The sequence below is a fragment of the Flagellimonas sp. L-11 genome (assembly GCF_056857735.1).
Genome location: NZ_JBSXNR010000043.1, coordinates 1 through 57,671, shown reverse-complemented (window position 1 = coordinate 57,671; position 57,671 = coordinate 1). Strand labels below are relative to the sequence as shown.

55 protein-coding genes and 1 other RNA gene (1 of these 56 running past the window's edge) are annotated in these 57,671 nt (G+C 41.2%); 33 read left to right on the top strand and 23 right to left on the bottom strand.

What is annotated here, in order from left to right:
- The 5 genes in view from AC13CC_RS06915 to AC13CC_RS06895 are tightly spaced (each overlapping or abutting the next) and all read right to left on the bottom strand, a layout consistent with a single transcriptional unit that may run on beyond the window.
- Positions 1-398, bottom strand: the 5' portion of a protein-coding gene (locus AC13CC_RS06915; protein WP_326279427.1) for a HesA/MoeB/ThiF family protein. The gene continues 616 nt to the left of window position 1, outside the view; only the first 398 of its 1,014 coding nucleotides appear in the window; its start codon is at positions 396-398; the stop codon falls past the left edge of the window.
- Entirely contained in the window at positions 395-631 is a 237-nt protein-coding gene (locus tag AC13CC_RS06910; protein WP_326279425.1) for a MoaD/ThiS family protein, read from the bottom strand. The genes AC13CC_RS06915 and AC13CC_RS06910 overlap by 4 nt, the downstream gene beginning before the upstream one ends.
- Complete coding sequence (locus AC13CC_RS06905) at positions 628-1,233, bottom strand: nucleotidyltransferase family protein (protein WP_326279423.1); 606 nt, start codon at positions 1,231-1,233, stop codon at positions 628-630. Before AC13CC_RS06905 ends, AC13CC_RS06910 begins: the two co-directional genes overlap by 4 nt.
- Positions 1,230-2,384 carry an XdhC family protein gene (locus AC13CC_RS06900; protein ID WP_326279421.1) on the bottom strand — a complete coding sequence of 385 codons (1,155 nt, stop codon included), beginning with the start codon at positions 2,382-2,384 and terminating at the stop codon, positions 1,230-1,232. The genes AC13CC_RS06905 and AC13CC_RS06900 overlap by 4 nt, the downstream gene beginning before the upstream one ends.
- Positions 2,381-3,535: a cysteine desulfurase family protein gene (locus AC13CC_RS06895; protein WP_326279419.1), complete on the bottom strand. Its 1,155-nt coding sequence runs from the start codon at positions 3,533-3,535 to the stop codon at positions 2,381-2,383. The genes AC13CC_RS06900 and AC13CC_RS06895 overlap by 4 nt, the downstream gene beginning before the upstream one ends.
- Before the next feature lie 152 nt (positions 3,536-3,687).
- On the opposite strand from AC13CC_RS06895, the gene AC13CC_RS06890 reads away from it, so the two are divergent.
- The 6 genes from AC13CC_RS06890 to AC13CC_RS06865 all read left to right on the top strand — a co-directional run bounded on the left by AC13CC_RS06890 (position 3,688) and on the right by AC13CC_RS06865 (position 8,599).
- Positions 3,688-4,017 carry an ArsR/SmtB family transcription factor gene (locus tag AC13CC_RS06890; protein ID WP_326279418.1) on the top strand — a complete coding sequence of 110 codons (330 nt, stop codon included), beginning with the start codon at positions 3,688-3,690 and terminating at the stop codon, positions 4,015-4,017.
- A 48-nt stretch (positions 4,018-4,065) separates the two neighbouring features.
- Entirely contained in the window at positions 4,066-4,533 is a 468-nt protein-coding gene (locus tag AC13CC_RS06885; RefSeq protein ID WP_326279416.1) for a DUF6428 family protein, read from the top strand.
- 189 nt (positions 4,534-4,722) lie between these two features.
- The gene (locus AC13CC_RS06880) at positions 4,723-5,340 is read left to right on the top strand and encodes an arsenate-mycothiol transferase ArsC (RefSeq protein WP_326279415.1); all 618 of its coding nucleotides are present in this window, start codon (positions 4,723-4,725) and stop codon (positions 5,338-5,340) included.
- Positions 5,340-6,386: an ACR3 family arsenite efflux transporter gene (gene arsB, locus AC13CC_RS06875; RefSeq protein ID WP_326279414.1), complete on the top strand. Its 1,047-nt coding sequence runs from the start codon at positions 5,340-5,342 to the stop codon at positions 6,384-6,386. The genes AC13CC_RS06880 and arsB overlap by 1 nt, the downstream gene beginning before the upstream one ends.
- Positions 6,387-6,462: 76 nt before the next feature.
- On the top strand, positions 6,463-7,407 hold the full coding sequence (locus AC13CC_RS06870) for a TolB family protein (protein ID WP_293163717.1): 945 nt from the start codon (positions 6,463-6,465) through the stop codon (positions 7,405-7,407).
- Between the two features lie 163 nt (positions 7,408-7,570).
- Positions 7,571-8,599 (top strand): DUF4382 domain-containing protein, encoded by a 1,029-nt coding sequence (locus tag AC13CC_RS06865; protein WP_326279411.1) that lies wholly within the window; start codon positions 7,571-7,573, stop codon positions 8,597-8,599.
- Positions 8,600-8,684: 85 nt separating this feature from the next.
- On the opposite strand, the gene AC13CC_RS06860 is transcribed toward AC13CC_RS06865, so the two are convergent.
- Positions 8,685-9,875 carry a TlpA family protein disulfide reductase gene (locus AC13CC_RS06860; protein ID WP_326279409.1) on the bottom strand — a complete coding sequence of 397 codons (1,191 nt, stop codon included), beginning with the start codon at positions 9,873-9,875 and terminating at the stop codon, positions 8,685-8,687.
- Positions 9,876-10,019: 144 nt separating this feature from the next.
- On the opposite strand from AC13CC_RS06860, the gene AC13CC_RS06855 reads away from it, so the two are divergent.
- On the top strand, positions 10,020-10,412 hold the full coding sequence (locus tag AC13CC_RS06855) for a DoxX family membrane protein (RefSeq protein ID WP_326279408.1): 393 nt from the start codon (positions 10,020-10,022) through the stop codon (positions 10,410-10,412).
- A gap of 46 nt (positions 10,413-10,458) precedes the next feature.
- Positions 10,459-10,809 carry a tRNA-binding protein gene (locus AC13CC_RS06850; protein WP_326279406.1) on the top strand — a complete coding sequence of 117 codons (351 nt, stop codon included), beginning with the start codon at positions 10,459-10,461 and terminating at the stop codon, positions 10,807-10,809.
- A 2-nt stretch (positions 10,810-10,811) separates the two neighbouring features.
- On the opposite strand, the gene AC13CC_RS06845 is transcribed toward AC13CC_RS06850, so the two are convergent.
- The 3 genes from AC13CC_RS06845 to AC13CC_RS06835 all read right to left on the bottom strand — a co-directional run bounded on the left by AC13CC_RS06845 (position 10,812) and on the right by AC13CC_RS06835 (position 14,248).
- Positions 10,812-10,889: a TraR/DksA C4-type zinc finger protein gene (locus AC13CC_RS06845; RefSeq protein ID WP_428979751.1), complete on the bottom strand. Its 78-nt coding sequence runs from the start codon at positions 10,887-10,889 to the stop codon at positions 10,812-10,814.
- Positions 10,890-11,016: 127 nt separating this feature from the next.
- Positions 11,017-12,513 carry a SulP family inorganic anion transporter gene (locus AC13CC_RS06840; protein ID WP_326279405.1) on the bottom strand — a complete coding sequence of 499 codons (1,497 nt, stop codon included), beginning with the start codon at positions 12,511-12,513 and terminating at the stop codon, positions 11,017-11,019.
- Between the two features lie 241 nt (positions 12,514-12,754).
- Positions 12,755-14,248 (bottom strand): potassium/proton antiporter, encoded by a 1,494-nt coding sequence (locus AC13CC_RS06835; RefSeq protein WP_326279404.1) that lies wholly within the window; start codon positions 14,246-14,248, stop codon positions 12,755-12,757.
- A 387-nt stretch (positions 14,249-14,635) separates the two neighbouring features.
- Here AC13CC_RS06835 and AC13CC_RS06830 point away from each other — a divergent pair, with 387 nt between their 5' ends.
- Together AC13CC_RS06830 and AC13CC_RS06825 are read left to right on the top strand one after the other, a co-directional pair.
- Entirely contained in the window at positions 14,636-15,484 is an 849-nt protein-coding gene (locus tag AC13CC_RS06830; protein ID WP_326279402.1) for a TolB-like translocation protein, read from the top strand.
- 687 nt (positions 15,485-16,171) lie between these two features.
- Positions 16,172-16,816 (top strand): response regulator transcription factor, encoded by a 645-nt coding sequence (locus tag AC13CC_RS06825; protein ID WP_326279400.1) that lies wholly within the window; start codon positions 16,172-16,174, stop codon positions 16,814-16,816.
- A 74-nt stretch (positions 16,817-16,890) separates the two neighbouring features.
- On the opposite strand, the gene dnaK is transcribed toward AC13CC_RS06825, so the two are convergent.
- Entirely contained in the window at positions 16,891-18,819 is a 1,929-nt protein-coding gene (dnaK, locus tag AC13CC_RS06820) for a molecular chaperone DnaK (RefSeq protein WP_326279398.1), read from the bottom strand.
- A 231-nt stretch (positions 18,820-19,050) separates the two neighbouring features.
- Between dnaK and AC13CC_RS06815 the strand changes: the two genes are divergently transcribed.
- On the top strand, positions 19,051-20,475 hold the full coding sequence (locus tag AC13CC_RS06815; protein ID WP_326279396.1) for an L-serine ammonia-lyase: 1,425 nt from the start codon (positions 19,051-19,053) through the stop codon (positions 20,473-20,475).
- Here AC13CC_RS06815 and AC13CC_RS06810 read toward each other — a convergent pair.
- The gene (locus AC13CC_RS06810) at positions 20,472-20,951 is read right to left on the bottom strand and encodes a nuclear transport factor 2 family protein (RefSeq protein WP_326279395.1); all 480 of its coding nucleotides are present in this window, start codon (positions 20,949-20,951) and stop codon (positions 20,472-20,474) included. The two genes, AC13CC_RS06815 and AC13CC_RS06810, sit on opposite strands and share 4 nt — an antisense overlap.
- A 70-nt stretch (positions 20,952-21,021) precedes the next feature.
- On the opposite strand from AC13CC_RS06810, the gene panB reads away from it, so the two are divergent.
- Positions 21,022-21,840: a 3-methyl-2-oxobutanoate hydroxymethyltransferase gene (panB, locus tag AC13CC_RS06805; protein ID WP_326279393.1), complete on the top strand. Its 819-nt coding sequence runs from the start codon at positions 21,022-21,024 to the stop codon at positions 21,838-21,840.
- Between the two features lie 20 nt (positions 21,841-21,860).
- Positions 21,861-22,565, top strand: coding sequence for an RluA family pseudouridine synthase (locus AC13CC_RS06800; protein WP_482876268.1), 705 nt, complete (start codon positions 21,861-21,863; stop codon positions 22,563-22,565).
- Here the strand turns inward: AC13CC_RS06800 and AC13CC_RS06795 are convergent.
- The gene (locus AC13CC_RS06795; RefSeq protein ID WP_482876257.1) at positions 22,555-24,099 is read right to left on the bottom strand and encodes a hypothetical protein; all 1,545 of its coding nucleotides are present in this window, start codon (positions 24,097-24,099) and stop codon (positions 22,555-22,557) included. The genes AC13CC_RS06800 and AC13CC_RS06795 overlap by 11 nt on opposite strands.
- 147 nt (positions 24,100-24,246) lie before the next feature.
- On the opposite strand from AC13CC_RS06795, the gene AC13CC_RS06790 reads away from it, so the two are divergent.
- The gene (locus AC13CC_RS06790; protein ID WP_326279389.1) at positions 24,247-25,419 is read left to right on the top strand and encodes a 2-isopropylmalate synthase; all 1,173 of its coding nucleotides are present in this window, start codon (positions 24,247-24,249) and stop codon (positions 25,417-25,419) included.
- Between the two features lie 17 nt (positions 25,420-25,436).
- Positions 25,437-26,555, top strand: coding sequence for a 3-isopropylmalate dehydrogenase (leuB, locus tag AC13CC_RS06785; RefSeq protein ID WP_482876255.1), 1,119 nt, complete (start codon positions 25,437-25,439; stop codon positions 26,553-26,555).
- Between the two features lie 121 nt (positions 26,556-26,676).
- On the opposite strand, the gene AC13CC_RS06780 is transcribed toward leuB, so the two are convergent.
- A complete protein-coding gene (locus AC13CC_RS06780) occupies positions 26,677-27,921 on the bottom strand; it encodes a peroxiredoxin family protein (RefSeq protein ID WP_482876254.1) in 1,245 nt (414 codons plus the stop codon).
- A 129-nt stretch (positions 27,922-28,050) separates the two neighbouring features.
- Here AC13CC_RS06780 and pheT point away from each other — a divergent pair, with 129 nt between their 5' ends.
- Positions 28,051-30,462: a phenylalanine--tRNA ligase subunit beta gene (gene pheT / locus AC13CC_RS06775; RefSeq protein ID WP_482876252.1), complete on the top strand. Its 2,412-nt coding sequence runs from the start codon at positions 28,051-28,053 to the stop codon at positions 30,460-30,462.
- Here the strand turns inward: pheT and AC13CC_RS06770 are convergent, their stop codons facing one another.
- Positions 30,463-30,993 (bottom strand): fasciclin domain-containing protein, encoded by a 531-nt coding sequence (locus AC13CC_RS06770; protein ID WP_482876249.1) that lies wholly within the window; start codon positions 30,991-30,993, stop codon positions 30,463-30,465.
- A 214-nt stretch (positions 30,994-31,207) separates the two neighbouring features.
- Between AC13CC_RS06770 and AC13CC_RS06765 the strand changes: the two genes are divergently transcribed.
- Positions 31,208-31,921, top strand: coding sequence for a hypothetical protein (locus AC13CC_RS06765; protein WP_482876247.1), 714 nt, complete (start codon positions 31,208-31,210; stop codon positions 31,919-31,921).
- On the opposite strand, the gene AC13CC_RS06760 is transcribed toward AC13CC_RS06765, so the two are convergent.
- Complete coding sequence (locus AC13CC_RS06760; RefSeq protein WP_326279381.1) at positions 31,918-33,546, bottom strand: ABC-F family ATP-binding cassette domain-containing protein; 1,629 nt, start codon at positions 33,544-33,546, stop codon at positions 31,918-31,920. The two genes, AC13CC_RS06765 and AC13CC_RS06760, sit on opposite strands and share 4 nt — an antisense overlap.
- A gap of 172 nt (positions 33,547-33,718) precedes the next feature.
- Between AC13CC_RS06760 and AC13CC_RS06755 the strand changes: the two genes are divergently transcribed.
- Positions 33,719-35,107, top strand: a complete 1,389-nt coding sequence (locus AC13CC_RS06755; protein ID WP_326279380.1) for a TlpA family protein disulfide reductase — start codon at positions 33,719-33,721, stop codon at positions 35,105-35,107.
- 59 nt (positions 35,108-35,166) lie between these two features.
- Here AC13CC_RS06755 and fsa read toward each other — a convergent pair whose 3' ends face one another.
- From fsa to ffs, 3 genes are all read right to left on the bottom strand, one after another.
- Positions 35,167-35,823, bottom strand: a complete 657-nt coding sequence (fsa, locus tag AC13CC_RS06750) for a fructose-6-phosphate aldolase (RefSeq protein WP_014034702.1) — start codon at positions 35,821-35,823, stop codon at positions 35,167-35,169.
- A gap of 39 nt (positions 35,824-35,862) precedes the next feature.
- Positions 35,863-36,672, bottom strand: coding sequence for an SDR family oxidoreductase (locus tag AC13CC_RS06745; RefSeq protein WP_326279377.1), 810 nt, complete (start codon positions 36,670-36,672; stop codon positions 35,863-35,865).
- Between the two features lie 24 nt (positions 36,673-36,696).
- Positions 36,697-36,795, bottom strand: an RNA gene (ffs, locus tag AC13CC_RS06740) — signal recognition particle sRNA small type.
- A 98-nt stretch (positions 36,796-36,893) separates the two neighbouring features.
- Here ffs and AC13CC_RS06735 point away from each other — a divergent pair.
- The 7 genes from AC13CC_RS06735 (at position 36,894) to AC13CC_RS06705 (ending at position 43,976) form a co-directional block, all read left to right on the top strand.
- Complete coding sequence (locus AC13CC_RS06735) at positions 36,894-37,940, top strand: glutaminyl-peptide cyclotransferase (RefSeq protein ID WP_482876244.1); 1,047 nt, start codon at positions 36,894-36,896, stop codon at positions 37,938-37,940.
- The gene (locus AC13CC_RS06730) at positions 37,937-38,326 is read left to right on the top strand and encodes an acyl-CoA thioesterase (RefSeq protein ID WP_326279374.1); all 390 of its coding nucleotides are present in this window, start codon (positions 37,937-37,939) and stop codon (positions 38,324-38,326) included. Before AC13CC_RS06735 ends, AC13CC_RS06730 begins: the two co-directional genes overlap by 4 nt.
- A 644-nt stretch (positions 38,327-38,970) precedes the next feature.
- Positions 38,971-39,705 (top strand): LytR/AlgR family response regulator transcription factor, encoded by a 735-nt coding sequence (locus AC13CC_RS06725; RefSeq protein WP_326279373.1) that lies wholly within the window; start codon positions 38,971-38,973, stop codon positions 39,703-39,705.
- A gap of 138 nt (positions 39,706-39,843) precedes the next feature.
- Positions 39,844-40,017 (top strand): hypothetical protein, encoded by a 174-nt coding sequence (locus AC13CC_RS06720; RefSeq protein WP_326279372.1) that lies wholly within the window; start codon positions 39,844-39,846, stop codon positions 40,015-40,017.
- A gap of 361 nt (positions 40,018-40,378) precedes the next feature.
- Entirely contained in the window at positions 40,379-42,439 is a 2,061-nt protein-coding gene (locus tag AC13CC_RS06715) for a tetratricopeptide repeat-containing sensor histidine kinase (protein ID WP_326279371.1), read from the top strand.
- 28 nt (positions 42,440-42,467) lie between these two features.
- Complete coding sequence (locus tag AC13CC_RS06710; protein WP_293163797.1) at positions 42,468-43,136, top strand: response regulator; 669 nt, start codon at positions 42,468-42,470, stop codon at positions 43,134-43,136.
- Positions 43,137-43,310: 174 nt separating this feature from the next.
- The gene (locus AC13CC_RS06705; protein ID WP_326279370.1) at positions 43,311-43,976 is read left to right on the top strand and encodes a hypothetical protein; all 666 of its coding nucleotides are present in this window, start codon (positions 43,311-43,313) and stop codon (positions 43,974-43,976) included.
- A 16-nt stretch (positions 43,977-43,992) separates the two neighbouring features.
- Here AC13CC_RS06705 and glyA read toward each other — a convergent pair whose 3' ends face one another.
- Positions 43,993-45,267, bottom strand: a complete 1,275-nt coding sequence (gene glyA, locus AC13CC_RS06700) for a serine hydroxymethyltransferase (protein WP_326279369.1) — start codon at positions 45,265-45,267, stop codon at positions 43,993-43,995.
- 253 nt (positions 45,268-45,520) lie between these two features.
- On the opposite strand from glyA, the gene AC13CC_RS06695 reads away from it, so the two are divergent.
- On the top strand, positions 45,521-46,705 hold the full coding sequence (locus AC13CC_RS06695; RefSeq protein ID WP_326279367.1) for a hypothetical protein: 1,185 nt from the start codon (positions 45,521-45,523) through the stop codon (positions 46,703-46,705).
- Positions 46,706-46,786: 81 nt separating this feature from the next.
- On the opposite strand, the gene ytxJ is transcribed toward AC13CC_RS06695, so the two are convergent.
- Positions 46,787-47,176 carry a bacillithiol system redox-active protein YtxJ gene (gene ytxJ / locus AC13CC_RS06690; protein ID WP_326279365.1) on the bottom strand — a complete coding sequence of 130 codons (390 nt, stop codon included), beginning with the start codon at positions 47,174-47,176 and terminating at the stop codon, positions 46,787-46,789.
- 142 nt (positions 47,177-47,318) lie between these two features.
- Here ytxJ and clpB point away from each other — a divergent pair, with 142 nt between their 5' ends.
- The 5 genes from clpB to AC13CC_RS06665 all read left to right on the top strand — a co-directional run bounded on the left by clpB (position 47,319) and on the right by AC13CC_RS06665 (position 53,717).
- The gene (clpB, locus tag AC13CC_RS06685; RefSeq protein ID WP_482876239.1) at positions 47,319-49,919 is read left to right on the top strand and encodes an ATP-dependent chaperone ClpB; all 2,601 of its coding nucleotides are present in this window, start codon (positions 47,319-47,321) and stop codon (positions 49,917-49,919) included.
- A 161-nt stretch (positions 49,920-50,080) separates the two neighbouring features.
- The gene (locus AC13CC_RS06680) at positions 50,081-51,394 is read left to right on the top strand and encodes a gluconate:H+ symporter (RefSeq protein ID WP_293163812.1); all 1,314 of its coding nucleotides are present in this window, start codon (positions 50,081-50,083) and stop codon (positions 51,392-51,394) included.
- Between the two features lie 11 nt (positions 51,395-51,405).
- Positions 51,406-51,873 carry a RidA family protein gene (locus AC13CC_RS06675; protein WP_293163815.1) on the top strand — a complete coding sequence of 156 codons (468 nt, stop codon included), beginning with the start codon at positions 51,406-51,408 and terminating at the stop codon, positions 51,871-51,873.
- Positions 51,874-51,881: 8 nt separating this feature from the next.
- Positions 51,882-52,946, top strand: a complete 1,065-nt coding sequence (locus AC13CC_RS06670; RefSeq protein ID WP_326279361.1) for a dipeptidase — start codon at positions 51,882-51,884, stop codon at positions 52,944-52,946.
- Between the two features lie 174 nt (positions 52,947-53,120).
- Positions 53,121-53,717: a TetR/AcrR family transcriptional regulator gene (locus AC13CC_RS06665; RefSeq protein ID WP_326279360.1), complete on the top strand. Its 597-nt coding sequence runs from the start codon at positions 53,121-53,123 to the stop codon at positions 53,715-53,717.
- Position 53,718: 1 nt separating this feature from the next.
- On the opposite strand, the gene AC13CC_RS06660 is transcribed toward AC13CC_RS06665, so the two are convergent.
- Positions 53,719-55,164 carry a PorP/SprF family type IX secretion system membrane protein gene (locus AC13CC_RS06660; protein WP_326279358.1) on the bottom strand — a complete coding sequence of 482 codons (1,446 nt, stop codon included), beginning with the start codon at positions 55,162-55,164 and terminating at the stop codon, positions 53,719-53,721.
- A gap of 72 nt (positions 55,165-55,236) precedes the next feature.
- Here AC13CC_RS06660 and AC13CC_RS06655 point away from each other — a divergent pair, with 72 nt between their 5' ends.
- Entirely contained in the window at positions 55,237-55,761 is a 525-nt protein-coding gene (locus AC13CC_RS06655; RefSeq protein WP_326279357.1) for a SixA phosphatase family protein, read from the top strand.
- Here AC13CC_RS06655 and AC13CC_RS06650 read toward each other — a convergent pair.
- Positions 55,758-56,504, bottom strand: a complete 747-nt coding sequence (locus AC13CC_RS06650; RefSeq protein WP_326279356.1) for a DUF6503 family protein — start codon at positions 56,502-56,504, stop codon at positions 55,758-55,760. The genes AC13CC_RS06655 and AC13CC_RS06650 overlap by 4 nt on opposite strands.
- Positions 56,505-56,584: 80 nt before the next feature.
- Here AC13CC_RS06650 and smpB point away from each other — a divergent pair, with 80 nt between their 5' ends.
- The gene (smpB, locus tag AC13CC_RS06645; RefSeq protein WP_326279355.1) at positions 56,585-57,046 is read left to right on the top strand and encodes an SsrA-binding protein SmpB; all 462 of its coding nucleotides are present in this window, start codon (positions 56,585-56,587) and stop codon (positions 57,044-57,046) included.
- A gap of 364 nt (positions 57,047-57,410) precedes the next feature.
- Here the strand turns inward: smpB and AC13CC_RS06640 are convergent.
- A partial coding sequence (locus AC13CC_RS06640; RefSeq protein WP_482878244.1) for a hypothetical protein occupies positions 57,411-57,671 on the bottom strand: 261 nt, incomplete at its 5' end.

Here is a 57,671-nt window from a genome sequence, read left to right as displayed (position 1 = left end):
GCATCGTTGATAAGATACTTGGTTTCAAAATTGTCCGTGCCGTCCAAGACAACATCGTATTGCTTGATGATGTCCTCGGCGTTCGCAATCGTCAACGGCTCCTTGTATACTTCAAACTCTAACTCGCTGTTTTGCTTTTCCAAACGTTCTTTGGCCACCACTGCTTTGGGCCTCCCCACATCCGATTCAAGGAACAACACTTGCCTGTGTAAATTGGACATATCGACTTTGTCGTGATCCATCAGACCGATTTTGCCTACTCCTGCTCCAGTTAAATACATCGCAGCGGGACAGCCCAAACCTCCAACACCAACAATCAGCACCTTGGCATTGTGAAGCTTTTCCTGACCATCTGGCCCTACTTCCTTGAGTTTTATTTGTCTATCGTATCTGCTCATCCTCCTGCGAACGGTGGCAACAGGGCCACTTCGTCCCCATCTTTTATGATTATTTTATTATCCAAATTTTGATTTACCGCAATCTGTACGGAATCTTTGTCCGCAATGGCTAGTCCATTCAGACATTGTGCTTTTAATTCCGAAGCCGTGAGCGCTCCATTGAGCTCCAAAACTTCTTCGGACTTGTCTGCCGCTTCCGCCACCAAACCAAAATATTTTACCATCACTTTCATGCTTGCATCTTCTTTAATTGCTGTACATCTTCTTCGGTGTCCACATCAAACCCACCCTTTTGGAATGTTTCGGTGCAAAAATCAAAATTGTCCATGTGAATTAACTTTTTGGCGCCTTCGTCTCCTTTTAAACTCAACAACAATGGAAAAGTAGTCTTACCAAAAATAGCAGGCACTCCAATGTTGTCTCCATATTTGGAATACGTTGCTTTTGGATTTTTGGTCAATTGGGTATGTACCAATTTAATGAGATTGGTTTGCTCCAAAAAGGGCTGGTCGGACACCAAAAATAGTACGTGGTCGAGTTCATTTTCCTTGGAAAGCGAAGCTTCCAACCCCACTTTTATACTTGATGCCATTCCCTGCTCCCAATCTTTGTTGATAGCTACTTTAAAACCATCGAACTTTATCTTTTCTTGAATGCGCTCTTGATTTGCACCCAGCACCAATATTTTAGTCTGAAATCCCAACATATCCACTTTATCCATGGTCTGTTCCAAGAGGGTCTTTCCTTTGAATTCCACCAACTGTTTGGGTCGACCCAATCTTAACGAGCCTCCAGCTGCCAAAACAACTACCGCTATGTTTCCTTCTGCGCTCAAATGGATATTTTTTGAAATTTGTTTTGTTCCTTATTGTGAATGGGTTCGTTTTTTTGCTTTAAGGGTCGGGGGGTTTTGTTCTTCAATACACTTTGAATCTCCGCAAGAATGGACAACCCAATTTCTGCTGGTGTCTCTGCACCAATTTCCAGTCCCACGGGAGCATGGATTTTGCTTAAATCCGCTTTGGAAACTTCAACACCTTCGTCCGCCAGCTCGTTGAGCATACGATTGTATTTTTTTAACGGCCCCAGTATACCGATATAGGGTATCTCCGACTGTCCCAATAACAGTTTAAGTACGGACAAATCATAATTGTAATTGTGGCTCATCAACACAAAGCAAGTACGCTGGTCTATTTTGATGCTTGCCAGTGTTTCTTCGGGCTTGGTAACAATCACTTGGCACGCGCCCACAAAACGATCTTTGTTGGCATGGGTGGGGCGACCATCCGTCACAACAACGTTCCAACCCAACAACTCTGCTTGTTGTGCTAAAATTTGCGCATCATTGCCTGCTCCCACCAAAACCAAGTTTACCGGTGGCAGGTGCATCTGAATAAATATATAATACTTTTTACCATTAATCTCTAGCACTCCAAAACAGGAATTTCCCTTATTTATGACCTCTTTGCTTTTTAAAAGCAAAGCTTTTTGTAAATCGTCAGGGATTGGCTTGCCCGCAACTGCATCTTTTATGTCAGCAACTGAAATGGTTCCTAGTTGTTTCTGGCTTTTGTCCAAATCAAAAACAACCGAAATTGCTACGGGAACTTCCTTTTCAATGACATTGCGTAAAAGTTCACAGGGATTGTGCTGATCGGTATAATCAATGGGCTCAAAAAGCACTTGAATGATCCCGTTGCAACCTAATTGTGCCCCGATTACCGCATCATCTTCATCGCTGGTATCGTAGGTGACCAATTTGTTTTCTTGTCTATCCAGGGCGTAAAGTGCCTTTCTGAGTGCATCGCCCTCCAAACAGCCACCGCTGATGGCCCCGGTGATATTCCCGTATTCGTCTACCAACATTCGTGCGCCCGGTCTACGGTACGATGAACCATCAACATGAACCACAGTGGCCAATACGCAGGGAATGTGCTGTGATTTCAAGGATGAATAGCGTGATATGATAATGTCCAGTTCCCTCATAACGTGACCGTTTTTAGCTGGTTGACGGCTTTTTTGATTTCTGACACAGCTTTCTCAATATCTTCAGAAGTTGTGTTACTCCCTGTACTGATACGTAAGCTCGCCAAAGCAGTTGCATCATCGTATCCCATAGCTTTTAGCACGTGCGATGGTTTCACAAGGTTTGCATTACAGGCAGAACCTCGAGATACAGCCAACTTATTGAGATACCGCAGCAATTTAGAACCATCCATATTTGAAAAAGAAACGTTGGTTGTATTGGGCAACCGTTCCCCTACATTGCAATTAATTGTTACGCCCTCGATAGTCAAAAGCTCTTGCTCCAATTGGTTTCGCAAGTTTAATTGCTTTTGGTGATTTTCTTCAAGGCTTTGTTGGGCAAAGGCGCAAGCTTTTCCAAAACCGACTATTCCAGGTACGTTCAAAGTTCCTGGTCGAATTCCTTTTTCGTGATTTCCTCCGAAAAGATGTTTCGCAATTGATATTTTGTTGTTTTTGTTCAGATAAAGTGCTCCGACCCCTTTAGGACCATATAGCTTGTGAGACGAAAAAATGGCCAAATCAATTCCTAAATCCTGAAGATTAACGGGGATTTTACCAACAGCCTGTGTAATGTCCGATAGTACCGGTATCTGCTTTGCATGTGCTATCTCCGCAATGGATTTTATAGGGTGAATCAGGCCTGTTTCGTTGTTGGCCAACATGATGCATACTAAAATTGTAGACGACTTTATGGAATCTTCCAACTCGTTCAAATCAATATTTCCATTGTTGTCCACATCTAGGTAGGTGACCTCAAATCTATCGGCTTCCAACGCTTCCATACATTCGAGTACGGCTTTGTGCTCTGTTTTACATGTAATAATATGATTGCCTCTACCCCTGTTCCGCTTGCAAAACCCAAACAAGGTCAAGTTCGCGGCTTCCGTTGCGCCCGAAGTAAAAGTTATCTCTGTAGGTCTACAGCTCACAAGTTTTGCCACTTGGTTGCGCGCAGTCTCTACCGCATCATCGGCACACCACCCAAAGGAATGGTCGCTACTTGCATTACCAAAATCCTGGGTGAAATAAGGTAGCATGGCCTCCACTACCTCCGTGGCCGTGGGAGTAGTTGCATTATAATCCAGATATATTTTTTCGGTCAGAGACAAATTGTTATCGTTATATACAGATATGCATATCGCAATTTAATAAGAATAACAGCGAATTCATTACTTTTTTTAAACCATTATGAAATAAATTTCAATTTTTTTTGGCTCTTCAGCTATTAATCGTAATATTGCAATGAACATTTTATTAAAGAATGGGGTTAACCAAGACTGAAATATTCACCGATAAGCAGAACCAAATTGCACTGTACGCCAAAGCTTTTGGCCACCCTGCCCGTGTCGCCATATTGCAGTACTTGTTTAAACTGAACGCCTGTGTTTGTGGGGATTTAGTAGAGGAAATTGGTTTGGCCCAGCCTACCATTTCACAACATTTAAAAGAACTGAAACAGTTGGGGTTGATCAAAGGCAACGTTGAAGGCACCAGCGTTTGTTATTGTATTGATACTGATAATTGGGAAAAGATGAAAACGGTAATGTCCGATTTCTTGAACCAAGACCTTGCCCCAAAAGAGTGTTGTTAAAAAAATTTGAATCTATTAATCGTAATATTACAATAAATATATATAATCATGAAGTTAGAAGAAGTAAAATCAGCCTTGCAACAATTGGATGTCATAGCCTTTCAATTACCTAACGGCGAATTGGTCCCCAATCATTTTCATGTTACCGAAGTGGGTAAAATAACAAAACATTTTATTGATTGTGGTGGTACGGTCCGCAATGAAGAAGTAGTGAATTTTCAACTTTGGAATGCCAACGATTACGACCATAGACTTCATCCTGAAAAATTGGCGAACATTATTGACCTATCCGAAAAAACCTTGGATATTGGCGATTTAGAGGTGGAAGTGGAGTACCAAGGACGGACGATTGAGAAGTTTTCTCTTGATTTTGACGGAACCAACTTTTTATTGACCACCAAACAAACCGATTGCTTGGCCAAGGACAAATGTGGTGTGCCGGACGAAAAGCCCAAAGTAAAATTGTCCGAATTACAAACTTCCGAATGCTGCACCCCAGAGGGCGGATGCTGCTAATCCCACTAAAACACTCTGGACTTGAGGTCCATAGGTTTAAAGAAAGAAAATTCTTTGTCGTATCCGGTATCAAGTACTCCCTTAATCTCCCGAAACAGGTTCGGGACAGGCTCTCCAAAGGAGGGAAACTTCTCCTCTTGGGGAGACTTGAGAGGGGAGCTTCTATAAATTTATAACACCCAAAACAATATGGCACTTTTTAAAGTATTGACCGATTTTGTCTCCAATTTGGATACACAATCCATCACAGTAGAGCGAAAACAAACCTTATCGTCGCTTGTTGGTTACATCCAGCAAAAGGTAGATGACGGAAAATCCATACACATCAATTTTATCTGTACGCACAATTCCCGGCGGAGCCATTTGTCCCAAATCTGGGCACAGACCATGGCGCATCAATTTGGAATAGAAAACGTTACCTGCTACTCTGGAGGAACAGAAGCTACCGCCCTATTCCCAATGGTGGCGTCTACCTTGGCAAACACTGGTTTTGAGGTAAAGACACTTTCCGAAGGAAAGGACCCCGTGTACAGCATCAAGTTTTCGGAGAATGAACATCCCGTGATAGGTTTTTCCAAAAGAATGGATGATGATTTCAACCCGAAATCGGATTTTGCAGCCATAATGACCTGCTCTCAGGCTGACGAAGGGTGTCCGTTTGTGCCCGGAGCCGAAAAACGGATTCCAATCACTTACGAAGACCCCAAAGCGTTTGACGGCACATCCCAACAAGCTGAAAAGTACAGCGAGCGAAGCAAACAAATCGCTACCGAAATGTTTTATGTCTTTTCCCAAATAAAAAAGTAATGGCAACCAAAAAATTGAGCTTTTTAGATAGAAACCTGACCCTTTGGATTTTTGTGGCGATGATATTTGGGGTTGGAATCGGTTACTTTTTTCCAAGTTTTCCCGATTTTGTCAACTCCTTCAGCAGTGGAACAACAAATATTCCCATTGCCATTGGATTAATTTTAATGATGTACCCGCCTTTGGCGAAGGTGAAATACTCCTTGCTGCCCAAGGTATTCAAAAACACCAAAATCTTGTCCATTTCACTCATTTTGAATTGGATTGTAGGCCCTATTTTAATGTTTGCTTTGGCCATTATCTTTTTACGGGATTATCCAGAGTACATGGTCGGACTTATTTTAATTGGTTTGGCTCGGTGCATCGCTATGGTGCTGGTCTGGAACGAATTGGCCGAAGGCAGCAGCGAATATGGCGCAGGATTGGTGGCGTTGAACAGTGTTTTTCAAGTATTTGCCTATAGCTTTTACGCTTGGATTTTCATCACCGTACTCCCACCCTATTTTGGGTTTGATGGGGCTATCGTCGACATCTCCATCGGAACCATTGCCGAGAGCGTGGCCATTTATCTTGGAATTCCATTTATAATGGGAATTTTGAGTCGACAAATTCTGGTGAGGCTAAAAGGCGAAGCTTGGTATACGGAAAAGTTTATCCCTGTTATTTCTCCTATTACATTGATTGCCCTCTTGTTAACCATTGTAATCATGTTTTCGTTAAAAGGTGAATTGATCGTTGAAATTCCTATGGATGTTTTGATCATAGCCGTGCCGTTATTGATTTATTTTGCCTTGATGTTCATTATCGGATTTTTCACCACCAAAGCAATGGGTGCCGAATACGACAAAACGGCTTCAGTGGCGTTCACAGCTGCGGGAAACAATTTTGAATTGGCCATTGCGGTTGCCATTGCCGTATTTGGTTTAAATTCCGGACAGGCCTTTGCTGGGGTAATCGGTCCATTGGTAGAGGTGCCTGCACTCATTTTATTGGTAAAGGTTTCATTCTGGTTAAAAAAGAAATACTACAGTAGCGCTAGAGCATAAGGTCAAACATCATTTTAAAAATTCTAAGAGTTTAGTAAATTCAACCCCTAAAAACTTTAAACAAACTAATTTCATCATGGGTAAAGGAGTTACTATTCTCGGAATTCTAGTGTTACTGCTGTCCTGTAATTCAAAAAAGGACACTTCCCCACAAGAATTGGGGCTGGTTTACAATGTTTTAAGGGATGTTGATATTGATAATTACGAGGTTTACTCTATGAATCTTGATGGTTCCAACAAAAAAAACATCACAGACCTTTATAATGTAGAGTGGACCTATTATTCTTACGAGGACACTTTGTATTTTATTTCTGACAGAGGTGCCTGCAAGCGTTGCTATTTTTTGTACAAAAGCAACTTTAAAGGAGAAAATCCAAAGAAAGTCAGCGATTTGGAATTGGCCGATAGCTGGATGAGCTCTAGAAAAGATGGAGATGAACTCATTGTAAAGCCAAAACTGATTACCGAATCCACATTTTATATTCTTGACAGAAATGGGAAAATCATCAATCGGTTGGATACCGGTTTACCTTTTGCCGCAGACCCTTTGTTCGTTAATGATGGAAAGCAAATAGTGTTTAGGGGCGGCAAAGCTGTGGAAAAACATATTGATGGTTTTGATGAGGAACTATATATTATAGATGAAGACGGCCAAAACCTTAAACAATTGACCCATTACCCCCAAAAGGACACCACTGCAGGGAAGTTTGATTACAGAGCGGGAGCCCCAAAATTACACCCTACAGAAAACTTCATCTCTTATCAAAGCAAACAGAACGGAAAGTACAGTTTATATGCCGTGAGCTTAGATGGCAATAAAACATGGAAATTGACAGAAAATAGCGAGAACGAAGGATGGCATGATTGGAGCCCAGATGGTAAATGGCTGGCCATGGAACTTTTTGATGATGAACAACAGTTTCATATTGGTTTGATGAATTGGGAAACAAAGGAAATGGAAATTTTGACCGATACCACCTTTCAATATCAACAAGCTCCCAACTTTATCTACAAAAATTAATGTTGCAGAATAAAGCATTTCTCATAAGGTTTTTAAGTGCCTTTTATCGATAAAAAAATTTTTTTTTCATTAAAAAGTAGGGTTTTTTAACCTTTGGTTGTTTTATACATATAAAATCAGAACAGGGATAGTTATGCCCTGAAAAATTTAAAAACCCCATACTATGAGAACAAAGTTAATTTTTAGTTTACTAATGACGCTGGCCCTGATTATAATGGGCTGCTCAGATGGTGAAGGTCAAGGATCAGGAAATGCTGAAAGTACCGGTACATTATCGGTACAATTAACGGATGCTCCTTTTCCCTATGAACTAATGGCCGAGGCCAATGTAACCGTTTATAAAGTTGAAGCTCGCCTAGTGGACGGCGATGAAGACGATTCCGATGATATGAACGATGATTCTGAAGATGATTCAGACAATAGTTCCGACGATAACTCAGATGACAACTCTGATGATGATGACAACTCTGATGATGATGATGCCGATGACGACGATGGTTCTCCTTTCATTACACTAATGGAAGAAGAAATTGAAGTAAACCTTTTGGAACTTACCAATGGATTAACAGAAAAATTGGCGGAGATAGATGTTCCCACAGGGTCGTACGACCTAATTCGTATTTATGTAAAGGGAGTAAATGTGGTTTTGACCGATGGAACCGTTTACGATTTAAAAGTTCCTAGTGGTGATGCCTCTGGAATAAAGGTTTTTGTTGACCCAGCCATCACGGTTGCCGGTGGCCTTTCTTCCGATTTGTTGTTGGATTTTGATGTAAGTCAATCCTTTGTTGCCAAAGGTGACATTAGCACGCCAGCAGGAATCAACGGATTCAATTTTACCCCAGTGATCAAAGCAAGTAACCTTTCTACCTCGGGTACACTTTCTGGTAATGTAAGTACCGTTGAAGAAGAAGCGTCAGTTGCCTTGGAAGGCGCCCAAATCTCTGTAATTGCTGCAGATACCTTGAATACAACCTCCTTTACCGATGTAGATGGCAACTATGCCATCCTTGGACTTAAGGCCGGTATGTACAAAGTAGTAGCTGAGCTTGATGGTTATTTGGCAAGCGACACATTGGATGTACAGGTTGATGCTGCCAACATTACCACTCAAGATTTTGTATTGGAAGTGGATCCTGAAGCTACCGAAGGTGAAAATACTGATGATGGTTCTACCGATGGTGGCAACTAATAAATTCTAGATTTAATTATAGAAGAGCCCCGATAATTATCGGGGTTTTTTATTTTAAAAAAAGTCAATCTAAAAGATTGATAGTTTAATTCTTCTCCATATAATCGTCCACAAAATCAATCAAATCCTTCCCATGAAGGTTTTTTGCCAGTACCCTGCCCTCTTCATCCAGTAGAAAATTAGCCGGAATCGTTTTTAAACGCAATGCATCCATAAAAGGATTTTGATCGCCCTCCAAATGAGAAGCATGCAACCATCGGTGGGCTCCGTCCTTCTCAATGGCATTTTCCCATGCTTTTTTGCTGCTTTCCAAAGCATAAGCAACAATCTGAAAATTTTGGGAGTTATATCTTTCCCAAAGGGGCACCAAAATATCTCGGTTCTCCACCCTGCATGGAGCACACCAAGATGCCCAAACATCCAGCAGAATTAATTTCTTACCATTGATTAGTTCTTGCAATGAAACATCTTCCCCATTCTTCATAGGGAATTGTAACTCGGGCATTGTATCTCCGATCAAAATGGGAAGCTCTCCCTTATCGGTCACGGAAACAAGTTCCCTTACCCAATCATGTTCAGGGAATATGGCATTCCATTTTTGGGCCTGTGCATAAACAGATTCAGCAATGCGTTCATAATCCCCTTCGGGACTTGCCCACCGCAAGGCCATCAAAGCTGGTAATAATTCTTCAGTGGAATCCGAAAAATGGATTAACTCTTCTTGATAAGAACGGAGATTTTTTTCGCGCTCCAATAAATTGTCATCAAAATTTTGTTCGCTTGCTTTCCCTTTTAAATACTTTTTAAAAGCGGCCATTCGCTGGTCCCTTAATTGCAGCATGGCTTTATTTGCCTGAGACGGCTGCTCCAAGGAAAAAGAACTTTGAAAACTAGCCATAGCTGCATCTATTTTAATTTTAGCATTGGGTTCGTAAACCAATGGAAAATAATTATCTGTTTCAGGGTTTTGGTTAATCAACCTATTGGGAAACTTTTCATTCTTTCTTTGGACCACGACTTTAAGCAATACTGGCTCTTGAAATCCCGGCGAATTCACAAATTGAAATTGGCCTTTGCCATTTACTTTGGCCGAATCCAAGATTTGGGCTGTAAAGCTTTGCCCGATTTCATTAAATTTTTCAGGTTGCACCAAATATACCATCGGCTTCCAATCGGCTCCATCCGTCATGTTTAAAGTGCCTGTCAACCATACTTCCTGCGAGCAGGACATCAAAAAAAATACGGGCAATATTGAGGCTCTGAACAAATATTTCATGCCGATAAAATTAACTTTTTAAAAGAAAGTATTTCTAATTCCTGCGTTTAAAAGTTGCCCCTCATTTCCCCATACTTCTTAGATAAAGGTTATTTAAACGATAAAACAACGACCAATTCACCAAATAAACCAATCAATAATATTATGACAATTAAGTCCATAGCAACTACAATTTTGAGAATTATCCCTGCAGTTATCTTATTACAGACCTTATTTTATAAGTTTTCCGCAGCCCCCGAATCCGTTTATATTTTTAAAACATTGGGACTAGAGCCTTGGGGACGAATAGGCTTGGGCATATTGGAACTTATAGTGGCCATTCTTATTTTTGTCCCTAAAACCACTTGGCTGGGCGCGTTGTTGGGTATTTTTATAATGGGCGGTGCCATTTTTTTGCATTTTACCAAATTAGGGGTAGTTGTCCAAAACGATGGAGGCACATTGTTCCTTCTCGCATGGATTACTTTTGTTTGCTGTGTGATTTTGGTTTGGCTGCACCGTTCCCATATTCCTCACAATAATTATTCTGATTTATAATACCCCGTTGGTCCTGTTTTTTACTTTTGGGATAAATTATTTGAAAATGGGCAAGAAAATACCCTACGATCTATCTTGGAGTGACTTTACAAAGGTAGAGATGCGAATAGGAACCATTATTGAAGCTGAAATTTTTCAGGAAGCGAGAAATCCTGCCTATAAAATGATCATCGATTTTGGCGACATCGGCAAAAGAAAAACCTCTGCGCAGGTCACAAAGCTATACACCCCTGACGAACTTTCAGGAAAACAAGTAGTGGCCGTGGTCAACTTTCCCCCTAAACAAATTGCCAACATAATGAGCGAGTGTCTTGTTTTAGGAGGTGTTGGCGGAAATGGGGAGGTAACGCTGATCCAACCGGAAAGGGAAGTGAAAAATGGAACAAAAATCGGGTAAGCTCATATAGCGCACTTTACGCAGAGTACACTCTCAGGGCGAATCATAAGGCGGCCTTCGGGAATGGGCCACCTGCATATACGTCAAATGCCAAAATCCGTTTTGTTGACCTTGCCCAGTACCAATTTCAGCTTTCTTTAGCGACGTTCGGCCTCCCAAAGGGCTGCATCTTTCACACTCTTATCGTTTGAGACAGCCACCCGCTGGTTATTCCAAGACATTGACATTGATCATCTTGTCTGCCTTGATCAACAGCTTATGACTCGCGCTCGATAGATTGGTAATATATACCTTTTTGTCCACTTTGTGGTACCGTTCGGTAAGCTTGTTCACCGCCTCGATTGCAGACATATCCACAATACGGCTTTCCCTAAAGTCGATGATGATTTCCTTGGGGTCGTTGAGCACGTCGAACTTTTCATTGAACATTTTAATGGAACCAAAGAACAGGGGGCCATAAATTTCGTAATGCTTGATGCCCTTTTCGTCGATTCGTTTTCTGGCACGGATGCGTTTGGCGTTGCCCCAGGCATAGACCAAAGCAGATATCACGACCCCGATTAAAACGGCAAGGGCCAAGTTGTGCAAAAATACCGTTACAAGTATCACGATGACCATGACGATGATATCCGATTTGGGGTATTTATCGAGCACTTTAAAGCTTACCCACTCAAACGTTCCGATGGCCACCATTATCATTAGCCCGGTCAAGGCGGCCATGGGCAATTTTTCTATCAAGGGTGCGCCGAACATGATAAAGATAAGCAGTGCTACTGAAGCAATAATTCCGGATAGTCGAGCACGCGCCCCGTTGGATATGTTGATCAAACTTTGTCCCAACATGGCACATCCGCCCATTCCAGAGAACAGTCCAGAAACGATATTCGCCACCCCTTGTGCAGCGGCCTCTTTGTTGGTACGCCCCCTGGTCTCGGTAATCTCGTCGATAAGTTCCAAGGTCAGCAAGCTTTCTATCAAACCAACACCGGCCACAATGGCCGCATAGGGAAAAATAAGCGTCAAGGTTTCCAATGTGAAGGGAATTTCAGGGATATGGAACGGGGGAAATCCACCTTTTATGGATGCAATGTCCCCAACCGTCTTGGTATCTATACCAAAAGCGACCACAATACCAAAAACCACCAAAATAGCGGCCAAGGATGCCGGGAATGCCTTCGTGATCTTGGGCAGCCCCCAGATGATCAGCATAGTCAAAACCACAAGTCCCAAAATAATGTACAGTGCATTGCCTGTGAGCCAATTACCTGAGGGACCCTTGAACTGATCCAATTGGGACATAAAGATGATGATGGCCAGACCATTTACGAAACCATATACCACAGGTAATGGCACCAATCGCATTAACGTACCCAGCCTCAAAGTCCCAGCAAGGACTTGAAGGATACCCGCCAATACCACTGTGGCAAACACATATTCTACTCCGTGACTACTTGCCAAAGCAACAATGACTACTGCAACGGCACCTGTTGCCCCAGAGATCATCCCTGGCCTACCACCAAAAATAGAGGTCACCAATCCCATGACAAAAGCGGCGTACAGCCCGACCAAGGGGGACAAGCCCGCAATTAAGGCAAAAGCCACAGCTTCGGGAACCAATGCTATGGCAACGGTAAGCCCTGAAAGCACCTCGGTCTTATAGTTTACTTTCTGTGAAAAATCAAATAGTTTTAAATATTGTTTCATAATAATCGTGGATGATGGTCAAGACCAAACGGTCAAAACCGTATGAGGTAAAAAATATTATACTGAAAATGCTTTGGACGATGATGTCCAATAAGGGAGATGCTTTAGGGCGGAGTCGCCACTGGCAATACAAAATGATATGTAACTGAGGACTTGCTCATTTTTTGAAGCTGCAAATTTAATACAATTAATAAATCTTCAAAATAAAAACTATAAATGCTATGCAGTGCAAAGAAAAAAATCAATCCTCGATGCCATCCAAAGCTTCAGATTTGGACAATGCGAGTGATGCGTAAACTTTCTCCAAGATCTCTGGTTTGTCCGTAAGTACCACCAATTTATCATTTGCCTTTATCTCTGTTAACCCATTTGGGGTAATGTAATTGCCATCACGCACTATCATTGCAATGATCGCTTTTTTGGGAAAGTTCAGGTTTACGATTTTCTCCCCCATGGCCGGACACGATTCCCCAATCGTAATTTCCTTCATGATGGCTTTGGGGTGCTCGGACAACAGTTCGTCCGTTGGTGAAAGGGGCTTGGCACTTTCGGGCAGCCCAACATGCAACCATTTTGCCACAATGGACAACGTACTACCTTGAATCAGTACCGAGGTCAAAGAGACAAAAAACACAATATTGAATATAATGTTGGCCTTTTCAATACCCGCCAAAAGTGGGTAGGTGGCAAATACAATGGGTACTGCTCCACGCAAACCTACCCAGGAAATATAAAACCTTCGCCTCAGCTTCATCCTAAATGGCATAAGGGAGATAAAAACCGCCAACGGACGGGCGACAAAAATCAGGAACAAAGAGATTAACAAACCTATTCCCATATAAGGAACAATTTGAGTGGGAAATACCAATAACCCCAATGTTAGGAAAAGTACAATTTGCATTAACCAAGCCAAGCCATCAAACATTCGCATAATGGTTTTCTTGTGAATTAAATTTTGATTGCCCAAGTAAACCGAACATATATAAATGGCCAAGAAACCATTGCCTCCTATAAAATCCGTTGCGGAAAAGGTAATGAACATTAGGGCTATGGTAAGCACGGGGTAAAGTCCCTCAAAATCCAACCTAATCTTGTTTATTATAATTTTACTGAGTTTCCCAAATAGGAATCCTGCCGCTCCACCCAATATCATTTGAAGGAAAAACATGGGCAAAACAGATACAATATTTTTCTCGGGGAACTGTACAAGCGTCAAAAAAGCAATGGTAAGTACATAGGCCATGGGGTCGTTACTTCCACTCTCAAGTTCCAGGGTGGGCCTTAAGTTCTTTTTTAAAGCCAGATTCTTACCCCTTAAAATGGAAAAAACCGCAGCGGCATCGGTAGATGATACAATGGCACCTAACAACAAACTTTCATAAAGGCCAAAGTCGGTAATCAAATAAACAAAATACCCCAGACCCACCGCCGTGAGCAATACACCTACGGTTGAAAGTGCAATTCCTTCTCGAAGTACGGGTTTTACCGATTGCCAGTTTGTGTCCAGGCCTCCTGAGAAAAGAATGAAGTTTAGGGAGACCACGCCGATAAACTGTGTAATTCTTGGGTTGTCAAAATAAATACCACCTATACCGTCCGACCCCGCAAGCATCCCTATGGTCAAAAACAACAAAAGGGTGGGTACACCAAAACGATAACTCGTTTTACCAGCCAAAATACTGATCAGTAAGAGTACAGAACCGATTAAGATGATATTTTCAATGGTAATATTCAATGGAGGTACTATCTAGGTTTGGGGTTACTTTAAAAAGTTTATGAAAATAGCTTCCAAATAATAGAAGGTATTTATCAAAAAAAGCGAAGTTAATTCAATTTGTATGATTTAAAATGCAAAAAATATCGTGGATACCATCAAAATACATATACAAAACCTTTATGCTGACAAAATTGACCTTTATTTCTATAATTAAATCAGCCCGTTAAAACACACAAAAGAACGTTCAAACGCATTTTAAATGATTTAGATGTGTTAAACGTCGAAAAAATATTCGTTGAAATACACTTTTTCGTCGTTAAAAGTAAAAACCTGTGAAAAATTGATAAGTATTCGCTCCAATTGTTTTTGACCTTTGTAATGTATTAACCCCCAAATCTATACATCATGACACGATCTATTATTTACAGTCTACTTGTTTCAGGAACAATACTAGCCAGTCAACCTACTTTTGCACAGGCTAATGAAAAAATAATCAACGACACTATGAATGGTAGTGTTTCCTCTATTGATGGATACGAACCAAACATGTCCATTACCGAAGACGGAAAAACGGCATACTTTAGTAAGGGTGTTTACGAAAAGCCCCTTTATGGTGTGTTCTCCAAAAAAGAATTGGTGTACCATGTTTACCGTGCCGAGAAAGTAAATGGCGAATGGACCAATATTACGAAATTGGATGTATGTCCAAAATATTATTCGGCCAAACACCCAACAGTTACTGCCGATGGATCTCGCTTGTTCTTTGCATCCAACATGAAGGGAACTTTTGGAAAATACGACATTTATGTAGCCGATATCGCTGCAGATGGGAGCCTTGGTGTATCTAAAAATCTTGGACCAAAGGTAAACACCAAAGAAGACGAGCTTTACCCTAGCATATACAACGAAACCTTATTGTTCTTTGCCTCCGAAGGAAGAGGTGGATATGGCGGATTGGACCTTTATGCTTCGCAAGTGGTCAAGAACACGCTTACCACAGCTGTAAACTTAGGTGCGCACATCAACAGCAATAGCGATGAGTATGCCATTCAATTGAGCCCAGAGAAAAAATTAGGGTTTGTAGTATCCAACAGAGGATTCAACAACACCATATCACAATATACTGTTGCTTATGGACGTTCAAAGAAGCAGGATCAATACAACGATGTTGCTAAGAACGATGAGGAACTAGAGACTGTTATGAACAATGAGGCCTACGAATATGTAGGTACCTCATTCCAAGACGAAGAATAAACTACTTATTGAATCGGTCAAAAAAACCTGAAAAGTGTCTTATGATGTTGTTTCATAGCCGAACTTAGAAACACTCATGGCAATGATAAGAAAGACAGGGGGAAACTGACAGACTATCATAGAAAGCGGGTTGTATTATTTCAATCTGACCGATTTACACCAAGAATAGGATGCTGATGGGACGGCATCCTATTTTTTTATGCAAAAAATCTGAAATACAATTATTTAGAGTTTAAAAGATAGCTCCTACCCTTCTTAATTTCAAGCAAACCGAATCTTTCAGAAGTGCATTTGAACGAAAATAACTACAAAAATCACTTTCAATTGTTAAAAAATTCTAATTTAACCCTTGAAATAATACAATCCCAAATCTATTATGTCATGAACAAGAACTACAACACTCGAAAAAAAGGCGTCCCAAAACCTCTTTTTACCTTACTTTTTTTGATGAGGCAACACCTCAACTAAACACAAATTATAGCAGTCAATCCCTTTTTAGGGATTACACCCATTATTGAAGTAAACTTTTAAATGGATCTGTGATTGTTTTTGCTCCAAAGCGCAAAGCAATGGTTTTCCATTTGTTTATCCCAACTTCAATAATGTGAAGCAGGACAACATTATGTCCTAAAACTTAACCTACAATACAATTATGTAAAAGTATTAATCCCCCAAATCTTTCTTATCATGGAAAAAAAACCATTAAAAATTGCCATTATCGACAATGATGATGCTATCGGCGGCATTTACAATCAGTATTTTGAGGAAAACGAAGCTTACGAACTTCTCGGCACTTTCAGTTCGGTTCAAGGCTTGTTGTCCAATTTTGGACGCTCACATCCAGATATTATTATCTGCGAAGCTATGCTCAATGGAATTTCGGGCATTGACGGTCTTGAGTACTTTTATCGTAAAAACAAAGACCTAAAGGTATTGGTTATGAGCCAAAAAAACGACTTCAAACTCATTAAAGAAGCCTTTAAAAATGGAGCTAACGGCTACCTGATCAAACCAATGACCAAAGACAGATTGTTCAATGCTTTGGACACGCTTAACCAACACGGCATTGCTTTGGAACTGGATGTAGCCAAAAAAATCATCGGTTCTTTCCAAACAAAGTCTTTTGAGGTGTTCTCGAAAAAGGAAAACCAAATCATTGAACTCCTTACCCAGGGGTTTACCTATAAAATGATTGCTGACAAGCTTTTTGTTACTCCCAGCGCAGTCAACTTCCACATTCAGAACATTTATGTAAAGCTTAACGTGAATTCAAAATCCGAAGCTTTGCGCAAGCTCAAAGAGATGGAGATGCAGCAATTGAATGCGGCTTAAACCGGAAACTTCGACTAAACAAAAAACCCTGACGAAATCGTCAGGGTTTTTCTATTTATATAAATTAAGTAAGCTTATTTCACTTCTTCGAAGTCAACGTCTTCCACGTTGTCTCCTTCAGAGGCTCCCTTTCCAGCGCTATCGCCACCGGTTGCGTCTGCTCCAGCAGCTCCTGCTCCCGCAGCGCCGCCTTGTGCTTCAGCTTGTGCTTTGTACATTTCTTCGGAAGCTACTTTCCAAGCTTCGTTGATTTTTTCCAAAGCTGGCTCTATAACCGCTAAGTCCTTGCCTTCAAAAGCTTTCTTCAATTCTTCCAAAGCCTCTTCGATCGGCTTTTTCTTGTCGTCGGACAGTTTATCGCCGAACTCGCTCAATTGCTTTTCAGTTTGGAAGATCATGGCATCGGCTTCGTTCAGCTTATCAGCGGTTTCCTTGGCTTTCTTATCCGCCTCGGCATTCGCCTCAGCTTCTGCTTTCATCTTTTCGATTTCTTCCTCGGTCAATCCAGAAGATGCCTCGATTCGGATGTCTTGTGACTTCCCAGTAGCTTTATCGGTTGCAGAAACCTTGATGATTCCGTTTGCATCAATATCAAAGGTCACTTCAATTTGAGGTGTACCTCTTGGTGCTGGTGGAATACCGTCCAAGTGGAATCTACCAATAGTTTTGTTGTCCGCCGCCATAGGTCTTTCCCCTTGCAGTACGTGGATTTCAACCGAAGGTTGATTGTCCGCTGCGGTAGAGAATACCTGTGATTTCTTGGTTGGGATGGTGGTGTTCGCCTCAATCAATTTAGTGAACACGCTTCCCATAGTTTCAATACCCAAAGAAAGTGGGGTAACATCCAACAGAAGTACATCTTTTACATCTCCCGTCAACACACCACCTTGGATAGCGGCACCAATGGCCACCACCTCATCTGGGTTTACACCTTTGGATGGTTTTTTACCGAAGAATTTCTCAACGGCTTCCTGTACCGCAGGAATACGGGTAGAACCACCTACCAAGATAATCTCGTCTATATCGCTTTTGGAAAGTCCTGCAGACTTCAATGCTTTCTCACAGGGCTCGATTGTTCTTCTTACCAAATCGGCAATCAATTGCTCAAATTTGGAACGGGACAATGTTCTTACCAAGTGTTTTGGTCCTGAAGACGTTGCTGTAACGTAAGGCAAGTTGATTTCTGTCTGTGCAGAAGAAGACAACTCGATTTTGGCCTTTTCTGCAGCTTCCCTTAAACGCTGGAGCGCCATTGGGTCTTCACGAAGATCCATATCTTCATCTTTCTTGAACTCTTCGGCCAACCAATCAATAATTTTTTGGTCAACATCGTCACCACCTAAGTGGGTATCACCATCTGTGGCCAATACTTCAAAAACACCGTCACCCAATTCAAGAATGGAAACATCGTGCGTACCACCACCAAAGTCGAATACCACTATTTTTTGGTCTGTGTCCTTTTTATCGAGACCGTATGCCAAAGATGCAGCAGTTGGCTCGTTAATGATTCGTTCCACAGTAAGACCTGCAATTTCACCAGCTTCTTTGGTGGCCTGTCTTTGTGAATCGTTAAAATATGCTGGAACGGTAATTACCGCTCTGGTTACATCTTGTCCCAAATAATCCTCAGCAGTCTTCTTCATTTTCTGAAGAATCATCGCTGAAAGTTCTTGAGGTGTGTACATGCGTCCGTCAACATCCACTCTAGGAGTATCGTTGTCTCCTTTTACCACTTTATAAGGAACCCTTTTGGCTTCCTTGCTGGATTCTGAGTACTTGTTACCCATAAATCGCTTAATGGAATAAATCGTTTTGTGAGGGTTGGTCACGGCTTGTCTTTTTGCAGGGTCACCGACCTTGATCTCCCCACCTTCAACAAATGCAATCATCGATGGAGTAGTACGCTTACCTTCGGCATTTGGAATTACCACAGGCTCGTTACCTTCCATTACAGAGACGCAGGAGTTGGTCGTACCTAAGTCTATACCTATAATCTTGCTCATCGTATCTAAAGTTATATCTGTTTAAAAATTCGTTTTCGTTTCGCTCTTAAAATGTCAATGATTATGCCACGTCCAAGAATATGACAAGCTGTCATACAATTATAAAAACCTTTCAAAATCTAAGCAAAAATTGCAGGTATTCTAATCAATTTTGAAAAAACTATTTGGATATTTAAATATTCGCATTTTATCCCTTTTAGCTTCCTATATTTGAGACTGTAAATTGAGTTTATGGAGTGCATAAGTTTGTTTGATATGCTTAAGATCGGTGTTGGGCCCTCCAGCTCACACACCTTGGGCCCTTGGCGTGCCGCCGAACGTTGGATAGCTGAGCTTGAAGAACAAGCGGTTTTTGATGATGTCCAATCCATTAAGGCGTATCTGTACGGGTCGCTTTGCCTCACGGGAAAAGGACATGCCACTGACATTGCCGTGGTAATGGGATTGTTAGGTACTGACCCTGAAACTGTTGATATTGACAGTATTTCAAGAAGAATAGACGACGTCAAGGCCGATAACAAACTCAATTTTGGTGGAAAGCGAGAGATTCCGTTCAGTTTTATGAATGACATTGTGTTCAAGAAAGAATTCCTTCCTTTTCATGCCAACGGTATGCGGTTTGAAGCCGAACTGACCAACGGAGAAATAATCTCCGAAACCTATTATTCAATCGGTGGAGGATTTGTGGTGAAGGAAGAGCGTATTCACGCCAAAGAAAACAAAGAAACTTTTAAAACCTTTCCTCACCCTGTAAGAACTGGAAATGAACTGCTTCAACACTGTAATGCCCTAAACAAGTCCATCTCTCAAATTGTGATGGAAAACGAACTTTCTCTGCGCACGGAACCAGAAATAAACGAAGGAATTTCCAGAATTTGGAACACCATGCTGGAATCCATGTACATCGGCTGCCACACCGAAGGTAAACTACCGGGCGGTTTAAACGTAAAGCGGCGGGCTTTTGAAATGCATCAAAAACTTAAAGGGGACGTCCCCTACTCCAATCCACAGGAATGGTTGGAAAGCATCCGGGATACAGAAGTGAAATTCCGACAGATCATTAAATGGGTGAGCTGTTTTGCCCTTAGTGTCAACGAGGTGAATGCTTCATTGGGAAGAGTGGTCACCGCACCCACCAACGGAAGTGCAGGTGTAATCCCCGCCGTTCTGACCTACTATATGGTGATTGAAAACCACGATGCCAATTTTGACGATGTAAAACAATTTTTATTGGTCGCCAGCGAAGTGGGGAGCATCTTTAAAAAAGGTGCCACCATTTCCGCAGCCATGGGTGGTTGTCAAGCGGAAATTGGGGTATCCTCGGCCATGGCCGCAGCGGGGCTCACCGAACTTATGGGCGGTTCTCCCGAACAAGTACTGATTGCTGCCGAAATCGCTATGGAGCATCATCTTGGCTTAACTTGCGACCCGATTGGAGGATTGGTGCAGGTTCCATGCATTGAACGAAATGCCATGGGGGCCATTAAAGCCATCAACGCAGCAGAATTGGCATTGGATACAGACCCAAGTGAAGTAAAGGTACCGTTGGACAAAGTAGTAAATACCATGTGGGAAACCGCAAAGGATATGAGCTCCAAATACAAGGAAACCTCTGAAGGAGGGCTTGCCGTAGGCGTATTTTTGAGTGATTGTTAATCCATACAACCTTCCTTGCCCCTGGTATCAATCAGGTAGATGATTTTCCATTCCCCATCAAAATTGATGAGCTGGAAGGAATTGATACCGCAATGACTGAACTTACCGTTCAACCAAAACTCGTAACCCACCCATGCGTTGGCCATAGTTCTATCCACTTGAATGGAAAAAGATGTGAGTTTTTCTTCAAACTTGGTAGTTTCAGGTATGCCGGCAATTGATTTTAAAAATTTTGAAAATTCTTCCGTCTTAAAAAGTGTCTTTCCTTCATGGCTTCTTCCTGTTGTTTGCAATACGATTTCGTCGGCCACAGTGCTTTTGATAATGGTTGAATCTTGCTTATGGAAACCATCAAAAAAAGTTTCGATCACTTGCTTTACCCGATTTTCAGCTCCTCCGTTTGATGGATTGGGTCCTTGGGCATATCCTAATGTACCCAAAGCAAAAAGTACTGCGCAACTTAACAGTCTTCTCATGGTATTAGTTTTTTGATTGAAGCCTAAATTAAACAAATCTGCTTACTTTTAGCCATCAAATATAAATACGATGTCTACAGCTAAAAAAGAATATAAAAGGGTAACGGTAAAATCGTTGGTGGATATGAAAAAGACCGGTGAGAAAATCAGTATGCTCACCTCTTACGATTATTCCATGGCCAAAATTGTGGATGGCGCCAATGTGGATGCCATTTTGGTGGGTGATTCCGCCAGTAATGTAATGGCGGGCCACGAAACCACCTTGCCCATTACCCTAGATCAAATGATCTACCATGCCACCTCCGTGGTCAGGGCTGCTAAAAGGGCACTTGTGGTTGTAGATATTCCTTTTGGTAGTTACCAGAGCGATTCCAAGGAAGCCCTGCGTTCGGCCATCCGGATCATGAAAGAAAGTGGAGCCCACGCCATTAAAGTAGAGGGCGGCAGTGAAATCAAGGAATCCGTAACACGAATCCTTCAGGCAGGCATTCCCGTGATGGGACATTTGGGGCTTACCCCACAATCCATTTATAAATTTGGAACATATACTGTACGCGCCAAAGAAGAAGAAGAGGCTGAAAAATTGAAGTCTGACGCCAAATTATTGGAGAAATTGGGCTGTTTTGCCATTGTTTTGGAGAAAATCCCAGCAAAACTGGCCAAAGAGGTAGCAGAAAGTGTCTCCATTCCAATAATTGGTATTGGTGCTGGCAATCACGTAGACGGTCAGGTTTTAGTAGTGCATGATATGTTGGGGATGACGCATGAGTTCCATCCAAGATTTTTGAGGCGATATCTCAATCTTTATGATGAAATGAGCAATGCCATATCCCAATACGTGGATGATGTAAAAAGTCAGGATTTCCCTAATGAAGAAGAGTCTTACTAAATTACGATTAGCAATTGGCTATTAACAATAAGCAACATTCCAATAAATCCAATCTTCAGATACTTTTTGAAGACAACCACTTAATTGTCGTCAACAAACGCGTTGGTGATATTGTACAAGGCGATAAAACCGGCGACGACCCCCTCAGCGAAGTGGTAAAGCAATATATTAAAGAGAAATACAACAAGCCTGGCAATGTGTATTTGGGTGTGGTGCATCGATTGGACCGCCCTACTTCGGGAATCGTGCTTTTCGCCAAAACATCCAAAGCCTTGCCCCGACTCAACAAGATGTTTGCCCAAGGAGAAACCAAAAAAATGTATTGGGCGGTTGTGAAAAATCCCCCAGTCCCAGAAAGCGGGACCTTGACCCATTGGTTGGTGCGCAACCCCAAGCAAAACAAATCCTATGCCCACACCAAAGAAGTGCCCAATAGCAAAAAAGCTGTTTTGGATTATAAGATCATAAAAAAACTGGACAGCTACTTCTTGTTGGAAATTGACTTAAAAACGGGCAGGCACCATCAAATAAGGGCACAATTGGCGGCCATTGGCTGTTCCATTAAAGGGGATTTAAAATACGGTGCCGACCGCAGTAACAAGGATGGCGGTATCCACCTACATGCTAGAAGTTTGGAAATTGTACACCCCGTGCAAAAAGAACCCATGTCATTTTTGGCACCTCCACCTGAAGACCCCGTTTGGAGCGCCTGTGCTAGCGAGTAATTGCCAAGGCTTTTTCCCTGATTATCTGTCCTACGGGCTTGTTCTGCAAGTGGCTTTCCAACCACGAAAGAATATCCAAATACAAGAATGCCCTTTTCTCGTAAGGATGGTTCTCGTATTTCTTTAACTCATTGTACAACTTTTGGAACTCCCCTTTTAAATCGGTAGGGTAAATGTTTCCAAGGTTTCTGAGAAACTTAATCATTTCTTTCTGAACCTCGTGCAAGTCGTTCATTTTCAGCAAGAACTTGTACGTGCTCTTAAGCTGTACTTCCAAATGATAATCCATACCCGCTTCGTAATGTGCCACAAGGCTCAAAACTCGTGCGAAGCACATCAAATCCTCGCGCATCTTTAGTTTTTTGTTGGAAATTATCTTTTTGAGGTAGGCAATACAGTTTTTGTTGTCCCCATTTCCAAAGTAAAGACATGCAATCTTGTAATAGAGCAACATCACATGATGCTCATCTATTTGTTGTCTGTGTTTTTTGATGCCATACTCGATGATATTCACCAAATAAATGCCCTTGTCAAAAGTTCCCTCCAAAAAGTGAAGGTTCAATTTGTTTGTGTTGATATACAAAAAGGCCAATGAGCTTATGTTGTCATTTTTGGGAAACTTAGGGTCTTGCACCTGATCCTCCAATCGCTCCAAGGTTTCCCTAAACTGCGATGCGTATTTTACAAAGAAAAGCGACTCCAACAAGTAATGATTGCCCTTTAAAAAGAATACAGGGTTCAGTGGAATCATATGTTTGTTATCGTAAAATAAATCCACCCATTTACTGGCGTATTTATAGGCTGACAAAAAGTCCTGAATCAAAAGGCTGTACCACAAATGTGCCTTGTACAACCATAATTTTTCACGGAAACCAAGTTTCTCAATGTCATATTTGGGCAAATGCTCATCAAAATAACTTTTTACTTTTTGAAGATCTTCGTCGCTTCTCACATAACCCACTTTCAACATCATTCCATACAACTGTAACGAAAGATTGGAGAGCTTGCTTGTCATTACATTTTGTGCAGAAAGTTCCTTGGCCTCAATGGCAAGTTCATCCGCCCTATCGGGTATACTTCGGGTAATATATTGGGTCTCGATTACCTTTTCCAGCTCCACAATCTCGTATGCAACGTTTTTCTCCTCATTCTCAATGGCAAAACTCTTTGCCTTCTCCAAAATCTTCAAGCTTTGCTTGTAGAGTCCCTTTTGATACAGAATGGTAGCAAAATCCAGTTGTTCGCGTATCTGAATACGAACGTTTTGGTTTACAGGGTTCAATCGCAAACTCACTAAAATTTGCTTGTATAAATGTGCCTTAAGGTTGGAAAGTTGTGATTTTTTGACAATACCGCTATCCAAAATCTGCCGTTCATCATATTTCCGCATCTTATCCAAGAGATTGAACAAAGCCAAAAATTTAGCATCCGTATTAACCCCCAATCGGCCAACATAGAGCTTAAATTGTCGTTTTTCGGATTTGGAAAGCGATTTTACCAGTACAAACAAAGCGTCCTTGTGGGCATTTGTCATCGTAAAAAATATTGTTTAAAATATTGTTTATCAGTTGTTTAAATCACACCAAAAGCAGTTTAACGTTGTAACATGCTCCCAGCTGTTTTTCGTCTTCAGCCTTCCTTTACTACTTTCGTTAGTCATAGTAAAAAACAGGTTGAGATAATGGGTAAAGATAAGGTAGAAATTTTTGACACAACACTAAGAGATGGAGAACAGGTACCAGGTTGCAAACTGGATACCGAGCAAAAATTGATTATTGCCGAACGATTGGATGAACTAGGAGTTGATGTGATCGAAGCAGGTTTTCCCATATCCAGTCCCGGTGATTTCAAATCCGTGAACGAAATTGCCAAATTGGTCAAAAATGCAACGGTCTGTGGATTGACCCGTGCCGTGAAAAAGGACATTGAAGTAGCCGCCGAAGCCATCAAAGATGCCAAAAGACCAAGAATACACACGGGTATCGGAACTTCCGAATCACATATTAAGTACAAATTCAACTCAACCCAAGATAAAATTATAGAACGTGCCGTTGATGCCGTTGCTTATGCCAAAACTTTTGTAGAAGATGTTGAGTTCTATGCGGAAGATGCTGGACGTACCGACAATGAGTTTTTAGCCAGAATCTGCGAAGCGGTAATCAAAGCCGGAGCAACCGTACTTAACATTCCTGACACTACAGGATATTGCCTACCGGAAGAGTATGGTGCCAAAATGAAGTATTTGAAGGAAAACGTAACAGGCATTGATAAAGCCATTCTTTCCTGTCATTGCCATAACGATTTGGGATTGGCCACCGCCAACTCCATTGCAGGTGTGGTGAACGGTGCAAGACAAATTGAGTGCACCATAAACGGCATTGGGGAAAGAGCAGGAAACACTTCTTTGGAGGAGGTCGTGATGATAATGAGACAACATCCGCACTTGAATTTGGATACCAACATCAACAGTAAATTGCTTTGGGACACCAGTACCATGGTTTCTCAAAAAATGGGCATGCCCGTGCAGCCCAACAAAGCAATTGTGGGCTCCAATGCATTTGCACACAGTTCCGGTATTCACCAAGATGGGGTGATCAAACGCCGGGAAACCTACGAGATCATTGACCCTAAAGATGTTGGGGTCAGCGAATCTTCCATTGTATTGACTGCAAGAAGTGGACGCGCAGCATTGGCTTACCGTGCCAAAAATGTAGGTTACGAACTCACAAAACTTCAATTGGATACGGTGTACCAAAACTTTTTGAAGTACGCCGACGTTAAAAAAGAAATTTTGGATGAGGACATCCACGAGATTGTTGAAACCAGCAATATCGGAATGAAGAGCTTGGCTTAAATCATGGTAACTGTCATATGATATTGAAAATCGCATTGCTAGCTGGAGATGGTGTTGGACCCGAAGTGTTGGCCCAGTCGGTAAAATGCCTAAATGCCGTTGAAGAGACCTTTAATCACCATTTTATTTTTAAAGAAGCTCCTATTGGTGCCATTGCTATGGACAAAAATGGGACTCCACTGCCCGATACTACCTTAAAATTATGTCAAGAGTCGGATGCCGTGCTTTTTGGCGCTATTGGTGACCCAAAATACGATAACGACCCCGATGCAAAAGTTAGGCCCGAACAAGGTTTGCTTCAATTGCGCAAAGCACTTGGGCTGTTTGCCAACATTAGACCCATACTTTCACATCCAACTTTGTTGGATAAATCCCCTCTAAAAAAGAAAGTGATCAATGGAACTGATTTTGTAATCTACCGTGAACTTACCGGTGGGATATATTTTGGGGAGAAAACATTGAATGAAGAAGGTACAAAAGCCTCTGACCTTTGTGAATATTCCGAAGAAGAAATAAGCCGTATTGCCCATTTGGCTTTTAAGGCCGCAAAGGGTCGTAAAAAGAAGCTTACTTTGGTAGATAAGGCCAATGTTTTGGAATCTTCAAGGCTTTGGCGCAAAGTTGTTACACGAATCGGTGAAAGTTATCCGGAGGTGGCGTTGGATTTTTTGTTCGTGGACAATGCTGCCATGCAGATCATACTCAACCCCAAACAGTTTGATGTTATTTTAACAGAGAATATGTTCGGGGACATTATTTCAGATGAAGGTAGCGTTATTGGTGGTTCTATCGGATTGTTGGCGTCAGCTTCTATTGGTGAGGAAAATGCGTTGTTCGAACCTATTCACGGTTCTTATCCACAGGCCAAAGGTAAAGATATTGCCAACCCGATTGCCTCTATACTTTCCGCGGCTATGCTGTTGGAGCATTTTGGACTTACTGAAGAGGCATGGGCCGTAAAAAAGGCGGTGGATAAGTCTTTGAAGAAAGGAATCGTTACTCCCGATTTAAGGGAAAACAGTCAATACGGTACTAATCAGGTTGGGGACTTTATTGCCCATAATATTGTGGATATTGAAGATGATACCCTTATGAATGATGAGAACATCGATTTGGGCAAGTCCACAATAATTTAATGTCCTTATCAAGCTCAAGTTCAAAACTTCTGACTTCACACTTCTGACTTCCATCATCTAACCTTTAACTTCAAAAACCCAAGCCGCAGCCTTCCTCTCTGGTAAGTCCATAATTATTTAACTAGCTCTCATTTTCAGGCGCTTCAGAAGTCAGCTCTTTGATTATTTTATTAAAATCCTTTTTGAATTCGACAAACTTATCACCCGTTGCCGGCCCATTAAAGCCCGTGTGTATTTTGCGGACTTCCCCGGTTTTATCAATATAAATTGTAGTAGGATAAGAAAGGATATGGTTCAGCATCGGCAGTTTTTCGTTGGCCTTTTGCTTATTAGATGTTCCGTATTGTGCCAAAAGGATTGGATAAGGTACTTCCTCTCTTTCCTTGAGTCTTTTTATGCCCTCAAAGGCTTTCTCCTCCGTTTTGGCATATTCAAATGCCAATCCCACAAATTGCAAATCCATATCGGGATTGTTTTTGATAAAATCCACATAAAACCGTGTTTCATCCAAACAATTGGTGCACCAAGTTCCCATAATTTGAACCAGCACAACCTTGTCATCGAACATGGGATCGTCCAAATTCACCATCTCTCCATCTGAATTTGGAAAGGAAAAATCGAACTTATCATAACCTTCACGCAAATAAGTGAGGTCGTTGGAATCTGGAAGTTCAAAAGCTTCATTTCTGGCGCCCATAAATTCTTGGACAGCATGTTTTCCAGAATAAAACTTACCATCCAAAGTGCTATCGGTTACTTGTGCCAAAAACAAAAATACGTGCGAACCATCAAAAGCGGATAATTTCATGCTGTCCCCGGTAACAACGCCGTCCAAATAGCGGTAATCCCCTGTTTTGGTCCTAAAAGTTCCTTTAACCTTGTTTCCGTTCTGCATAAAAATGCCTTTTGCAGGATATTCATCTTCAGTATTTACCTTAAAATAGGTTTCCCAAATGCCCGAAATATTAACCGCTGCATCCTTTTCTGCCTCAAAACGATCCTGAGTACCATAAGTGGCCCTAAAAGGGACCTTTCGCCCTTTACTCTCTTCAATAAACTCACCGGTTATCTCATTTGCAGAATAAGTACCCGAAATATGCCCCTCAAAAATAGGCATACGGATATCGATGGAATCCCCGTTAAAGGTAAACTCATCAATAGTGATAACTTCTTCCGCATTGAATACTTTCATCTCATATCCGCCATCTACATTTTGTGAAAGTGTAAATTCAAAAGGCAACTGTTGCGACTCTGAAACTTCAATTTTTCCCAGCCAATCGCCCACATTCAATTTATTTTTTTCAGCATTTACGCATGAGGTCAATATAACTACAAGGCCTACTATCGCCAACCCTATCTTATTCATAAAGTGAAAGATTTTACCTAAATGTAGGAAATACATTTTAAAACAAATCATTGCTTACGGCTTAAGGTCATTATTATCGTTGAATCTGTTCCCCTATTGTTATATATTTGTGCCCTCTAAAAATGGGGTATGAAGATTTCTTACAACTGGTTGAAGCAATTTTTGCAAATTGATTGGGATGCTCAAAAAACAGGCGAACTTTTAACGGATTTAGGCCTAGAGGTTGAGGGCATATCACAATTTGAATCAGTTAAGGGTGGTTTAAAGGGCATTGTCGTAGGACATGTGCTCACATGCGAAAAACACCCAAATGCGGACAGATTAAAATTAACTACTGTTGATGTTGGCCAAGAAGCCCCTCTACAAATTGTTTGTGGAGCACCCAATGTAACGGCGGGACAAAAAGTGCCCGTAGCTACCGTTGGCACTACGCTCTACACCAAAGAGGGAGAGGCTTGGGTAATAAAAAAAGGGAAAATTCGTGGCGAGGTGAGCCAAGGCATGATCTGTGCCGAAGACGAAATAGGCCTTGGAGAAAGCCATGATGGAATTATGGTACTGAACGAGGAGCTGGTTCCCGGCACGCCTTGCTCCAAAGTTTTTGAAATTGAAAACGATGAAGTTTTTGAGATAGGACTCACCCCCAACAGGTCCGATGCCATGAGTCATTTTGGTGTGGCTCGCGACCTTAAGGCTGGATTGGAGCAAAAAGAGATTCAAAAGGAGTTGGTAACACCTTCGGTTAGTAATTTTTCTATTGACAACCGATCGTTAAAGGTTGATATAGAGGTTCTGGAAAGTGACCTTGCCCCAAGATATTGCGGGGTTACGATCAGCAATCTTGTAGTTCAAGACTCTCCAGATTGGTTAAAAAACAGATTGAAGGCGATTGGATTGGCCCCGATCAACAATGTTGTGGATGTTACCAACTACGTACTTCACGAATTGGGTCAGCCGTTGCACGCTTTTGATGCATCAAAAATAAAAGGGAACAAAGTTGAGGTAAAGACCTTGCCCGCCGGCACCAAGTTCACGACCTTGGACGAAGTGGAGCGCGAATTGCATGAAGATGATTTGATGATCTGCGACGCAGGTAGCCCTATGTGTATTGCCGGTGTTTTTGGGGGGCTTCACTCCGGAGTTACCGAGCACACTACTTCTATCTTTTTGGAAAGTGCCTATTTTGACCCAGTCTCCATAAGAAAAACAGCAAAAAGACATGGATTGAATACTGATGCTTCCTTTAGGTTCGAAAGAGGTATCGACATCAACATGACCAAATATGCCCTAAAAAGGGCTGCTCTTTTGATTAGGGAAATCGCAGGCGGATATATTACTTCCGAAATTGCCGATTTATTTCCCAAAAAGCCACAGGAGAGACAGGTATTCTTGACCTTCAACAAAATCAACTCTTTGATTGGACAGGAAATTCCGCAGGATACCATAAAATCCATACTTTCCGCATTGGAAATACGAATCAACAACGTTACGGAGTCCGGACTGGGCCTTACCATACCAACATACAGGGTGGATGTTACCAGAGAGGTTGATGTGATCGAGGAGATTTTAAGGGTTTATGGTTACAATAATATTGATTTTAAGGAAAAACTGAACGCCTCCATTGCCAAATCATCACGTTTTGAAAACTACAGGATTCAAGATGTGATCGGAGATACATTGGCCGCGAAAGGGTTCTTTGAGATTATGACCAATAGCCTGGTCTCGTCCGATATTGCTTCAAAAGATGAAAGCGCCGTACAGATGTTGAATCCGCTGAGCTCCGATTTATCGGTTTTAAGAACTTCCATGCTACATTCCGGCCTACAAACGGTTAGCTACAACCACAATAGACAAAAAACAGACCTGAAGCTTTTCGAGTTTGGAAAAACCTACCACAAAGTGGACAATGGCCATCAAGAAAAGCAGCACTTGGCCATTTTCATTTCTGGGGAACGCACACAAAGTAGTTGGGCCGTTGCCTCAAAAAGATCTGAATTTTTCTATTTAAAAGGTATTGTAGAGAATGTTTTTGAGCGTTTGGGCATAAGGGATATTGACACAAAACCACTAACGGATTCAGATTTTGCAGAGGGAGTTTCCTATGTGAAAAACAATAAGGCCTTGGTGTCTTTAGGACTGGTCGGAAAGGCAGCTCTAAAGCGATTCGACATTAAGCAAGAAGTATTTTATGCCGATTTGGAGTGGGATGCCATTCTGGAATGTGTCAGCACCCAAAATATAGCTTTCAAGGAAATCCCTAAGTTCCCAGAGGTAACAAGGGACTTTGCTTTGTTATTGGACGATTCTGTTTCCTTCCAAAAAGTGTACGACATTGCCTGGAATACCGAAAAAAAACTGCTTAAAAAAGTAAATCTGTTCGATGTATATACAGGTAAAAACCTTCCTGAAGGGAAAAAATCCTATGCGGTGAGCTTTACCCTAATGGATGAGAAAAAGACTTTGACAGACAAGCAGATTGAAAAGATAATGGGTAAACTATTGTCGCAATACCAAAAGGAATTGGGGGCGGAACTTCGCTAATTACATTTGGGTAGGTAGGATAACACTGTCTATTTCGTGAACCACACCTTCATTTTCCAGATTAAGGTCGGCCGCCGTAATTCTTGCAGTATTGCCAATGGGGTCGGTGAGCACAATATCGTATCCATCCAAGTGTGCCGTTAATTTTTTGCCCTGAACGGTTGTAAAACTGGCCATTCCATTGCCTCTTCCAATGGCGCGCAACATACGGGAAGCGGTAAGTTGTCCGGCAACAATATGGTAAGACAACAAAGATTTCAAGGCTCTTTTGTCTTCCGATTTGATCAATTCTGCTATTTTATTGTTCGAAAATTTCTCAAAGGCGGCATCAGAAGGCGCAAAAATGGTAAAAGGCCCTGATTTTTGAAGTAAAGCACCCAATTCCGTTGCATTTACCGCACTCAATAGAATTTTATGGTTGTCCAGCTTACTCGCGTATGATAATGCGTTGGATGTATTTTGGGCAGTAGTCGTATAAATAGAAGAAGCCAAGCAAAGGCCAAGCAAAAATTTGGTTACGGGGGTATTCATAAAGTTGTTTGAATTTTAGGCTTGTTTTTTTGTATGCTTATACGATTAACTACCAAAAATTTCGATAAGATACATCTTTTTTAATGATATTATCCACATTTTTCACCTCTAAAATCCATTTAACACAAACTTAACATTGTGTTTTTATGACAAATGTCAGGATGGAAAATTCAATTCCTTAAATTTGAGTGTATTACTAAAAAACTGCGCGATTTTGAAAGGAGTAAACATAGAACACAAACTTCAAAACAGGAGAGATAAGAAATGGGATAGCGGACAAATTCTGGCCGAAGTCCAGCAAATTTTGAGCGAAGATTCCAAGAAAGAAGAGCAAGTTACTCATCAATTGGGCTCAAAAAACAATGTTAGTGCCAATGATTTTGATTTTGACCAATTGGAAACTGAAAAAATCTTTCATATTGATCAAATCAAAGAAATTTGTATTGATTACCGACTGCGCTTTTTGAACAGTCCTTTTTTTAAAGGCGAGATTCCACAAGAAGCCATTTCCAAAATCAAACAACTGGAGGCCGCCCATAATACCAAAATCGAAGGCTTCAAAATTATGGCCCCTTCCAAATTGTTCAAGCTGGAAGATAAAGACGATCCGCTTCTCTTCGCCCCTATCGGAAATGACTATTACTATTTAATCCACAAATGGGGCAACGATTTACATCCGCTTCGAAAGTTATTCGCGTGGCCTTTTAAAAATATTGCCAACTTGGTCGTTGTGGTTCTTTTGATCAGTTACTTGGTTACACTTATGGTTCCCGAAGGATTGTTCTCCAAAAAAAATACCACGGCAGAGTTTTGGATTATTTACTTTTTTATGTTCAAATGCATAACATCCATAGTTATTTTCTACGGATTTGCCCTGGGCAAAAATTTTAACCCGGCTATTTGGAAAAGCAAATACTTTAACGCTTAAGCGGTTACAGCGTACATTTTTTCGCGCTGTTCTTTTATGGACTTGTCGGACATATAATCGTCAAAGCTCAAGTAACGGTCTATGGCTCCATTTGGTGTCAACTCAATGATTCTGTTTGCCACCGTGTTCACAAACTCGTGGTCATGGGTCGTGAGCAAGATGGTACCCTTAAAGTTTTTTAATGAATTGTTGAAAGCGGTAATACTTTCCAAATCCAAGTGGTTTGTGGGCTCGTCCAACATAAGCACGTTGGCACGGAGCATCATCATTCGGCTGAGCATACAACGTACTTTTTCTCCACCGGAAAGCACAGTGCATTTTTTTAAGGCCTCTTCTCCGCTAAAAAGCATCTTTCCCAAGAATCCTCTAATGTACACCTCTTCCCTTTCCTCTTCGGTCTTGGCCCATTGGCGTAGCCAATCCACAAGGTTGATATCTTCTTGGAAATAGGATGAGTTGTCCGCGGGCAAATAGGATTGCGTAGTGGTCACCCCCCATTGAAACTTGCCGCTATCGGGCTTGATCTTATCGGCAATAATATCGTAAAAAGCTGTGGTGGCCCGCGAATCTTTGGAGAGGATGGCCACTTTATCACCTTTGGCCAAGTTGATATTCACATCTTTGAACAGCAAATCCCCATCCTCGGAAGTGGCGGATAGTTTTTCTACATTCAATATTTGGTCACCAGCTTCGCGCTCACGATCAAAAATGATGGCAGGATATCTTCTACTTGATGGCTTTATATCCTCTACCTTAAGCTTATCCAACATTTTTTTACGGGATGTTGCCTGCTTACTTTTGGCCACGTTGGCACTAAAACGTTGAATAAACTCATTGAGTTCCTTGGCTTTTTCCTCGGCCTTTTTGTTTTGTTGCGCGCGTTGACGGGCAGCCAATTGGCTACTCTCGTACCAGAACGTATAGTTTCCTGAAAACAGGTTGATTTTTCCAAAGTCGATATCCGCGATGGTTGTACAAACGGCATCCAAAAAGTGCCTGTCGTGGGAAACTACGATTACAGTGTTATCGTAGTTGGCCAAGAAGTTTTCCAACCAGTTGATGGTGTCGTAATCCAAATCGTTGGTAGGCTCATCCATGATCAGCACATCCGGGCTTCCGAACAGGGCTTGGGCCAAAAGTACCCGTACCTTAAGTTTGGAATCCAGATCACCCATGTTGGTATAGTGGAGGTCTTCCGTGATTCCTAAATTGGAAAGCATGGCAGCGGCATCACTATCGGCGTTCCAACCGTTCATTTCCTCGAACTTTACCTGTAACTCGCCAATTTTATCTGCATTCTCATCGGTATAGTCGGCATACAGGGCATCAATTTCCTTTTTTATCTCGAACAAAGGCTTGTTTCCCATCACCACGGTTTCCAAAACAGGGTATTCATCGTAAGCATTGTGATTTTGCTCCAAGATGGACATCCGTTTCCCTGGCTCTAAATGCACATGGCCCGAAGTGGGATCGATCTGCCCGGATAAAATTTTAAGAAATGTGGATTTACCAGCGCCATTGGCGCCAATGATACCGTAACAATTCCCTTGGGCAAAGGTTACGTTAACTTCATCGAACAAAACTCTTTTGCCAAACTGTACGGATAAATTCGATACTGATAACATGCAACTATCTTTATTTTTTTGCAAAAGTAGCTAAATGTGATTCGTAATTCTAATTTTAAAACGCATATTTAAACGATGTAAAATAACCGTTCAGCAACATTTAACTACCCCTTAACAAGTTTAGCTTCTTGGGTTGCTTACTTTTGGTTATCTAATGAATCGTTCCCTGTTTATGGTAAGATTTTTACTCGGCCTCACCTTCATGTCAACTTTTGTATCGTGCTCTGATTCTTCAGAAAGCGGTTCCTCAGTTTTTTTTGGTGGTGAAATTGTAAATCCGACTAGTGATTACGTGGTGCTTTACCACAACGATTCTTATGTGGATTCCGTAAAACTCGACGATAAAAACCACTTTTCTTTCAACCTGAATAACATTGAGGATGGGCTTTATCATTTTGACCATGCACCAGAACTTCAATATGTATATTTGAGCCAAGGAGATAGCCTTTTGGCGCGCTTGAACACTGTAGAGTTTGATGAATCTTTGGTATTCTCGGGAACAGGTAGCGAAATCAATAATTTTTTGATAGAGGTTTTCTTAGCTACCGAAAAAGAAGAACCGATCATAAAAGGCTATTACGGTTTAGATCCTGAAGATTTTAGTAAGAAGATTGATTCCTTACATGCCCTAAAAGTGAAACAGCTTGAAGAGTTGTCAACGGACAATGTACTATCATCCAAAGTTTTGGCCATGGCAGAGGCTTCCATAGATTACAATACCTATATCAATAAAGAAAAGTATCCTTTCTATCACAAAAAGGAAACTGGCGAAGAAACCATTCATGAACTTGGGGATAATTTTTATGGTTACCGAAAAAAAATAGACTTTAACAATAAGGACCTTACCTATTTTAGGCCCTATTTTGATTTTATGAAGTGGCACTTTGGCAATATGTCCTACATGACTTGTTTGGAAGGTTGCTCCACAGATAAAAAACCCGTAAGCGACCGTTTGCACTTTAACAAGCACAAGCTTGCCCTTGTGGATAGTTTGGTGAACCAAACAGAGCTTAGGGACATTCTTTTTAGGAACGTTGCCGTGGACTATCTACTACGGGAACACAACCCGAGCAAAGAGGCCGCTATTTTTATTGACAAGTTTAAATCCCTCTCTACCAATGAGGAACACAAGGAAGAAATTGAGCTGTTGTACAACGGCATTAAAAACTTACAGCCGAACACGACAGTTCCAGACATCATGGTAAAAAATTTTAATGACGAAGAGGTCTCCCTAAAAGATTTGGCCAACAAAAGAAAGAGTACCGTATTCTATTTTTGGACTGCTGGTCAAAAGAGACATTTTATCAACGTTAACAAACACATTACCTCTCTCGAAGAAAAATATCCGCACTACAACTTTGTAGGCATTAACCTAAGAACCAGTCACTCGCAATGGAAACAACTTATGGACGAGTACAAGCTGGACAAGAACAAGCAGTTTTACGGGGAAAACTTCAAAGAGCTGCAAATGGCCATGATCATTGACGGGCTCAATAAGTGCGTTATTGCAAAGGATACCGTGGTGGTTGATGGCTTTGCCAACCTTTTCACTTCCTTATAAATAAAAATGCCCCGAAATTACATTCAGGGCCCATTTTAAATTCTATACAAATTCCTTTTTTAGGAATTTCCTTTTTTATAATCTTCCAAAAACTTCGCCAAGCCAATATCGGTCAATGGGTGCTTCAACAGTCCATCAATAGAGGAAAGTGGACCTGTCATTACATCGGCGCCCAATTTTGCACAATCGATTACGTGCATGGTGTGGCGGATGGATGCTGCCAATATTTCTGTTTCAAATCCATAGTTGTCATAGATCAAACGGATTTCCGCGATTAGGTTTAGCCCATCGGTGGAAATATCGTCCAATCTACCCAAGAAAGGGGAAACATAATTAGCTCCTGCTTTGGCCGCCAATAGGGCCTGGCCCGGCGAGAACACCAAAGTACAATTGGTACGGATACCCTTATCCGAAAAATATTTCAATGCTTTTACACCATCTCTAATCATGGGAACCTTCACCACAATTTGCTCGTGCAATTCGGCCAGTTCCTCGCCTTCTTTGACCATTCCATCAAAATCGGTGGCCACTACTTCGGCAGAAACATCTCCATCAACAATATTGCATATGTCCACGTAGTGTTTTAAAATATTATCTTTTCCAGTAATACCTTCTTTCGCCATAAGGGAAGGATTGGTGGTCACACCATCCAACACACCCAACTCTTGGGCTTCCTTAATTTGATCAAGGTTGGCAGTATCAATAAAAAATTTCATTTCTAAGTATTTATAAATTGTTCACTAAAACGTGTAAAATTACAACTTATAATGGTTGAGGAGTAACTTTTCGTAGACTTTGTCGGGTAAAATCTTCTTTAACCTAAGGGAAAACTTTTGCAAAAAAGCTCCGACGGGGTTGTGTATTTTTGGTTTTTTCTGATTGATGATTCTATGTACGGCCTCCGCTACTTGAATTGGATTGCCCCCACTGTCCACATCGTCATCTATGGCTTTCAAAATTCGTGAATATTTTTCTTGGTAGGCGGAACCTTCAATAACGGGTGAATGGTACCTGCCCGATGCAATGTTTGTTGCAAAATCCCCTGGCGCCACATTGGTTATAGTGATGCCAAAATCCTTGGTCTCCATGCGCAATGCTTCGGTAATAAGCCCCAAAGCACCTTTGGTGGCAGAATAGAACCCACGGTAGGGCAAACCCATATAACCAGCAATGGATGTAATATTTATGATAGTTCCCCCACTCTGCTTGCGCATTTGTGGCAAAACGGCTTTCATCACATGTACGGGGCCATGAAAATTGGTGTCGAAAACATGAAGTATTTCCTCGTGCGGTGTTTCTTCAATAGGGCCTGTAATACCGACACCTGCATTGTTAATCAACACATCCAACCTGTTTTCTTTGGAAATTACATAGGAAACTGCTTTTTGAATGCTTTCCACATCCTTTACATCCAACTGAACAAGTTCAAAAGTTTTAAAGTCTGGATAGTTTTTTGGATTGCGTGTAGTACCATAAACGGTAAATCCTTTTTGTGCTAAGTATGTTCCGATGGATTTGCCAATACCTGAAGAACCGCCGGTGATCAGTACAACTTTTTTATCCATGATCATCTGATTTTTGGGTACAAAAAAAGGCAAGCTACCTACATCGCACCGCTACGACCACATACCCTTGCTGCGTTCCCGCCCTGGGGGATTCTGCAGGAGCTGGTCGTGTAGGACTTGCCCGGCTGCAAATATACGACCTTTTATATTTGTGGCAATCCCAATTCATTCTTAATTTCGGTGTTTTGGATTAACGATTTATGACACAAGCAATAAGAACAATGGGCAAACTTTTTTCTATAACCGGGGCACTGCTCTTCTTTTTGGGCTGTGGCGGAAGTGCCGATTCCGCCAAACACTTTTCCATTCAGTTGGAAAACAAAAACATACAGCAAAACCAGCAAGTGGGTGTGACACTGAAGAACAAAAAGGACATTGAAATTTCCGACCTTCGTTATTATATGGACGGGAAAGAATTGCCCGTTGAAAACGGAAAATTGACCTTAGGCCTACCAACTTTGGGAAACAAAACCTTGGTGGCCAAATTTAAAATTGAGGAACAGACCGTAGCGGTTGAAAAAAAACTAAGACTACTGGCTGCCGCTGCCCCAGAAGTTTACACCTACGAGATCGTGAACAGTTATCCGCACGATACGGGTGCTTACACACAGGGACTTGAGTTTTACAAGGGAACACTTTATGAAAGCACTGGTAAACGAGGTGCTTCAACGGTAAGGAAAGTAAATTTTGAAACGGGCGAAGTCCTTCAGCAAATAAATATGGACGATTCCGTATTTGGAGAGGGAATTACTATAATGAACGACAAATTGTACCAACTTACTTGGCAAAGTGGTATGGGGTATGTGTATGATGTCTCCAACTTGGAAAAGATAAAAAACTTTAGCTATGGTAAAAGTCGTGAAGGTTGGGGGCTCTGTAACGATGGTGAAAAAATATTTAAAAGCGATGGTACTGAAAAAATATGGTTCCTAGATCCAGAGACCTTGGAAGAACAAGGCCATATTGAAATCGTGACCAACAAATCCATATTTAACAGCGCCAACGAACTGGAATATGTAAACGGTAAAATCTATGCCAATGTGTACCAAAAAGAAAGTATGATGATCATTGATGCCGCTTCCGGTGCCATTGAAGGCGTCATTAACTTTGGAGGTCTTAAAAACAAGGTGAACAAGGGGCCGGAATGGGACGAAGGAAATTCCGTGCTAAACGGTGTAGCCTATCACCCAGAGAGAGAAACATTTTTTGTTACCGGCAAAAACTGGGATAAGCTCTTTGAGGTGAAAATCCGTAAAAAGGACCAATGAAAAACTACTCGGAATCCTTTGATGTAGTACCGGATGATCTGGACGACCTTAACCATGTAAACAACATAAGGTATGTGGAGTGGATTCAGGATATTTCCAAAAAGCACTGGACGCAGGTTGCTCCCAAGGACATTAAAAAATCCATGATATGGGTAGTCCGCAACCACAACATTACCTACCACAAATCTGCCGTTTTGGGCAATACCATCCTTATAAGCACCTTTATAGCTAACAATAAAGGCCCTATTTCTACCCGTGTTGTAGAAATAAAAAACAAAGCTACCGATGATCTCTTGGTTAAAGCGGTTACCGAATGGTGCTTGTTGGATGCAAAGACTTTCCGCCCCAAAAGGGTTCCTGGAGAAATACAATCGCTTTTTGTGTAAAAAAACAACTGTTTTGTACTATGCTCGAAATTCGTCAGTTCAATTTTAGGAACGAAGCGCAAAAAAATAGTATCAAGAATCGATGAGTTTTAACACCAAAGTCTTTGCGTGCTCGATATCCTGTCTGCCGCAGTCGGACGATTTTTACTGTTGAAATCACCATAATACCCAACAGACTAAAAAACCTACAATCGTAATCCTAAAGGTTAAACAAAATCAAAGTTTTGAAAAGCTGTTTACTCATTTTTAATAAAAAAACCTGTGCATTTCATCGAATTTTATGCGAATCTTTAAAAAAGAAACAACCAAAATTTTGATGCCCACGCAACAAATCGTAATATAGTACTTAACCAAACTCAAACTAAACCTATTTGTTGAACCAATTAAACCCAAAACATCCCCTTTTTACATTTTATATTTCCCTTGATTTGATTCTATAAAAACAGTTCCTTTTCGTGATTAAATATGATGTGGAACAAGCACGCTGAACTTTAAAATTTGGTATTGTTATCCGTTTTTTAACGATTTTTTATAAGGAATTGTAAGAAAAAAGCCCGTTTTAGAGAGAAACCCATAGTTTTTTTAAGGGAAAACTGCAATGAGTTTTTTTTCTACGTTAGTAACTTGCAATCAGCATTTTGCACATGGAATACACCTATAACATAATCGACTCGGATGCCTCCTCAAAGCTTCAGTTACAGCTTTATTTGGAAGAGTATGATGACTTGGTTTGTGCCGGGGTGGAAACCAATGCTTCGGCAGGGCTCAATTCCATTTTAAAATACAATCCAGACCTTGTACTTGTAAATCTTGGGGAAGGTGGTATGGATTACTTTCAAATGGTTACCGAACTCAACCAGTATATGCAAAGCCTTCCTATTATAATAGGATATGCGAAATCCAAAAAATATGCCTATAATGCCATTAAAAGCGGTTTTTTTGATTATTGGATCTTGCCACACAACGAGTTCGATATACGCAAAACAATGCTGCGCTTAAAAAAATTACACCCAAAACAGGAGACTCCGTCCACGATTTGCTTAAAATCTTACAAGGATTATCGGTATTTGGACACCAAAAACATCCTTTACCTTAAATCTGATAATAACACCACGGATTTCTTTATGAAAGATGGCAGTGTGATAAGTGCCTTTAAAACCTTGAAATCTTTCGAAAACAAACTCCCCAAAGACTTTATCCGCGTACACCAGAGTTACATTCTCAACAGCCGTTATGTATCGCGAATCAATTATGGAAAATCCATTTGCAGTTTAAATTATGGGCGAGAGGAAGAGCTTCCTTTCTCCAAAACCTATAAAGATAAGATAGACGGCTTAAAGCAAATGCTCTCCAAAACGGCAGCAAAGGCCCTTAATTAGCAAAATTCTTGCAGATTATACAAGAATACTAGCAGATTATACAAGAATACTATCCCCTTCCCAAAAATACCCGGGCCACTAAAAATGCCACATACTTTAGCGGTACAAACTTAACATTCATACCTAAAACCTAACATTATGAAAAAAGTATTTAGCATCTTGGCCATGGCATTATTGACAGTTGGTTTCTATTCTTGTGAAACCGAAACCGACGTACAAGAAACCGAAGCCATGTTTGAGCAAATAACAGTGGATCAAAATGCTACAGATGATGACGTATCAAACCCTGATGCACGAGGAGATGACGAATAATTAAAACATGATATTTAAAATAATTACCAACTTACTGCGGATTAGTTGCTTTGTATTGGCTTTACTGGTCATGCTATTTTACCAAAGAGATGAATCATTAAATTATGTAAAAACCATTACCTTAAACCAAATCAATTCAAGGGGAAACAATCTAAAAAATACATTTCAAAACCAAATTCAGATGGGCTTTTCCAAGCAGAGCATAATACGGCTACAACAAAGCTCCAATGATACTCGTCAACTTTAGTTTGACATTCAAAAAATAGAACCCAGCCCCAAACCTAGAAGGATTTGGGGCTTTTTTGTTACCTTGGATTTATATTTGAACCAAATCAGCTTGAAAAACGGAGCCTTCATACTAATGCTAATACTTTTTTGGGGATGCGCCAGGCAAAAATCTAAAGAGGAAGTGACTGCCAGTCCACAGATAGACTCTATTCAAAAACTGTTGACTATCGCCAAAACAGCCAAAGAACTATCATTGGAAGATCGCAAAGCGTATGTAAAAGAAGCCGAATCCAAAGTCATGGAACTATCTAAGGACAGTGTTCAACTGGAACAACTATCCAAGATATCTTTGGCTTATATGCAGCTAAAAGATTCAATTAGTTTTAGAAATACAAATGGAAGTCTATTAAAAAAGGCTAAAGAAGCAAATGCAATAAAGATTTTAGGATATTCACATTGGGACTTAGCAATTTTTTTACAGACCCATGGAATTATGGACAGTGCTTTTTACAACTATAGAAAAGCATTGACAAATTTTGAGCAATTACCTGTCGATTCCACATCCCAATCACTCAGAGCACGTATGCTTTATAATATGGCAAGGGTACAAGATTCCTATAAAGATTATTTGGGAGGAGAAATCAGTGCCACCGCTGCCATTAAAATGTTTGACAAACTAGAAGATGATTACAGGTTATACAATGCGTATAATGTATTAGGGATTTTATCCAATGGCATGGGCAACAGTGAAAAGTCCATAGAATCTTATGTGAAAGCTCGAGAATATTTAAAAAGTTCTAGTAGAAGTAACAAAGATGAACTTCTTTGGCAAAACGAAAACAATATTGCAAGTGTCTATCTTAACTCTGGAAAATTTGTAAAAGCAAAACTGGCTTATACCGAATTGCTTTCTGATAAAAACTTAAAACATAAACTACCAAAAACCTATGAGAAAGCTCTGGGCAGTTTAGCATATTTAATCTTTAAAGATGATGAAGATGTTGAACAAGCAGAGAAACTTCTAAATGAAGCCTTTGCAGTTAACGTGGCAACGGGCGACCTATACGACAAGGCTCGACTCAACTACTTTTACGCCGAGGTTTTGGCCGCCAAAGGTGACACAACAAGAGCTATTTCACAAGCTAAGGAATCCTATACCATTGCAAAGGAAACCTATAACAACGACCGTTCGTTGGATGCTTTGCGGTTGTTGACCAAGTTGGACACAGCCAATGCCAACGCCTACGCTGAAGAATATTACCAACTCAACGAAGCCATTAAAGTTGAGGAACGCACCAAAAGAGATAAATTTGCCCGAATCCGAATGGAAACGGACGATATTATTGAGGAAAACCAAATCCTTACCAAAGAAAAACAAATTTGGGTGGGGGCTTCCCTACTGCTCGTTTTGTTTGGGACAACCGCTATGATCATTGTTTCGCTCTATGTAAGCAACAACCAGCTAAAATTCAAACAAAAACAGCAAGAAAGCAACCAAGAAATTTACAATTTAATGCTTTCGCAACAAGGAAAACTGGAAGAAGGAAAACAATTGGAGCAAAAACGTATTTCCGAAGAACTGCACGATGGTATTTTGGGTGAAATGCTCGGTATTCGGTTAATATTGAGCGGCCTTAACGAACGCGAAGATCAAGCTTCCATTGAGCAACGGGCAGCCCTTATCGAGAAACTACGAGAATTGGAAGAAGAAATACGGACCATTTCCCACGAGCTGAATCATGCTTCATATGAAAAATTTCATAATTTTATCGTGTCATTGGAAGATATGATTCGAGGCATCGAAAAATCTTCTGGCATTTCGTGTTCCTTTACCTATAGCGACAAGGTTGCTTGGGACAATTTGTTGGGAGACATCAAGATCAATGCTTACAGAATCATACAAGAATCGCTCAAAAACTGTGTTAAGCATGCAAAATGTCAACATGTGTCCATTTCGTTTCAAGGCGTGGACAATCAATTAAAACTCGTTATTACAGATGACGGCGTTGGGTTTGACATTAACAGAAAAAAGAAAGGAATTGGCCTTAGAAACATTATTTCGAGAACAAAAAAGATAAAAGGAGTCTTGGATATTGACAGTGAATCCGGAAAAGGCACAACAATTAAGGTAACCATCCCTGTTAAATACTTGGAATTGCAAATTCCCGAGAAAACAAACGCATTAAACGCTTAAATCCCCCAAATAAAGCAATAAACCTACCATGAAAACACTGAGAATATTAGCTATTGATGATCATGAAATGACCATGCTCGGGTATAAGTTTATACTCGAAGGCATAGAGTTTGAAGGTCATAATATTATTGTGGATACTGCAACATCTTACCAAACAGGCAAAAAACTTATTGAGGACTCTGTAAATACTTTCCGGTACGATATTTTATTCTTGGATGTGCAGTTGTTTGCACCAAACGAGGAACAACCCTACACAGGGGAAGACTTGGGCATATTGGCCCGGAAAATTGTTCCTGAAAGCAAGATTGTATTCATGTCGTCTTTCAGTGATAATTTTAGGATAAACAGTATTCTAAAATCCGTTGACCCCGACGGTTATCTGGTAAAAACGGACATAGACCCCAAAACCCTTGAAGATGCGGTGAAGACCATTATGCTAGACCCTCCCTATTATTCATCCAAAGCTCTTGGTGCCATTAGAAAGAAAATGGCCAACGACCTCGAAATTGATGAAAAAGACAAACAGATACTTTACCACCTTTCCAAAGGAACCAAGAACAAAGACCTGGAGAAATTTATCAGGCTTTCCCCTTCCTCCATTGAAAATAGAAAACGACATTTAAAAACATTGTTCGGCACTGAGAACGAAAATGATATGGCCCTAATATTGGCTGCCAAAAACAGAGGCTTTATTTAAAAAATTGACAATTGTCATGTAACAAACAGTGCATTTGTGGCTTGATTAAACCTGATAAATAATAAAAATCTTACAAAAAGAGGGAAACCCCCAGAATTTTTAAGGATTATCTATAATACTATAAAAAAGATTCATCCTAATTTTATGTTGAAAGAAAATTAGAATTCTATCAGCATGGCTTTCCCCAATAAAAACAATGGTAAAAACAACAATCTAGGCCCAAAAGTTTTTCAGGCCACAGAAGGTTTAGACGATTTTATAAAGGATCTGGAAAGATACTTTTTTGCAACTGCGAAGCTTAAATGCAAGCAAGATGTATTGAACAACCGTCTGGATTTGGTGGTGGAACTACATTTTAATTTTAGTATTTCTGATTGTCTTCGCCATTTTAACAACGGTGACTGGAGCGGTTACACTATTACCGACGAAAGTAAATCCGATATGTGCATGACAATGGCTAATGCATTGAAAAATTTAAACGAAAAAAGCACCTACCCCGCTGATATTATGGAAACATCCCTTCATTTTACGGATACTTCCATTGTCATATCCAGACTCTATCCAAATAGCATTCCAGAACATTTGGGAAAAATAATATCAATGATCAGCCAACACTTTATCTATTTCACCAAAGGATTGACAGAGATGCCCTGTGAAATTTTTGTTCCGATTTTTGAAGATACTTCCATACTTTCCAAACAACTAAGCACAAGCTATAAATGTGGATATTATAACTATTGGGGGCTATACTTTTTTGATAAAGGACAAGAACATGAAGCCTTAATATACTCCCTAAGAAAAAAGAAATTTTACGAAGAGAATATTTTCCTCTTTGAGTAGAATCCACTAGCAAATACTAAACACTGAACAAAGGTCGCGATTTCATTAAATCGTTGACCTTTTGTTTTATACCTGCTATTTTTTTCTCGTTCCCGGCATCAGTGATAATTTCATCGATAAATCCAACAATGGTCTCCATATCCTCCTCCTTGAGGCCTCTAGTAGTGATAGCGGAAGTACCAAAACGCACTCCAGATGTTATAAAAGGCGATTTATCATCAAACGGAACCATGTTTTTGTTGGCCGTAATATCTGCCTTCACCAACACTTGTTCTGCCTCCTTGCCCGAAATATCCTTGTTTCTAAGGTCAATCAACATCATGTGATTGTCCGTCCCACCAGAAATTACCTTGTAATCCTTGTCCATAAAGGCTTTGGCCATAGCAGCGGCATTTTTCTTTACCTGGACCATATAGTGTAAATATTCATCGGTAAGTGCCTCTCCAAAGGCTATTGCTTTAGCGGCGATAATATGTTCCAAAGGTCCGCCTTGGTTCCCAGGGAAAACCGCCAAATCCAACAAACCGGACATTTTTCTTAGGCTTCCGTTCTTTAGTTTGATACCAAACGGATTTTCGAAGTTCTCGCCCATCAAAATTAGGCCTCCACGGGGCCCACGCAAGGTTTTGTGCGTGGTGGTGGTAACAATATGGCAATATGGAATGGGGTCGTTCAAGATTCCCTTGGCAATCAATCCGGCAGGGTGTGAAATATCGGCCAAGAGCAAAGCCCCAACACTATCTGCAATTTCTCGGAATCGTTTAAAATCCATATCCCTGGAATAAGCGGATGCCCCTGCAATGATCAATTTGGGCTTTTCCTTATCGGCAATCTCTTGGATTTTATCATAGTTCAACAAGCCTGTTTCCTCGTCCACCCCATAAAAAACAGGGTTGTATAATTTTCCAGAGAAATTAACAGGAGAGCCATGGGTAAGGTGACCTCCGTGTGACAAATCGAAACCTAATATGGTATCTCCTGGGTTAAGGCAGGCATGATACACCGAGGCATTGGCCTGTGAACCCGAGTGCGGTTGAACATTGGCATAAACAGCCCCGAACAATTCCTTGGCACGGTCAATGGCCAACTGCTCCACTTGGTCCACTACTTCGCAACCACCATAATAGCGCTTTCCTGGGTATCCTTCGGCATATTTGTTCGTAAGCACGGAGCCAGCAGCTTCCATTACCTGTGGACTTACAAAGTTTTCGGAAGCTATCAGTTCAATGCCTTCCAACTGTCTGTCTTTTTCTTGCGCTATCAGTTCAAAAATCTTGTGGTCTCGTTGCATGTTGCCCATTGTTTAATTAAGGGCGTAAAATTACGAATTGAAAGGGGATTTTCATTCATAAAAAAACAATTGGAACTTAATTTTATTAAACGACAATTAACAATTTTTAAAACAACCCATTCCCCTACTAGTATTGGTTTTTCAAGCTTTTTACCCAAAATATACTACCGTTCACGCTTTTACGTTTTAAGATTGAGGATTTTTGGCACAGCTATTGAATTCCCAAAAATACCAATCCATAAAGTTGACCAGTATGAAAAGATTTATACTCTTAACCGCAATCATAGTTTTTAGTGCCTGTAGCGGCGTAAAAAAAACCCAAGAGGCCATCAACACGGGCAATTATACCGCGGCGATTAACAAGGCCATTAAAAATCTTGCAGAAAACAAGACCAAAAAGGGCCATCAGGAATATATTGTTCTACTTGAAGATGCATTTGCGAAAAATACGGCAAGGGAGCAACAGGAAATTTCCTTTCTGCAGAATGATGGCAATCCTACCAACTTGGAGACCATATACAATAAATATTTGCAGTTGAAGCAGATTCAACAGCGCATTAGGCCATTATTGCCGTTGTACATTAATGATGAAGGCAGGAATGCCAAGTTTAATTTTGTAAACTACGACAACAAAATTTTGGATACCAAAGACAACCTTTCCGAACATTTGTACCAAAATGCCTTGAGCTTGTTGTCCTCGGCCAAATACAAAGCCGATTATAGGAATGCCTACGAAGATTTAAAATATTTACAAGAAATAAATCCAGGGTATAAGGAAACCATTGCAAAAATGGATGAAGCCTATAACAAAGGGTTGGAATTCGTAAGGGTGGAAATTGCAAACCAAACCCAACAGATTATTCCAGAGCGATTGGAATCGGAACTTTTGGATTTTAATGCTTTCGGAATCGAAAACTTCTGGTTGCAGTACCATACCAATCCACTTTCCAATGTCCAATATGATTACGCCATGAACTTGGATTTTATGGAAATCAATGTGTCCCCAGAGCGAATCAACGAAACCCAGGTAATCAAGGAAAAACAAATTAAAGATGGGTGGGAATATCTAGTGGACCGTGATGGCAACGTGGTAAAAGATAGTTTGGGCAACAAGATAAAAGTGGACAAGATGCGGACCGTTACTTGTAAATTGTTCCAATTTACCCAAACCAAGAGCGCACAAATTGGGGCCAAAGTAAGTTTCACAGACTTGAGGAGCGGGCAGGAAATCAATTCCTATCCCCTATCCAGCGAATTTATATTTGAGCACATTTTCGCCAATTATCAAGGTGATAAAAGAGCGTTGGAAAGCGATTTATTGTTGTACCTAAACGCTAGGGAAGTCCCATTCCCCTCCAACGAACAAATGGTTTACGATGCCGGGGAAGACCTCAAACTACGTCTCAAGAACATCGTCTCCAAATATCAGTTCAACTAAAGACAATGTTAAATCGAGCGCAGTCGAGATGCTTTAAGTTCTCGACTGTGCCCGAAATGACATAAACTACTTTGTTTTTATTTATAGATACTGTGTAAAATCCTTATCCGCAATGGCACCATGCGAAGTATGAAAAACAGCCTCACCGTTTTTTATCACCAATAATTGGGGAGATTCGTGTCGAACACCAAACTTATCTTCAATTGCATTGGATACATCCCTATGGTGCTGAATCGTCAAAAAATAAAGGTCTATGTCCAAATCTGTGTCGTACCTTTCCGAAAACATATTCAACACCATTCTGCTAATGCCGCAAGTGCTGGAGTGCTTGTAAATCACTTGTGCTTTACTTTTTGAGTTTTCCACAATTGTTTCCAACTGGGCCGTGGACTCCAATTGAATCCAAGGCAATTCTTTCTTTTCCTTAACGGTTTTATCCTTCTTCCCGAAAACGCTGTCAAATATTCCCATGTTGCAAATTTATAAGATAAGTCGTGAGCGAACAAAAAGCTTACAACTGACTAAATGTCCTGTGTTTGTTGAATTTACAAGACATTTTGACGGTGTGGATGCATTGGTAGGGTTGTTGACATATTAGAGGAAAACGATGACTATGAACTTTAATAATTTTACAATAAAATCACAGGAAGCCATTCAAAGGGCCCAGCAATTGGCCCAAGAATTTGGACACCAACAAATCGAAAACGAACACTTGTTCAAGGCCATTGCCGAGGTCGATGAAAACGTGTTGCCTTTCATTTTGAAAAAATTGAACGTTAACACCAACCTCATCAACCAAATATTGGACAAGGAACTTCAAAGCTTTTCAAAAGTTTCGGGAGGGGAAATAATGCTTTCCAGAGAAGCTGGAAAAACCGTCAACGAAGCGAGCATCGTTGCCAAAAACATGGGCGATGAATACGTTTCCGTTGAGCACTTGTTATTGGCCATTTTCAAGTCCAAAAGCAAAATTGCGCAAATCCTAAAAGATCAAGGCGTAACCGAAAAAGATTTGAAAGCTGCCATTCAAGAACTGCGCAAGGGCGGTAAGGTCACCTCGCAAAGTGCCGAGGAAACCTATAACTCACTGGACAAATACGCAAACAACCTCAACCAAATGGCCGACAGCGGCAAATTGGACCCCGTAATAGGTAGGGACGAGGAAATCCGTAGGGTATTGCAAATTTTGTCCAGACGTACCAAAAACAACCCGATGCTCGTGGGTGAGCCCGGAGTGGGTAAAACTGCCATTGCCGAAGGACTGGCACACCGAATTATTCAAGGTGATGTACCCGAAAACCTTAAGGATAAAGTGATTTATTCCTTGGATATGGGAGCACTCATTGCTGGAGCCAAATACAAAGGGGAGTTCGAGGAACGTCTAAAGGCAGTAATCAAAGAAGTGACTTCATCAGATGGGAACATTGTCCTCTTTATTGATGAAATCCACACCTTGGTCGGAGCTGGTGGCGGACAAGGAGCGATGGATGCCGCAAACATCCTGAAACCTGCCTTGGCCCGTGGTGAATTGAGAGCCATTGGTGCAACCACATTGGACGAGTACCAAAAATATTTTGAAAAGGACAAAGCCTTGGAGCGTAGGTTCCAAAAGGTTGTGGTGGACGAACCCGATACCGAGAGTGCCATTTCCATTCTTAGGGGTATCAAGGAAAAATATGAAGCACATCACAAGGTCCGTATTAAAGATGATGCCGTAATCGGCGCCGTGGAGCTATCGCAACGTTACATTACCAACAGGTTTTTGCCCGACAAGGCCATTGATCTTATGGACGAGGCCGCTTCCAAACTTCGAATGGAAATCAATTCCAAACCCGAGGAATTAGATGTGCTGGACAGAAAAATAATGCAGTTGGAGATTGAGATAGAAGCCATTAAAAGGGAAAACGACACCTCTAAATTGAAAACCCTGAATTTGGATTTGGCCAACCTTAAAGAAGAACGCAACGAAATATTTGCCAAGTGGGAAAGCGAAAAAACCGTGGTGGACAATATCCAAAAAACAAAAGAGGCTATTGAAAACTATAAGGTTGAAGCAGAACGTGCCGAGCGAAATGGGGATTACGGAAAAGTGGCCGAGCTGCGCTACGGTAAAATCAAGGAAGCACAGGAAAAGCTGGAAAAACTACAGGATGAACTGGCAGAGCAGCAAACCGCAGGTACTTTGATCAAAGAAGAAGTAACTTATGAAGATATTGCCGAAGTAGTGGCCAAATGGACCGGTATTCCCGTTAACAAGATGATGCAGAGCGAGCGCGAAAAACTGCTGAAACTGGAAGACGTGCTTCACAAACGCGTCGTTGGTCAAGACGAGGCCATTATCGCTGTTTCCGATGCTATCCGAAGGAGCAGAGCGGGCTTGCAGGATGCCAAAAAACCAATTGGTTCCTTCTTGTTCCTAGGTACTACCGGCGTTGGTAAGACCGAGCTGGCCAAAACCTTGGCCGCCTATCTGTTCGATGATGAAAATGCCATCACACGAATAGATATGAGCGAATACCAAGAACGTCACTCCGTGAGCCGATTGGTTGGTGCACCTCCAGGATATGTGGGTTATGATGAAGGCGGACAGTTGACAGAAGCGGTGCGCAGGAAACCCTATTCTGTAATATTATTGGATGAAATTGAAAAAGCACACCCAGATACCTTCAACATACTATTACAGGTGTTGGATGAAGGTAGGTTGACCGACAATAAAGGCCGGGTGGCAGATTTTAAGAATTCCATCATTATTATGACCAGTAATATGGGTAGCCACATTATTCAAGAGAAGTTTGAAGATACCATAGACTTGGAAAGTGCTTCGGAGTCTGCACGAGTGGAAGTGTTGGGATTGCTTCGCAAGACCATCCGACCCGAATTCTTGAACCGCATTGATGACATCATTATGTTTACTCCATTGAGCAAATCTGATATTCAGGATATTGTAGGGCTTCAATTGGACAACTTAAAGAAAATGCTGACCAAGCAAAATATCACCTTGGATGCCACCGAAGAGGCAATAGACTATTTGGCCGCAAAAGGTTTTGACCCTCAATATGGTGCACGACCTGTAAAACGATTGATTCAAAAAGAAGTATTGAACAACCTTTCCAAAGAGTTGCTCTCAGGAAAAATAACTACTGATAGCATTGTACTCCTAGACTCTTTTGATGATCAATTGGTATTTAGAAATCAAGATGAACTTGTAGAGTAAGTTCTCAAAATACATTTCAGTCAGTAAAAACCTCTCCCATAACTTTTTGGGGGAGGTTTTTTAATTCTTTCACAATCTCAAACCATATCCTTAGAAATTCGCAATAATGAATGTCTATTATATTTAAATCCTTATTTTAGCTTCAAAACCAAACCCTAAATATGCCACTAATTATTGCCGTTCTAGGTATTTTATTGCTCTTCTTGCTTATTGCCAAATTCAAACTCAATGCCTTCCTATCCTTCATTATCGTATGCCTCTTTGTAGGCATTTTTCAAGGGATGGAACTGCAAAGTCTGGTACAATCCATTCAACGAGGTATTGGTAACACCTTAGGTTTTCTGGTTTTAATACTTGGGCTTGGTGCCATGTTGGGGAAATTGGTCGCCGATAGTGGGGCTGCACAACAAATCACCACACAACTCGTGGCCAAATTTGGGGTAAAGCACGTCCAATGGGCCATGGTGGTCACTGGATTTATCGTGGGAATACCTATGTTCTACTCCGTTGGCTTTGTTATTTTGATCCCCTTGGTATTTACCATAGCATTTTCCACGGGACTGCCCTTGCTTTATGTAGGATTGCCAATGCTCACCTCTTTATCGGTTACGCATGGGTATCTCCCGCCCCACCCTGCTCCTACGGCCATCGCAGCCATGTTTAATGCGGATATTGGAAAAACATTGTTGTACGGACTCATCGTAGCTGTTCCCGCCATTATCGTGGCTGGTCCGTTGTTTGCACGTACGATCAAAAAAATTGAGGCCAAACCCTTAAAGGAATTTTACAACGCAGAACCCATTCCTGAAGATGAACTGCCATCGACAGCAGTTAGTATTTTAAGCGCGCTCTCCCCTATTATCTTTATTGGAATAGGTATTGGAGCCGAACAATTCTTGGAAGAAGGACTGCTACGGAACATACTAAGCTTTATCGGCAATCCAGTGATTGCTTTGCTGCTTTCTGTCCTAATCGCCATCTACTCCTTAGGGCTGGCCAAGGGTAAAGAAATGAGTACCCTTATGAATTCGCTCTCTGCTTCGGTTTCCAGTATTACGATGATCCTATTGATCATTGCAGGGGCTGGGGCTTTAAAAGAAGTTTTGATAGATAGTCAAGTAAGCGATTATATCGCAGATAGCCTTAAGGGTTCAAGCATATCACCTCTGGTACTGGCATGGCTTATTGCCACCGCCATACGAGTAAGTGTGGGTTCGGCCACCGTAGCAGGACTTACGGCAGCGGGGATTGTACTCCCATTGGCTTCCGGTACGGGCACCAGTCCAGAATTAATGGTATTGGCCATTGGTTCAGGAAGTTTGATGCTCTCCCACGTCAACGATACGGGCTTCTGGATGTTCAAGGAATATTTCAACCTGTCCGTCAAAGAAACCCTTTCCACCTGGACCGTCATGGAAACCTTGGTCGGCGTTATGGGACTCTTGGGTGTTTTGGCCATCAACAGTATAATCTAACAATATAATTTATGGAAAAATCACCATCGCAACGTATGGAAGCGTTAAACCTTCAATTGCCTCCTGCCCCGTCTCCTGCAGGAGTTTACCGACCCGTTTTAGTGGTCGATAACTTTTTGTACGTATCGGGCCAAGGCCCTGTTAATCTTGATGGCTCCTTAATGACGGGCAGAGCCGGCGATGACCTCGATGCAGAACAGGCAAAATTGGCAGCCAGACAAGTCGGTTTGACCATGTTATCTACTATTACTACGCATTTTGGGAGTTTAGACAAAATCAAAAGAATGGTGAAAGTATTGGGAATGGTAAATTGTACGCAAGATTTTGGCCAGCATCCTTATGTAATCAATGGTTTTAGTGAATTGATGGCGGATGTCTTTGGAAAAGAAAACGGTATTGGGGCACGGAGTGCCGTAGGTATGATGCTCCCGGGAAATATTGCCGTAGAAATTGAAGCCATTTTTGAACTTCACCCTTAAAAAAGTATATGTTCATATTTGATGCGCATTTAGACTTGGCCATGAATGCCTTGGAATGGAACCGCGACCTTACCCTTCCCGTTTCGGAAATTAGGGAACGTGAGGAAGGAATGAGCGACAAACCAGACCGAGCTAAGAACACCGTATCCCTTCCAGATATGCGAAAAGGCAATATTGGGCTTTGCATGGCCACACAAATTGCTCGTTACGTAAAAAAGGGAAGCCCAATACCCGGTTGGAATTCACAGTATCAAGCTTGGGCGCAGACCCAAGGCCAATTGGCATGGTACAAAACTATGGAAGAAGCCGGTGAGATGGTTCAAATCAAGGACAAGGAAGGTTTGGAGAAACATCTCAAGCTTTGGAGTAGTGATGAACCAAAAAAACCAATCGGATACATTTTAAGTTTAGAGGGCGCCGATTCCATTTTAGACTTGAGCTATTTGGAAAAATCTTGCGAATCTGGACTAAGGGCCATTGGTCCCGCGCACTATGGTCCCGGTATTTATGCCCACGGGACGGATTCTGTAGGGGGGATTGGACAAAAGGGTCGTGAATTGCTCAAAAAAGCGGAGCAACTCAACCTGATTTTGGATGCCACCCATCTATGCGACAAAAGCTTTTGGGAAACTATGGATGTGTACAACGGTCCAGTTTGGGCCAGCCACAACAATTGCAGGGCATTGGTGGACCACAACCGCCAATTTTCCGATGAACAAATCAAGGAACTCATTAGCAGGGATGCTGTAATCGGCGTTGCTTTGGATGCTTGGATGATGGTACCCAATTGGGTCCGTGGCAAATCAACCCCAAAAGAAATGGATGTAACCTTGGAAATTGCCGTTGACAATATTGACCACATTTGTCAATTGGCAGGCAACACCGATCACATTGGCATTGGAACCGACTTGGACGGAGCTTTTGGGAAAGAACAGAGTCCATGGGATTTGGAAACTATTGCCGACCTTCAAAAAATTCCAAATCTTTTGAGAAAAAGAGGTTACAGTGGGTTGGATATTGAAAAAATCATGAGTCAAAACTTTATCTCCTTCTTGAGAAAAGTTTGGAGGTAAAAAGATGGTCGGTAGTTGATTTGTTCGCTTTAGATTAATAAAGCCAACCCAATTACTCCAAAATTCGGTCAAAAAACAACAAGAAACCTGTTAAAATAAAGGCTTTTGCCTTTTTTAATACCAAAGGGTATTTGATTTTTTATATCTTAGATTCGACCAACAGCAACCCACAAAATGACCAAGAAAGCAGAAAGAACCACAGCTTACATTATTGAGACCGTAGCTCCTATTTTCAACAAGCATGGTTACATCGGTACAAGTATGAGCGACCTTACTGAAGCCACCGGCCTTACCAAGGGTGCCATTTACGGGAATTTTGAAAACAAAGAAGCCTTGGCGCTTTCCGCCTTTGAGCGCAACAGGAGCTTATTGCTTCAAGAAATTGACAACAAACTGGAAATCGGTGTTGAAGCATTCGATAAATTATTTTCCCTATTGAGTTTTTACAAACAGTATGATGTTTTCACGCTTCCCCTTGGTGGATGCCCCATATTGAATGTTGGAGTGGATGCCCAAGGCAACAATAAACTCCTGGCTGCTGCGGTGAAGGAAACTATTAAAGAAATTGAAGGTAAGATTGCCCTAGTTTTGGAGAACGGCGCAAAAAAGAATGAAATCCGTCTTCCTGTACCTCCTTTGCAATTTGCAAAGCAATTGTTTACCATGATTCAAGGTGCAGTTGCCATGAGTACCATGACCCAGGACCGAAAATATTTGGTCAACACTATCACCTATTTGGAGTATTTGGTGAAGCAGGAACTTAAAAAGTAAATCAATTTCCTTTCACTCTAAAGATCCAAGTCTTGTCGTCGTACTTGCCAAAAAACTTGCTGTCGCGGGCTTTTCTGGCCTCTTCCATGGTATTGTAGCGCTCCAAATACACATAATTGTATTTATTGAAGCTTCTGTAAAAAGACTTTGGCTCCAAACCTTGCTCCCTAAGGGTCTTCATAAAATTATCGAAGTACCTTTTGGTCCCGTAAACATTGGCAATCAAATAGAAGCCAGGCACTAGTCCGTCCTCGCTTTCCATCTCCTCATACCTTTCGTTGGGTCGCACCACTACTTTTTGGTGCTGTAGGCGAGCAATGCTGTCTTTTTCGCGCTGTAATTCCAGTTCTTTCTTAATTCGTTGTACTTCGGCCAACGAATCCTTTTCACGTTGCAATTTTCTCCTTGCTTCAAGTTCTCGTTGTTCTTGTTCCCTGCGCTGTTGCACGATTTCTTCCTCCCTTCGCTTTGCTTCTTCATCTTCTTTAGGTTCGGGCAAAATCTCTTCAGGTTCCTCGGGTGGCACTTTATCTTTAGATTTTGTTTTTCCAAAATGATAGGAGGCAACAATCTCTATTGTGGGATCTTCTTCACTCAATAAATCATCGGTACCAAATTCCATCAGCCCACCAACAGAGAATGCATTGGATATGGTAACACCCAATCCGCTAGAGATCCCATAAAAACTATTGTATCCTCCTTGAACCCAGAATTTTGATGTGGAGAACAATCCATTCAAACCAAATTGGGTATCGCCATTGGGAACTGATTTAAGGTAAAGCACAGGTCGCACATAGCTATCCCCCAAACTTTCGGATAGCATCACAGGAAAATCATTGCTAAGGGTCCCTATCAGACTCTGAAAACTCTCCATACTTTCTCTATTATTACCAGAAACATTAAAACCAATGGCATTCTCAAAAGCCAATCCTGCGCTAAATTGGTTGACCAGCAAGCGTAATCCAGGTGAAAATTGAACTTTAAAGCCCTCGAAATCTTCCAAGGCTATGGGGTCTACCACATCTCCTTGAACAAATTGTTCATCCGCTACGGTCTGTTGAAAAGCAAATATATTCAACCCCGCCATTAAGCTCACCCCCTCATCCAGTTCAAAAGTTTGCGCAAATGTCAAATTTGCACCTGTATAGAGAAATACCCCTGTATTGTGTTGCAAAAAGCCTGCCGAGGCAACCGAAGCCGAATTTAATTGATGTGTGTAATTGGCAAAAATGGATGTTGGGTCACCATCTATACTTTGCCATTGCCAACGGGTCCAAACGGAAAGGGAATTCGGGGTGTTCCAATCCAAAGCGTACGTGGGATTGAACAAACTGGCATTGAATTGCGTAAGTGAGTGTTGTCTAAAATCGGATGGCAAAACAACCTCTTGACCCCAAATTGTGTTGTAAATCACCAATAAAACCAGAGAAACCAAAAACTTAGGCATACAAGAAAATGAAAATTAAACGTTACTTTTAAAACCGAATAACAAAAATATACGGGAACTTTGAATAGAACTATGCGAACCATCAAACCTCTAATTGCCCTTGCAATTATACTCGTTGGAAGTATTGGCTGCAAAAAAGATACAAAAATTGTAGAAGACCCTGTTATTTCCACTTTCTATTTTATTAGGCATGCCGAAAAAGACAGAACCGACCCAGAAAATCCGGACCCAGAACTAAACCAAAATGGACTGGACAGGGCCATTCGATGGGCCGAGGTGTTCGACCCCATTCCTTTGGATATGGTTTATTCAACGAATTATGAGCGTACTTCAATGACGGCAGCGCCTACATCGATAAAAAAAGATATTGACATTAAGTATTACGACCCAAATGCTTTGGATATTGAAGAGTTTAAGCTTGCAAACGAAGGCAAAAATGTGTTGGTGATAGGCCATAGCAACACCACCCCTATGCTCGTGAACAAAATAATAGGCTTGGAAAAATACGACCAAATGGACGATACGGACAACAGCAGTCTCTTTATTGTTCGGATCATTGATGGAGTGCCCACGGATATCCGTCTAAAAATGGACTAGTTTTTCTCAACAGAAATGTTTTTGAGCTCTATTTTGGACAGCAACTCCAACCCACCTTCGTTATATAACAGGCCAATTTCTAAAATACCTGTTTCTTTTTCTTTGGGTTTATAATTCTCATAATCCACAAAACGGATACCATTTACGTAACGCTCATTGTAGGCTTTTCTGAAACGTTGCCCACCCCCATCAGTATGGAAGTCATAAGCCAGGTAATTGGGCTTAAAAGTTTCTAAATCGAACCAATACAAGTACGTGTCCTCATAGTCGTCGCCCCCGCCCTGTTGGTCAAAAGTTACTTTTACTTTGTAATATTCCTTGTCCTCGATGGTTTCTTTGCCCAAAAGCTCCTTATTTACCGCGGCATCGTTTAAACCATAGGGCAACCGCACAAAATAATGGACCGAATTTACCGAGTTGGCATATTTTATGGCCATGGTATCGTGCACCATAACAAGGGAATCGTTCACATATCTTTCAAAATCATTTCCACGCTTCACATCGGTGATGGTTGTTGTGGAATCCGCTTCAAAAATTCGTTTGAACACTCTTTGTCCATCAATATTTTCAGAGATGTATTTTCTATCTCTAAAGTCGAAAGATACTTTATGGCTATTGAACAGTTTTCCGCCACTATCGGCAATGGAATTGTCAATAATTTCTTGGGCCGTCAATGCTTTCTTGGATTCTTGTTTGCATCCAATGGCAAAAACAAGCAATAGGGGGATTAAAATTCGTTTCATAAGGTTGCTTTGATACTTATTCGTAAAATCTACCATAACATTACGATTTTCTTGGCAAAGAGTTTATATTTTTGTCCACGATGCAGAAAAATATCAACATAAAAAATAGAAGGGCCCGATTTGATTACGAAATTTTGGACACCTATACGGCAGGGATAGTATTGGGTGGCACCGAAATAAAATCGCTCCGATTGGGTAAAGCTTCCATTTCACAAAGCTTTTGTGAATTCAATGACAAAGGCGAACTTTTTGTGGTCAATATGCAGATTGATGAATACAGCCACGCAAGTCATTTTAATCACGCCCCCAAGGCTATACGTAAATTGTTGCTCAACAAACGGGAGCTAAAAAAGCTTCAAAAGGAGGTTGCCACTACGGGGCTCACCATTGTTCCGCTCAAGGTTTTTATCAATGATAGAGGTCTCGCCAAAATGAACATTGGCCTCGCCAAGGGTAAAAAACTATACGACAAACGGGAAACCATCAAAAGTCGGGACAGCAAACGAAATCTGGACCGAATCAAAAAGAGTTTTAACAACTAAAATGTTGGGTGTTGGAAGTTGGAAGTCAGTATAGAGTGCGCTGTCAGCAATAATTCCTGCCTTTAATGTTTACCTGTCGTTTCAAATTTCAGGTTACTGCCCACTGCATTATTCGATTGTTTTGTTATTGGGTTATTTATATTTGAACTTAAACTTGACACTAGAGCTTGCACTTGATGATTGCCTACTGCTACTGTCAACTGCCTACTCTGTTGTTTTGGTCATTTTGTTGTTGGGAGTCAGAAGTCGGAGGTCGGAAGCACGAAGAAAGAAATTCAAGAGCACAATCTATTAGTGGTCATTCGTGAAATCCGTGTCAATTAGGCACATTCAGAAGTAGTGTAATTATTTGATTATCAGATAATTAATTCGTATATTTAGGTATAACAAAACCCCGAAAATGAGTCTCTAGCTCGAAAAACGGGGTTTTTTTAATCTTCAAGTATGCACAAATTACGAAGAATATCCGATTTTCAGCACACCTTTTTCTTTTTCTTCCCAAACAGAACAATTTGACATCTTTTACGATCGCTTCCTTAGGAGCGATCTGGGGAAGATCTATCGGGGGGTTCCCTGGGATGACCTGGTGAGATCCTTTGGGCTCAAGGAATCCAAAAAGGGCCCT

Bases quoted from the DNA above. Each gene is read 5' to 3' on its own strand.
- AC13CC_RS06910 (WP_326279425.1), bottom strand. From the start codon at position 631: ATGAAAGTGATGGTAAAATATTTTGGTTTGGTGGCGGAAGCGGCAGAC.
- AC13CC_RS06900 (WP_326279421.1), bottom strand. From the start codon at position 2,384: ATGAGGGAACTGGACATTATCATATCACGCTATTCATCCTTGAAATCA.
- AC13CC_RS06890 (WP_326279418.1), top strand. From the start codon at position 3,688: ATGGGGTTAACCAAGACTGAAATATTCACCGATAAGCAGAACCAAATT.
- AC13CC_RS06885 (WP_326279416.1), top strand. From the start codon at position 4,066: ATGAAGTTAGAAGAAGTAAAATCAGCCTTGCAACAATTGGATGTCATA.
- AC13CC_RS06880 (WP_326279415.1), top strand. From the start codon at position 4,723: ATGGCACTTTTTAAAGTATTGACCGATTTTGTCTCCAATTTGGATACA.
- arsB (WP_326279414.1), top strand. From the start codon at position 5,340: ATGGCAACCAAAAAATTGAGCTTTTTAGATAGAAACCTGACCCTTTGG.
- AC13CC_RS06870 (WP_293163717.1), top strand. From the start codon at position 6,463: ATGGGTAAAGGAGTTACTATTCTCGGAATTCTAGTGTTACTGCTGTCC.
- AC13CC_RS06865 (WP_326279411.1), top strand. From the start codon at position 7,571: ATGAGAACAAAGTTAATTTTTAGTTTACTAATGACGCTGGCCCTGATT.
- AC13CC_RS06860 (WP_326279409.1), bottom strand. From the start codon at position 9,875: ATGAAATATTTGTTCAGAGCCTCAATATTGCCCGTATTTTTTTTGATG.
- AC13CC_RS06855 (WP_326279408.1), top strand. From the start codon at position 10,020: ATGACAATTAAGTCCATAGCAACTACAATTTTGAGAATTATCCCTGCA.
- AC13CC_RS06850 (WP_326279406.1), top strand. From the start codon at position 10,459: ATGGGCAAGAAAATACCCTACGATCTATCTTGGAGTGACTTTACAAAG.
- AC13CC_RS06840 (WP_326279405.1), bottom strand. From the start codon at position 12,513: ATGAAACAATATTTAAAACTATTTGATTTTTCACAGAAAGTAAACTAT.
- AC13CC_RS06830 (WP_326279402.1), top strand. From the start codon at position 14,636: ATGACACGATCTATTATTTACAGTCTACTTGTTTCAGGAACAATACTA.
- AC13CC_RS06825 (WP_326279400.1), top strand. From the start codon at position 16,172: ATGGAAAAAAAACCATTAAAAATTGCCATTATCGACAATGATGATGCT.
- dnaK (WP_326279398.1), bottom strand. From the start codon at position 18,819: ATGAGCAAGATTATAGGTATAGACTTAGGTACGACCAACTCCTGCGTC.
- AC13CC_RS06815 (WP_326279396.1), top strand. From the start codon at position 19,051: ATGGAGTGCATAAGTTTGTTTGATATGCTTAAGATCGGTGTTGGGCCC.
- AC13CC_RS06810 (WP_326279395.1), bottom strand. From the start codon at position 20,951: ATGAGAAGACTGTTAAGTTGCGCAGTACTTTTTGCTTTGGGTACATTA.
- panB (WP_326279393.1), top strand. From the start codon at position 21,022: ATGTCTACAGCTAAAAAAGAATATAAAAGGGTAACGGTAAAATCGTTG.
- AC13CC_RS06795 (WP_482876257.1), bottom strand. From the start codon at position 24,099: ATGACAAATGCCCACAAGGACGCTTTGTTTGTACTGGTAAAATCGCTT.
- AC13CC_RS06790 (WP_326279389.1), top strand. From the start codon at position 24,247: ATGGGTAAAGATAAGGTAGAAATTTTTGACACAACACTAAGAGATGGA.
- leuB (WP_482876255.1), top strand. From the start codon at position 25,437: ATGATATTGAAAATCGCATTGCTAGCTGGAGATGGTGTTGGACCCGAA.
- AC13CC_RS06780 (WP_482876254.1), bottom strand. From the start codon at position 27,921: ATGAATAAGATAGGGTTGGCGATAGTAGGCCTTGTAGTTATATTGACC.
- pheT (WP_482876252.1), top strand. From the start codon at position 28,051: ATGAAGATTTCTTACAACTGGTTGAAGCAATTTTTGCAAATTGATTGG.
- AC13CC_RS06770 (WP_482876249.1), bottom strand. From the start codon at position 30,993: ATGAATACCCCCGTAACCAAATTTTTGCTTGGCCTTTGCTTGGCTTCT.
- AC13CC_RS06760 (WP_326279381.1), bottom strand. From the start codon at position 33,546: ATGTTATCAGTATCGAATTTATCCGTACAGTTTGGCAAAAGAGTTTTG.
- AC13CC_RS06755 (WP_326279380.1), top strand. From the start codon at position 33,719: ATGGTAAGATTTTTACTCGGCCTCACCTTCATGTCAACTTTTGTATCG.
- fsa (WP_014034702.1), bottom strand. From the start codon at position 35,823: ATGAAATTTTTTATTGATACTGCCAACCTTGATCAAATTAAGGAAGCC.
- AC13CC_RS06745 (WP_326279377.1), bottom strand. From the start codon at position 36,672: ATGGATAAAAAAGTTGTACTGATCACCGGCGGTTCTTCAGGTATTGGC.
- AC13CC_RS06735 (WP_482876244.1), top strand. From the start codon at position 36,894: ATGGGCAAACTTTTTTCTATAACCGGGGCACTGCTCTTCTTTTTGGGC.
- AC13CC_RS06730 (WP_326279374.1), top strand. From the start codon at position 37,937: ATGAAAAACTACTCGGAATCCTTTGATGTAGTACCGGATGATCTGGAC.
- AC13CC_RS06725 (WP_326279373.1), top strand. From the start codon at position 38,971: ATGGAATACACCTATAACATAATCGACTCGGATGCCTCCTCAAAGCTT.
- AC13CC_RS06720 (WP_326279372.1), top strand. From the start codon at position 39,844: ATGAAAAAAGTATTTAGCATCTTGGCCATGGCATTATTGACAGTTGGT.
- AC13CC_RS06715 (WP_326279371.1), top strand. From the start codon at position 40,379: ATGCTAATACTTTTTTGGGGATGCGCCAGGCAAAAATCTAAAGAGGAA.
- AC13CC_RS06710 (WP_293163797.1), top strand. From the start codon at position 42,468: ATGAAAACACTGAGAATATTAGCTATTGATGATCATGAAATGACCATG.
- AC13CC_RS06705 (WP_326279370.1), top strand. From the start codon at position 43,311: ATGGCTTTCCCCAATAAAAACAATGGTAAAAACAACAATCTAGGCCCA.
- glyA (WP_326279369.1), bottom strand. From the start codon at position 45,267: ATGCAACGAGACCACAAGATTTTTGAACTGATAGCGCAAGAAAAAGAC.
- AC13CC_RS06695 (WP_326279367.1), top strand. From the start codon at position 45,521: ATGAAAAGATTTATACTCTTAACCGCAATCATAGTTTTTAGTGCCTGT.
- ytxJ (WP_326279365.1), bottom strand. From the start codon at position 47,176: ATGGGAATATTTGACAGCGTTTTCGGGAAGAAGGATAAAACCGTTAAG.
- clpB (WP_482876239.1), top strand. From the start codon at position 47,319: ATGAACTTTAATAATTTTACAATAAAATCACAGGAAGCCATTCAAAGG.
- AC13CC_RS06680 (WP_293163812.1), top strand. From the start codon at position 50,081: ATGCCACTAATTATTGCCGTTCTAGGTATTTTATTGCTCTTCTTGCTT.
- AC13CC_RS06675 (WP_293163815.1), top strand. From the start codon at position 51,406: ATGGAAAAATCACCATCGCAACGTATGGAAGCGTTAAACCTTCAATTG.
- AC13CC_RS06670 (WP_326279361.1), top strand. From the start codon at position 51,882: ATGTTCATATTTGATGCGCATTTAGACTTGGCCATGAATGCCTTGGAA.
- AC13CC_RS06665 (WP_326279360.1), top strand. From the start codon at position 53,121: ATGACCAAGAAAGCAGAAAGAACCACAGCTTACATTATTGAGACCGTA.
- AC13CC_RS06660 (WP_326279358.1), bottom strand. From the start codon at position 55,164: ATGCCTAAGTTTTTGGTTTCTCTGGTTTTATTGGTGATTTACAACACA.
- AC13CC_RS06655 (WP_326279357.1), top strand. From the start codon at position 55,237: ATGCGAACCATCAAACCTCTAATTGCCCTTGCAATTATACTCGTTGGA.
- AC13CC_RS06650 (WP_326279356.1), bottom strand. From the start codon at position 56,504: ATGAAACGAATTTTAATCCCCCTATTGCTTGTTTTTGCCATTGGATGC.
- smpB (WP_326279355.1), top strand. From the start codon at position 56,585: ATGCAGAAAAATATCAACATAAAAAATAGAAGGGCCCGATTTGATTAC.